The 56,202-nt window shown below is 67.6% G+C and carries 55 protein-coding genes and 3 pseudogenes (1 of these 58 cut by a window edge); 27 read left to right on the plus strand and 31 right to left on the minus strand.

Annotation, left to right across the window (positions count from 1 at the left end; genetic code table 11):
- On the plus strand, positions 1-1,260 hold the 3' portion of the coding sequence (locus NV1_RS20255) for a molybdopterin guanine dinucleotide-containing S/N-oxide reductase (RefSeq protein ID WP_067893559.1). 1,017 nt of this gene lie to the left of the window's left edge; only the last 1,260 of its 2,277 coding nucleotides appear in the window; its start codon lies off the left edge, out of view; the stop codon is at positions 1,258-1,260.
- Between the two features lie 78 nt (positions 1,261-1,338).
- On the plus strand, positions 1,339-2,382 hold the full coding sequence (mgrA, locus tag NV1_RS20260) for an L-glyceraldehyde 3-phosphate reductase (protein ID WP_067893561.1): 1,044 nt from the start codon (positions 1,339-1,341) through the stop codon (positions 2,380-2,382).
- Positions 2,383-2,462: 80 nt separating this feature from the next.
- Here mgrA and NV1_RS20265 read toward each other — a convergent pair whose 3' ends face one another.
- Positions 2,463-3,062, minus strand: coding sequence for a nitroreductase family protein (locus NV1_RS20265; protein ID WP_067893563.1), 600 nt, complete (start codon positions 3,060-3,062; stop codon positions 2,463-2,465).
- 347 nt (positions 3,063-3,409) lie between these two features.
- Between NV1_RS20265 and NV1_RS20270 the strand changes: the two genes are divergently transcribed.
- Complete coding sequence (locus NV1_RS20270) at positions 3,410-4,690, plus strand: MFS transporter (protein ID WP_067893869.1); 1,281 nt, start codon at positions 3,410-3,412, stop codon at positions 4,688-4,690.
- A 103-nt stretch (positions 4,691-4,793) separates the two neighbouring features.
- On the opposite strand, the gene thrS is transcribed toward NV1_RS20270, so the two are convergent.
- From thrS to NV1_RS20285, 3 genes are all read right to left on the minus strand, one after another.
- Positions 4,794-6,011, minus strand: coding sequence for a threonine--tRNA ligase (gene thrS, locus NV1_RS20275; RefSeq protein ID WP_067893871.1), 1,218 nt, complete (start codon positions 6,009-6,011; stop codon positions 4,794-4,796).
- A 456-nt stretch (positions 6,012-6,467) separates the two neighbouring features.
- Entirely contained in the window at positions 6,468-7,433 is a 966-nt protein-coding gene (locus NV1_RS20280) for a threonine/serine dehydratase (protein WP_067893564.1), read from the minus strand.
- Between the two features lie 330 nt (positions 7,434-7,763).
- Positions 7,764-8,378 (minus strand): TetR/AcrR family transcriptional regulator, encoded by a 615-nt coding sequence (locus tag NV1_RS20285; RefSeq protein ID WP_067893566.1) that lies wholly within the window; start codon positions 8,376-8,378, stop codon positions 7,764-7,766.
- 122 nt (positions 8,379-8,500) lie between these two features.
- On the opposite strand from NV1_RS20285, the gene NV1_RS20290 reads away from it, so the two are divergent.
- Positions 8,501-9,382, plus strand: a complete 882-nt coding sequence (locus NV1_RS20290; protein ID WP_067893873.1) for an NAD-dependent epimerase/dehydratase family protein — start codon at positions 8,501-8,503, stop codon at positions 9,380-9,382.
- A 21-nt stretch (positions 9,383-9,403) separates the two neighbouring features.
- On the opposite strand, the gene NV1_RS20295 is transcribed toward NV1_RS20290, so the two are convergent.
- Both NV1_RS20295 and NV1_RS20300 read right to left on the minus strand, forming a co-directional pair.
- Complete coding sequence (locus NV1_RS20295; protein ID WP_067893568.1) at positions 9,404-10,633, minus strand: site-specific integrase; 1,230 nt, start codon at positions 10,631-10,633, stop codon at positions 9,404-9,406.
- A 291-nt stretch (positions 10,634-10,924) separates the two neighbouring features.
- Positions 10,925-12,136, minus strand: coding sequence for a pyridoxal phosphate-dependent aminotransferase (locus tag NV1_RS20300; protein WP_067893569.1), 1,212 nt, complete (start codon positions 12,134-12,136; stop codon positions 10,925-10,927).
- 92 nt (positions 12,137-12,228) lie between these two features.
- Here NV1_RS20300 and NV1_RS20305 point away from each other — a divergent pair, with 92 nt between their 5' ends.
- Positions 12,229-12,804, plus strand: coding sequence for a winged helix-turn-helix transcriptional regulator (locus NV1_RS20305; RefSeq protein WP_067893572.1), 576 nt, complete (start codon positions 12,229-12,231; stop codon positions 12,802-12,804).
- A gap of 165 nt (positions 12,805-12,969) precedes the next feature.
- Here the strand turns inward: NV1_RS20305 and NV1_RS20310 are convergent, their stop codons facing one another.
- The 4 genes from NV1_RS20310 to NV1_RS20325 all read right to left on the minus strand — a co-directional run bounded on the left by NV1_RS20310 (position 12,970) and on the right by NV1_RS20325 (position 15,950).
- Positions 12,970-14,217, minus strand: a complete 1,248-nt coding sequence (locus NV1_RS20310) for an FAD-binding protein (protein WP_067893874.1) — start codon at positions 14,215-14,217, stop codon at positions 12,970-12,972.
- Positions 14,218-14,563: 346 nt separating this feature from the next.
- The gene (locus tag NV1_RS20315; RefSeq protein ID WP_067893876.1) at positions 14,564-15,418 is read right to left on the minus strand and encodes a class I SAM-dependent methyltransferase; all 855 of its coding nucleotides are present in this window, start codon (positions 15,416-15,418) and stop codon (positions 14,564-14,566) included.
- Positions 15,415-15,774 carry a VOC family protein gene (locus NV1_RS20320; RefSeq protein ID WP_067893573.1) on the minus strand — a complete coding sequence of 120 codons (360 nt, stop codon included), beginning with the start codon at positions 15,772-15,774 and terminating at the stop codon, positions 15,415-15,417. Before NV1_RS20320 ends, NV1_RS20315 begins: the two co-directional genes overlap by 4 nt.
- 11 nt (positions 15,775-15,785) lie before the next feature.
- Positions 15,786-15,950 carry a ribbon-helix-helix protein, CopG family gene (locus tag NV1_RS20325; RefSeq protein WP_067893575.1) on the minus strand — a complete coding sequence of 55 codons (165 nt, stop codon included), beginning with the start codon at positions 15,948-15,950 and terminating at the stop codon, positions 15,786-15,788.
- A 231-nt stretch (positions 15,951-16,181) separates the two neighbouring features.
- Here NV1_RS20325 and NV1_RS20330 point away from each other — a divergent pair, with 231 nt between their 5' ends.
- Both NV1_RS20330 and NV1_RS20335 read left to right on the plus strand, forming a co-directional pair.
- Positions 16,182-16,766: a TetR/AcrR family transcriptional regulator gene (locus tag NV1_RS20330; RefSeq protein ID WP_067893577.1), complete on the plus strand. Its 585-nt coding sequence runs from the start codon at positions 16,182-16,184 to the stop codon at positions 16,764-16,766.
- 58 nt (positions 16,767-16,824) lie between these two features.
- Entirely contained in the window at positions 16,825-17,616 is a 792-nt protein-coding gene (locus tag NV1_RS20335; protein ID WP_067893579.1) for an SDR family NAD(P)-dependent oxidoreductase, read from the plus strand.
- Here the strand turns inward: NV1_RS20335 and NV1_RS20340 are convergent.
- Positions 17,613-19,250, minus strand: coding sequence for an ABC-F family ATP-binding cassette domain-containing protein (locus NV1_RS20340; RefSeq protein WP_067893581.1), 1,638 nt, complete (start codon positions 19,248-19,250; stop codon positions 17,613-17,615). The genes NV1_RS20335 and NV1_RS20340 overlap by 4 nt on opposite strands.
- A gap of 199 nt (positions 19,251-19,449) precedes the next feature.
- Positions 19,450-19,935, minus strand: coding sequence for a MarR family winged helix-turn-helix transcriptional regulator (locus NV1_RS20345; protein ID WP_067893583.1), 486 nt, complete (start codon positions 19,933-19,935; stop codon positions 19,450-19,452).
- 157 nt (positions 19,936-20,092) lie between these two features.
- Here NV1_RS20345 and NV1_RS20350 point away from each other — a divergent pair, with 157 nt between their 5' ends.
- Together NV1_RS20350 and NV1_RS20355 are read left to right on the plus strand one after the other, a co-directional pair.
- Positions 20,093-21,094, plus strand: a complete 1,002-nt coding sequence (locus NV1_RS20350) for a pirin family protein (RefSeq protein ID WP_067893585.1) — start codon at positions 20,093-20,095, stop codon at positions 21,092-21,094.
- A 182-nt stretch (positions 21,095-21,276) separates the two neighbouring features.
- Positions 21,277-21,987: a class I SAM-dependent methyltransferase gene (locus NV1_RS20355; RefSeq protein WP_067893587.1), complete on the plus strand. Its 711-nt coding sequence runs from the start codon at positions 21,277-21,279 to the stop codon at positions 21,985-21,987.
- 25 nt (positions 21,988-22,012) lie between these two features.
- On the opposite strand, the gene NV1_RS20360 is transcribed toward NV1_RS20355, so the two are convergent.
- Positions 22,013-22,705, minus strand: a complete 693-nt coding sequence (locus tag NV1_RS20360; protein WP_067893589.1) for an NAD(P)-dependent oxidoreductase — start codon at positions 22,703-22,705, stop codon at positions 22,013-22,015.
- A gap of 171 nt (positions 22,706-22,876) precedes the next feature.
- On the opposite strand from NV1_RS20360, the gene NV1_RS20365 reads away from it, so the two are divergent.
- Positions 22,877-23,773 (plus strand): RNA polymerase sigma-70 factor, encoded by an 897-nt coding sequence (locus NV1_RS20365; protein WP_067893591.1) that lies wholly within the window; start codon positions 22,877-22,879, stop codon positions 23,771-23,773.
- Between the two features lie 36 nt (positions 23,774-23,809).
- Here NV1_RS20365 and NV1_RS20370 read toward each other — a convergent pair whose 3' ends face one another.
- Entirely contained in the window at positions 23,810-24,439 is a 630-nt protein-coding gene (locus tag NV1_RS20370) for a TetR/AcrR family transcriptional regulator (protein ID WP_067893878.1), read from the minus strand.
- A gap of 102 nt (positions 24,440-24,541) precedes the next feature.
- On the opposite strand from NV1_RS20370, the gene NV1_RS20375 reads away from it, so the two are divergent.
- A complete protein-coding gene (locus tag NV1_RS20375) occupies positions 24,542-25,609 on the plus strand; it encodes a glycoside hydrolase family 113 protein (protein ID WP_067893592.1) in 1,068 nt (355 codons plus the stop codon).
- 517 nt (positions 25,610-26,126) lie between these two features.
- Positions 26,127-27,239, plus strand: a complete 1,113-nt coding sequence (locus tag NV1_RS20380) for a coiled-coil domain-containing protein (RefSeq protein WP_245713839.1) — start codon at positions 26,127-26,129, stop codon at positions 27,237-27,239.
- A gap of 507 nt (positions 27,240-27,746) precedes the next feature.
- Here NV1_RS20380 and NV1_RS20385 read toward each other — a convergent pair.
- Positions 27,747-28,211, minus strand: coding sequence for a YybH family protein (locus NV1_RS20385; protein WP_067893593.1), 465 nt, complete (start codon positions 28,209-28,211; stop codon positions 27,747-27,749).
- Positions 28,180-28,812, minus strand: a complete 633-nt coding sequence (locus NV1_RS20390; RefSeq protein WP_084525558.1) for an NADPH-dependent FMN reductase — start codon at positions 28,810-28,812, stop codon at positions 28,180-28,182. The genes NV1_RS20385 and NV1_RS20390 overlap by 32 nt, the downstream gene beginning before the upstream one ends.
- A 132-nt stretch (positions 28,813-28,944) precedes the next feature.
- Between NV1_RS20390 and sigJ the strand changes: the two genes are divergently transcribed.
- Positions 28,945-29,835 carry an RNA polymerase sigma factor SigJ gene (gene sigJ, locus NV1_RS20395; RefSeq protein ID WP_067893594.1) on the plus strand — a complete coding sequence of 297 codons (891 nt, stop codon included), beginning with the start codon at positions 28,945-28,947 and terminating at the stop codon, positions 29,833-29,835.
- A gap of 7 nt (positions 29,836-29,842) precedes the next feature.
- Here sigJ and NV1_RS20400 read toward each other — a convergent pair whose 3' ends face one another.
- On the minus strand, positions 29,843-30,223 hold the full coding sequence (locus NV1_RS20400; protein WP_245713817.1) for a hypothetical protein: 381 nt from the start codon (positions 30,221-30,223) through the stop codon (positions 29,843-29,845).
- A 181-nt stretch (positions 30,224-30,404) separates the two neighbouring features.
- Here NV1_RS20400 and NV1_RS45785 point away from each other — a divergent pair, with 181 nt between their 5' ends.
- A complete protein-coding gene (locus NV1_RS45785; RefSeq protein ID WP_067893595.1) occupies positions 30,405-31,325 on the plus strand; it encodes a tyrosine-type recombinase/integrase in 921 nt (306 codons plus the stop codon).
- A gap of 345 nt (positions 31,326-31,670) precedes the next feature.
- On the opposite strand, the gene NV1_RS20410 is transcribed toward NV1_RS45785, so the two are convergent.
- Both NV1_RS20410 and NV1_RS20415 read right to left on the minus strand, forming a co-directional pair.
- Positions 31,671-32,426: a hypothetical protein gene (locus tag NV1_RS20410; RefSeq protein ID WP_067893597.1), complete on the minus strand. Its 756-nt coding sequence runs from the start codon at positions 32,424-32,426 to the stop codon at positions 31,671-31,673.
- On the minus strand, positions 32,423-33,070 hold the full coding sequence (locus tag NV1_RS20415; RefSeq protein ID WP_067893599.1) for a winged helix-turn-helix transcriptional regulator: 648 nt from the start codon (positions 33,068-33,070) through the stop codon (positions 32,423-32,425). The genes NV1_RS20410 and NV1_RS20415 overlap by 4 nt, the downstream gene beginning before the upstream one ends.
- Positions 33,071-33,107: 37 nt before the next feature.
- Between NV1_RS20415 and NV1_RS20420 the strand changes: the two genes are divergently transcribed.
- Together NV1_RS20420 and NV1_RS20425 are read left to right on the plus strand one after the other, a co-directional pair.
- Entirely contained in the window at positions 33,108-33,629 is a 522-nt protein-coding gene (locus NV1_RS20420) for a nuclear transport factor 2 family protein (protein ID WP_169813362.1), read from the plus strand.
- Between the two features lie 200 nt (positions 33,630-33,829).
- Complete coding sequence (locus NV1_RS20425; RefSeq protein ID WP_067893604.1) at positions 33,830-34,423, plus strand: hypothetical protein; 594 nt, start codon at positions 33,830-33,832, stop codon at positions 34,421-34,423.
- Between the two features lie 143 nt (positions 34,424-34,566).
- Here NV1_RS20425 and NV1_RS45790 read toward each other — a convergent pair whose 3' ends face one another.
- The 3 genes from NV1_RS45790 to NV1_RS20440 form a co-directional block, all read right to left on the minus strand.
- Positions 34,567-35,091, minus strand: coding sequence for a DUF4158 domain-containing protein (locus NV1_RS45790; RefSeq protein WP_245713818.1), 525 nt, complete (start codon positions 35,089-35,091; stop codon positions 34,567-34,569).
- An 85-nt stretch (positions 35,092-35,176) separates the two neighbouring features.
- Positions 35,177-36,625, minus strand: a complete 1,449-nt coding sequence (locus NV1_RS20435; protein ID WP_067893605.1) for an MFS transporter — start codon at positions 36,623-36,625, stop codon at positions 35,177-35,179.
- Entirely contained in the window at positions 36,622-37,080 is a 459-nt protein-coding gene (locus NV1_RS20440) for a MarR family winged helix-turn-helix transcriptional regulator (protein ID WP_245713819.1), read from the minus strand. Before NV1_RS20440 ends, NV1_RS20435 begins: the two co-directional genes overlap by 4 nt.
- Before the next feature lie 135 nt (positions 37,081-37,215).
- Between NV1_RS20440 and NV1_RS20445 the strand changes: the two genes are divergently transcribed.
- From NV1_RS20445 to NV1_RS46415, 3 genes and pseudogenes are all read left to right on the plus strand, one after another.
- Positions 37,216-37,509 carry a DUF1330 domain-containing protein gene (locus tag NV1_RS20445; protein ID WP_067893610.1) on the plus strand — a complete coding sequence of 98 codons (294 nt, stop codon included), beginning with the start codon at positions 37,216-37,218 and terminating at the stop codon, positions 37,507-37,509.
- Positions 37,510-38,331: 822 nt separating this feature from the next.
- A pseudogene (locus NV1_RS46860) lies at positions 38,332-38,580 on the plus strand (recombinase family protein); the annotation flags it as partial.
- Positions 38,581-38,629: 49 nt separating this feature from the next.
- On the plus strand, positions 38,630-39,151 hold the full coding sequence (locus tag NV1_RS46415) for a recombinase family protein (protein ID WP_281181860.1): 522 nt from the start codon (positions 38,630-38,632) through the stop codon (positions 39,149-39,151).
- A 227-nt stretch (positions 39,152-39,378) separates the two neighbouring features.
- On the opposite strand, the gene NV1_RS20455 is transcribed toward NV1_RS46415, so the two are convergent.
- On the minus strand, positions 39,379-39,693 hold the full coding sequence (locus NV1_RS20455; RefSeq protein ID WP_245713840.1) for a hypothetical protein: 315 nt from the start codon (positions 39,691-39,693) through the stop codon (positions 39,379-39,381).
- Positions 39,694-39,797: 104 nt separating this feature from the next.
- Here NV1_RS20455 and NV1_RS20460 point away from each other — a divergent pair, with 104 nt between their 5' ends.
- Positions 39,798-40,568: a TetR/AcrR family transcriptional regulator gene (locus NV1_RS20460; RefSeq protein ID WP_157117174.1), complete on the plus strand. Its 771-nt coding sequence runs from the start codon at positions 39,798-39,800 to the stop codon at positions 40,566-40,568.
- An 89-nt stretch (positions 40,569-40,657) separates the two neighbouring features.
- Here the strand turns inward: NV1_RS20460 and NV1_RS45145 are convergent, their stop codons facing one another.
- Both NV1_RS45145 and NV1_RS45800 read right to left on the minus strand, forming a co-directional pair.
- Positions 40,658-42,241: a Tn3 family transposase gene (locus NV1_RS45145; protein WP_218027176.1), complete on the minus strand. Its 1,584-nt coding sequence runs from the start codon at positions 42,239-42,241 to the stop codon at positions 40,658-40,660.
- Positions 42,242-43,179: 938 nt separating this feature from the next.
- Positions 43,180-43,596 (minus strand): annotated as a pseudogene (locus NV1_RS45800) (DUF4158 domain-containing protein); the annotation flags it as partial.
- A 101-nt stretch (positions 43,597-43,697) separates the two neighbouring features.
- Between NV1_RS45800 and NV1_RS20470 the strand changes: the two are divergent.
- Positions 43,698-44,078, plus strand: a complete 381-nt coding sequence (locus NV1_RS20470; RefSeq protein WP_245713820.1) for an NAD-binding protein — start codon at positions 43,698-43,700, stop codon at positions 44,076-44,078.
- A 442-nt stretch (positions 44,079-44,520) separates the two neighbouring features.
- On the opposite strand, the gene NV1_RS43665 is transcribed toward NV1_RS20470, so the two are convergent.
- Positions 44,521-44,958: a hypothetical protein gene (locus tag NV1_RS43665; RefSeq protein ID WP_157117176.1), complete on the minus strand. Its 438-nt coding sequence runs from the start codon at positions 44,956-44,958 to the stop codon at positions 44,521-44,523.
- Positions 44,959-45,257: 299 nt separating this feature from the next.
- Here NV1_RS43665 and NV1_RS43670 point away from each other — a divergent pair, with 299 nt between their 5' ends.
- Positions 45,258-45,401, plus strand: coding sequence for a hypothetical protein (locus tag NV1_RS43670; protein WP_157117177.1), 144 nt, complete (start codon positions 45,258-45,260; stop codon positions 45,399-45,401).
- A 106-nt stretch (positions 45,402-45,507) separates the two neighbouring features.
- On the opposite strand, the gene NV1_RS20485 is transcribed toward NV1_RS43670, so the two are convergent.
- Entirely contained in the window at positions 45,508-46,869 is a 1,362-nt protein-coding gene (locus tag NV1_RS20485) for a cytochrome P450 (RefSeq protein ID WP_067893620.1), read from the minus strand.
- Positions 46,870-47,113: 244 nt separating this feature from the next.
- Between NV1_RS20485 and NV1_RS20490 the strand changes: the two genes are divergently transcribed.
- Both NV1_RS20490 and NV1_RS20495 read left to right on the plus strand, forming a co-directional pair.
- The gene (locus tag NV1_RS20490) at positions 47,114-47,716 is read left to right on the plus strand and encodes a DUF308 domain-containing protein (protein ID WP_067893622.1); all 603 of its coding nucleotides are present in this window, start codon (positions 47,114-47,116) and stop codon (positions 47,714-47,716) included.
- Positions 47,717-48,173: 457 nt separating this feature from the next.
- Positions 48,174-48,788, plus strand: coding sequence for a DUF4232 domain-containing protein (locus NV1_RS20495; RefSeq protein WP_084525560.1), 615 nt, complete (start codon positions 48,174-48,176; stop codon positions 48,786-48,788).
- A gap of 168 nt (positions 48,789-48,956) precedes the next feature.
- Here NV1_RS20495 and NV1_RS20500 read toward each other — a convergent pair whose 3' ends face one another.
- Positions 48,957-49,664, minus strand: a complete 708-nt coding sequence (locus NV1_RS20500) for a TetR/AcrR family transcriptional regulator (RefSeq protein WP_084525561.1) — start codon at positions 49,662-49,664, stop codon at positions 48,957-48,959.
- A gap of 94 nt (positions 49,665-49,758) precedes the next feature.
- Between NV1_RS20500 and NV1_RS20505 the strand changes: the two genes are divergently transcribed.
- Entirely contained in the window at positions 49,759-51,342 is a 1,584-nt protein-coding gene (locus tag NV1_RS20505; RefSeq protein ID WP_067893886.1) for an FAD-dependent monooxygenase, read from the plus strand.
- A gap of 280 nt (positions 51,343-51,622) precedes the next feature.
- On the opposite strand, the gene NV1_RS20510 is transcribed toward NV1_RS20505, so the two are convergent.
- Positions 51,623-52,327: an SDR family NAD(P)-dependent oxidoreductase gene (locus NV1_RS20510; protein WP_067893624.1), complete on the minus strand. Its 705-nt coding sequence runs from the start codon at positions 52,325-52,327 to the stop codon at positions 51,623-51,625.
- 15 nt (positions 52,328-52,342) lie between these two features.
- Positions 52,343-53,341 carry an amidohydrolase family protein gene (locus tag NV1_RS20515; RefSeq protein WP_067893626.1) on the minus strand — a complete coding sequence of 333 codons (999 nt, stop codon included), beginning with the start codon at positions 53,339-53,341 and terminating at the stop codon, positions 52,343-52,345.
- 68 nt (positions 53,342-53,409) lie between these two features.
- Here NV1_RS20515 and NV1_RS20520 point away from each other — a divergent pair, with 68 nt between their 5' ends.
- A complete protein-coding gene (locus NV1_RS20520) occupies positions 53,410-54,012 on the plus strand; it encodes a TetR/AcrR family transcriptional regulator (protein WP_067893628.1) in 603 nt (200 codons plus the stop codon).
- Positions 54,013-54,537: 525 nt separating this feature from the next.
- On the opposite strand, the pseudogene NV1_RS45805 reads toward NV1_RS20520, so the two are convergent.
- A pseudogene (locus NV1_RS45805) lies at positions 54,538-54,690 on the minus strand (helix-turn-helix domain-containing protein); the annotation flags it as partial.
- Positions 54,691-55,047: 357 nt separating this feature from the next.
- Here NV1_RS45805 and NV1_RS20535 point away from each other — a divergent pair.
- Complete coding sequence (locus NV1_RS20535) at positions 55,048-55,950, plus strand: NADP-dependent oxidoreductase (RefSeq protein ID WP_245713821.1); 903 nt, start codon at positions 55,048-55,050, stop codon at positions 55,948-55,950.
- Positions 55,951-56,202 lie beyond the last annotated feature (252 nt).

Consider the following 56,202-nt stretch of genomic DNA (forward strand, 5'->3'; position numbering starts at 1 on the left):
CAGATCGGTACGCCGGGCGGCGGATTCGGGCACGGTTACGGTTCCACCAGCAGTGTCGGAGAGCCTGCCCGGCGGTTGTCGGTACCGCGGCTGGCGCAGGGAGAGAATCCGGTGCAGACCTTCATCCCGGTGGCTCGGGTGGCCGATATGTTGCTCGATCCGGGCGCGGAGTACGACTACGACGGCCGGCGGCTGGTGTATCCGGATATCCGGCTCGTCTACTGGTGCGGCGGCAATCCGTTCCATCACCATCAGAATCTGGCCCGGCTGCGGGAGGCGTTCACCCGCCCGGAAACCATCGTGGTGCACGACCCGTTCTGGACCAGTACCGCCCGTCACGCCGATATCGTGCTGCCCTCGACGATGTCGATCGAGCGGGACGATTACGGGGCGGGTGACAACGATCGGATGTTCTTCCCGATGCCCGCGCTGACTCGTCCGCACGGCCAGGCGCGTGACGATTATTCGATTCTCGCGGATCTGGCCGAAAAGCTCGGTGTCGGTGAGGAATTCGCCGAGGGGCGCACGGCGGTGCAGTGGTTGCGGCACCTGTACGAGCACTGGCGAGCCGAATCGGGAGCGGCCGGTATTCCGGGCTTCGAGGAGTTCTGGGCGGGGGAGGGCATCGAGTTGGAGGTCGCCGAGGCCGAGCAGGTGGTCTTCGCCGATTTCCGGGCCGATCCCGACGCGCATCCGTTGACCACGCCCAGCGGTCGGATCGAGATCTTCTCCGAGACGATCGATGGTTTCGGTTATCCGGACTGTCCGGGGCACCCGGTCTGGATGGAGCCCGTGGAATGGCTGGGAAGTAGTGCGGCGCAGCGGTTTCCGTTGCAGCTGGTCGCGAATCAGCCGCATGCCAAGTTACACAGCCAGCTCGATGTCGGCGCGCACAGTCAGTCGGCGAAGGTGGCGGGGCGCGAACCGGTGCGGTTGCATCCGGACGAGGCCGCCGCGCGGGGCCTGAGCGCGGGTGATGTGGTGCGCATCTTCAACGATCGCGGCAGTTGCCTGGCCGGTCTGGTCGTCTCCGATGTGGTGGGGCCGGGGATCGCGCAGCTGTCCACGGGCGCGTGGTACGACCCGGATCCGGCGGATCCGAGTTTCTGTCGGCACGGCAATCCGAATGTGCTCACCGCGGATCGGCCCTCCTCGATGCTGAGTCAGGGCTGCACAGGGCAGTTGAGTCTGGTGCAGATCGAGGCGTATCGGGATGCGCTGCCGGAGTTGTCGGTGAGCGGTCCGCCTACCACGGTGTGAGTCGCCCGGGTGGCGGCCTGCGCTGCCGCGATGCTGATCTCGTGCTTGAATCACTGAACCGATCGTGAGAGGAGTCCGATGACCTACCGTGCCGATCCCAACCGCTACGACGGGGAAATGCTCTATCGGCGTACGGGCCGCTCGGGCCTGGATCTGCCGGTGCTCTCGCTGGGGTTCTGGCACAACTTCGGTGATGATCGGCCGTTCACGGCGCAACGTGAGATCGCCTTGCGCGCTTTCGATCTGGGGATTACGCATTTCGATCTGGCGAACAACTACGGTCCGCCGTACGGGTCGGCGGAGGTCAATGCCGGGCGGCTGCTGCGGGAGGATCTGGCGGCGTACCGCGATGAGCTGATCGTGTCCACCAAGGCCGGATGGGATATGTGGCCCGGACCGTACGGGCAGGGCGGCGGTTCGCGCAAATATGTGCTGGCCTCGTTGGATCAGTCGTTGTCCCGGCTGGGTCTGGACTACGTCGACATCTTCTATTCGCACCGGTTCGATCCGAGTACGCCGCTGGAGGAGACCGCCGCGGCGTTGGATACCGCGGTCCGGCAGGGGAAAGCGCTGTATGTCGGGATCTCCTCCTACGATGCGCGGCATTCCGAGCGGATGGCGGGCATCCTGCGTGAGCTGGGCACTCCGTTGCTGATTCATCAGCCGTCCTATTCGATGCTCAATCGCTGGATCGAGACCGAGGGGCTGCTGGACACCGCAGCGGCGGAGGGGTTCGGGATCATCGGGTTCACCGCGCTGGCGCAGGGGCTGCTGACCTCCCGGTATCTCGATGGTGTTCCGGCGGGATCGCGTGCGACGCAAGGCAAGTCGTTCCAGAACGAGTTGCTGACCGAGTCGATGCTCGCGCGGTTGCGCGCGCTGGCGGAGATCGCGTCCCGGCGCGGTCAGGACCTGGCACAACTGGCGCTGGTATGGGCGTTGCGCGATCCGCGGGTGACCTCCTTGGTGATCGGGGCGTCCTCGGTCGGTCAGCTCGAGCAGAACGTGGCGGCATTGGGCAACCGGGAACTGAGTCCGCAGGAGCTCGTCGAGATCGATACGCTGCTGGACCAGGACGGTGCGGTCGACCTGTGGCGTGACGCGCGCTCGGGAACGTTGTGACTCAGCGCCGCCTGCGGCGCCGGTGATCCGGCACCGCGCGCGGATCAATCCGGCGAACCGCGTCGTGAAGCAGGGCGCGCTCAGACTGATGATGCTCGCGCCCAGGTGATCTGCTCGATGCTATGCCTGTCTCGGCTGGTGCCGGCTGAGACCAGCTCACCAGCCGTGTGGGCGGCGACCCCGAAAGCCGTCATCGACGTGACCTCCCAGTGCGACGGCACAGCAAATTCAGCGGCCACTGCTTCCCTGTCGAAGGCACGGAACTGATGCGCGTCCAGACCGATCGCGAGTCCTTGCACCGTCATATGGGCGACCGCCTGGCCGAGGTCATAGTGAGCAAACTCGGAATACTCCCAGTCCGGCGTGCCCGAAATGTGGATTTGCGCAAGGTTGATCACCAGAAGCGATGCGGCAGGTGCCCAGGCCGAAGAGCTGCGGGCCAGATGAGGAACGATTCGAGAGTGCACGTCGTCGCCCCTCAGTCCCACCACGAACATCCACGGCTGGGAATTCCCGGCCGACGGCGCTTTCCGTGCCGCGTCGAGCAACGTATCGAGTTGAGCGGGACCGACCACAGCGGACGGATCGAACCGGACAGGGCTGAATCTCCGAGCCAGTGCGGGGTGGAGCTCAGGGCGGGAAGACGTCTGACAAATAGTCACGAAGATACTTTCCGGCATCGGACTCCCCGCGCCAAGACAGGCCAGCGATGTCGGGCCTCATCGACGCCGAACTCGCCGCGCTCGGCCCCACCGGATATCGACGGCTGCGCGGCCGCGACACACGGTTCCGACGGCGGTATCGCGAGCAGCGCAATGCGCTGTTCGAGCGGGGACTCGGGAACTATCGCGGTCAGTGCGTGGAGGTCAGGGATGAGGCGGGTCCGGGCGGTTGTACAGCAAAGCGTGAGCGAATCCCTCCGCCTCAGCTAGCACGGCCACACCTGAATGTCCGCACAACTATTGGTTGTGCGACACGGGCATTCGGTTGTTTGCGTCATCTGCCTGCGGTGGACTTCGATCCTCTCATGGCATTCGGCACGACAGTGCTCCGACAGGGTAAGCAGCGACGATCGCTGGGCAGGGAGTTCCGGTGGCTCTGGGCCGCCTACGCGGCCAGCGCATACGGTTCCGGATTCGGGCTCGGGGCCTTTTCCATCATCGCGGTGCTGGCATTACACGCGGGCCCGACGGCGGTCTCCGCGCTGTCGGCAGTGGGCCTGGCCGTGGGCGCGGTGCTGGCGGTGCCGCTGGGCCCCTGGGTGGAGGCGCGCCGCAAGCGCCCGGTGATGATCGCGATGGACATCGGCCGGTTCGCGGCGCTGGCGAGCATCCCGGCCGCCTACGTCCTGGACGTCCTGACCTACGCCCAGGTGCTGGTGGTGTCGGTGCTGGTCGCCACTGCCAAGATCGCGTTCAACGCCGCCAGCGGCGCCTACCTGAAATCGCTCGTGCGCCGGGAGGATCTGATCGTCGCCACCGGGCGCTTCGAGGCGACCAACTGGAGCTCGGTCACCGTCGCGCCCCCGCTCGGCGGCGCGGCGATCGGAGTCTTCGGCCCGGTCGTCACGATCGCGGGCGACGCGATCAGTTATCTGTTGTCCGCGCTGGGCATTTCGGCGATCGGCGGAGGCGAGCCCCGTCCCGCGGCCGCGACCGCTCCCCGGATGCGCATGACGGATCTGCTGGACGGCTGGCGGCACATTCTGTCCCATCCGTCGCTGCGCCCGCTGCTGTTCAACTCGAATCTGTGCAACGGGTTCATCATGGGCACCGAGCCTTTGATCGCGCTGCTCATGCTTCGCCAGCTGGGCTTCCCGCCCTGGCAGTACAGCCTCGCCTTCGCCGCGCCGTGCATCGGCGGGATCATCGGCGCCCGCAGCGCCGCCGCGCTGGCGGAGCGGTTCGGGCGGCACCGGGTCATGGTGGTCTCCGGTGCGCTGCGCTCGTGCTGGATCCTCGGCTGGGCGTTTGTGCAGCCCGGCTTCCCCGGGCTAGCGCTCGCGATCACCGTGCAGTTCGGCCTGGTCACCTCCTGCGGCGTCATGATTCCCGTCTTCTCCGCCTACCGGCTCGAACAAACCCCGAAGGAAGTCGCGGCCCGTACCTTGTCGTCCTGGTCGGTGTCCAGCAACCTGACCATCGCCGCCCTGACGGTCGGGCTCGGCCTGCTCGCCACCGTTGTCGGCGTGCGCACCGCGATAGCGACCGCCGGGGTCGCCATGCTGTTCACACCACTGCTCCTGATCCCCGTGCGGGCCACTCCGGCTCCGAACCCGGAGTCCGCGCCCGCGCCCAGCCGAAACTGATGTTCACATACCCCATCTGATGCGGATTCGGCCTGGTCCAGGCCAACGGACGTCGGGCCTCGCGGGCGGCCCTGACCGATCCGCCCGCGAGCACTGGCGAAGTTCAGTCGATCCACAAGCGTGTGTCGTGGGCCTGGATCAGTTCTCGAATTCGGGCCACGGCGGCGGCGGTCGGTTGAGCGGGGAGCCGGCGACCGTCGCGCAGTCGTATCGCCACGTCACCGTTGGCGGCTTCGGTCCGGCCGAGAATGAACTGATATGGCGCCAGCCGGGTTTCGCGTACCCGCGCACCGAGGCTTCCTGCTTCGCTCTCGACCACCCGTGCGCGCAGGCCCGCGCTCAGGCAGCGCTCGAGGAGTTGCTCGGCGTCAGGTTCCTGGACGGCGGAAACCGGCAGTATCACCGCCTGGACCGGGGCCAGCCAGGCCGGGAACGCCCCGCCGTGGTGCTCGATGAGGTGCGCGACCGCACGCTCGACACTGCCGATTATGCTGCGGTGCACCATGACCGGCCGATGCTTGGCTCCGTCGGCGCCGATGTAGCGCAGATCGAACTGTTCGGGTTGATGGAAGTCGACCTGCACGGTGGACAGGGTCGATTCGCGGCCCGCGTGATCACCGACCTGGATGTCGATTTTCGGGCCGTAGAACGCGGCCTCACCCTCGGCGGCCTCGTAAGGTATGCCGGACCGGTCGAGCACCTCGCTCAGAATCTTGCTCGCCTGCGCCCACATATCCGGTGCCGCAACGTATTTCCCGCTGGCGCTTGGCAGGGAGAGACGGCAGTGAGCGCCGGTGATTCCCATGGCCCGGTATGCGGAGCCGATCAGTGCCAGCGCGGCGGCAACTTCCTCGGCGACCTGGTCGAGAGTGCAGAAGATGTGCGCGTCGTTGAGTTGGATGCATCGCACTCGGGTCAAACCGCCGAGAACACCGGACAGTTCCGAGCGATACATCGCGCCGAGTTCGGCCATCCGCAGAGGCAGTTCGCGGTAACTGTGTGAGCGGGACCGGAACATCACCGCGTGGTGCGGGCAGAGGCTGGGACGCAGCACCACCTGCTCACCGCAGATGTCCATCGGCGGGTACATGTCGTCGTTGTAATGTGCCCAGTGGCCCGAGATTTCGTAGAGTTCTCGTTTGCCGAGCACCGGCGAGTACACGAGCTGATAGCCTGCCGCCCGCTCCGCGGCGCGGATGTACTCCTCGAGACTGTGGCGCACGATCGCACCGTCGGGCAGCCAGTACGGTAGTCCGGCCCCGATCAGTGGGTCGGTGTCGAACAGGCCGAGTTCTCGGCCCAGTTTTCGGTGGTCGTACACGTGGGTCTCCTGGCATTCGTAGGCGGATGACCACACGCAAAAGCCCCGGGCATCCGCCCGGGGCTTCGATTGGAATGGAGTCAGCGCGCCGGGACGTCGTCCGGCGTCGTGGTGAAGTAAGCGCGCTGCACGCCCAGCAGACTACCCCGCAAGCTTGCGGAGCACAACGACGAGACCACGACCGATCGTGAACGTCCCGGTGACGCACGTTCACGAGATGCCTTGGGCCGCCGAGGTTTCCGCAGGCCGGATCGGTCTGGTCGCGTGTACGGGACAACTTCGACGTGTCGGGGTTCGCAATCGCCGACCTCATCGGTCGGACGGCAGAAACCACGACTACGCCTGGGGGACAACATGCTTGTCGTGGTTTCTCCCGGATGCTTCTCAACCGGGTACTCGGTCCGGCTGATCACATCTCGGTACGTCGTGGACGGGTCGGCACCGATGGTCGGATGGTCAACGGTCGGGGGTGTCCAGGTCCGCGAGGGTGGTGTTCGCGCCGCAGAGGATGACGCAGACGGTTTCGTCGGGGTCGGGAACGTAGGTGCGGGTCGTGAGGGCGGCCAGGGCGGTGGCGCCGCCGTGTTCGACGGCGAGGCGGTGGTGGTCCCACAGGTGGGCGCGGGCAGTGCTGATGGCCTCGTCGGTGACCAGCAGTGAGCGGGTGTCGCAGGCCGCGGCGGCGGTGAGGGCCAACGGGGTGGCGGTGCGTGCGCCGAGCGAGTCCGCCGCGATCGAGTTCACCGGGACCGGCACGGGCCGTCCGGCCTCGAGGGCGGCGTGCAGGGCGCGGCAGTCCTCGGGTTCGACCGCGACCACACGTACTCCGTAATGTGCTGCGGCGGTAGCGATTCCGGCGTACAGTCCGCCGCCGCCGACCGCGACCAGTACCGTGTTCACGGCGGGCAGCTGGGCGTGGATCTCCTGCATCAGTGTTCCGGCCCCGGCCGCGACGAGGGGGTTGTCGTAGGCGTGGGATTGCAGTGCGCCGCTGTCGGCGGCGAATCGCGCGCAGGCGTCGGCGGCGTCGGCGTAGCTGTCGCCGACCTGTTTTACTCGTGCCCCGTATGCCAGGAGGCGGGCGACCTTGACCGCGGGGGCGTTGGCGGGGACGAATACCGTTGCGGTGATGTCGTGTCGGCGGGCGGCCCAGGCGCAGGCGAGTCCGGCGTTGCCGCCGGAGGCGATGGTGACGCCCGCGTCGGGCAGGGTGTGGTCCTCGAGGTGGGCGGCCAGGAAGTTCGCGGCCCCGCGCGCCTTGAACGTGCCGGTGTGCTGCAAGAATTCCAGTGCCAGCCACGGTGACCGCTCCGGGCCGCCGTCCGATACGGCCGGGGCGAGGGTGATCGGGCGGGTGTGCCCGTGGATGCGCCGGGCAGCGGCCTCGACGTCGTCGTAGCCGAGGCGGTCGGTGGTGTCCATGGCGCTCCTGCACTGTCGGCGGTGGTGAATCCGTGGCGTCGTGTCCGGCGCATCGTATGCCGGGACGCGGTCGGCCGGCCGGGGTGGGAGGCGGCGAACCTGTTCCCGTGGCATGGTGCGACGAGTAGGGTGCGAGTTCCGGATGGTTGTCGGGGCGGCATCAGGAGGGTGTTGAGTCGTGCGGGGACTGCGCGACGGCGCTGAACGATCTTGCGGCGGTGTACGAAGATCGTTTGGCGCACCGAGCGCAGCCACCCGGGGGAAAAGGTCTGCCGCGCAGCGGTATTCAACGATACCCAACGTAAACCCGAGACGTCCGGCGGCGACCGGCTAGCGTCTCGATGAGGACCCGGCGGCCGTGTGCGACAGTGCCCACCCGAGATCCCGGATGATGTCTTCGTAGACGCTGAGCTCATCGGACACGTGGTCGGCGAGTACGCGGTCGTCGTCGGCGGCGACCCAGCTCTGATACCCGGCGTAGTAGGCACGCACGCCCAGGTCCGCGAGCACTGCGGCTCGACGCGGATCGCCGAGGCGGTGATCCAGCGCCTGTTCGAGGGCGGTGGTGACGGCCGCGCGTTTGAACGCGGCGCGCTCACACAACTCCTGGCTCGTGGCCACGATCGGGTCGAGGGTGCGCCCGATGTTGCGATGGTCCTGGGTGTGCGCACCCGAGAGCGCCCGCACGCCCGCCGCCACCAGTTCCGTGGGTGTGGCGGCGTCGGGTGCGTCCCGCACGCCCGTGGTGACGAGTTCGACGAGTGTGGCCTGCCCTTGGAACACGATCTCGCGTTTGTCCGGAAACAGCCGGAACAGCGTGGTTTTCGTCAGCCCGGCACGTTCGGCGATCTGGGCGGTCGTGGTCGCGTCGTAGCCGTGTTCGGCGAACAGTTCGATTGCCGCGCGCAGCAACCTGCCGCGCGCATCCGGTTCCCAACGGCCCATGAATCCATCCTAGATGATGTTACTCGGTCACATCACTGCTAGAGTGATGTGACCGAGTAACATCACGGTTGGCGGTCGGCGCGGAGCCGACGTCACCGCATCAGCTACGAATGGAGAGCGCCATGCGCGTATTCATCACCGGTGCATCCGGCTGGATCGGTACCGCCCTGAGCAAGGAACTCATCGCGGCGGGGCATGAGGTCATCGGCCTGGCCCGCTCACATGCCTCGGCGGACAGGATCGAGGCTCTCGGCGGCACTGCCGTGCTGGGCGATATGTTCGACCACGATCTGATCGTGACCGAGGCGGCCGAGGCGGATGCGGTCGCGCACCTGGCCTTCACACTCGACTTCGCCGAATTCGAAGCGACGGTGGACAACGAGGTCGCGCTCCTGGGCAGGATCGGCGACGCCCTCGCGGACAGCGGAAAAGGGGTCATCGCCGCCTCGGGAACCCCGATCGTGCCGAACCGGCTCGCGACCGAGAGCGACCGCCTCGAGGTGGCCGGTCCCGTCGGTGCGCGGGCCAGGACCGCGAATGCCGTTCTGGCGCTGGCTGATCGGGGAATCCGCGCGGGGCTGGTGCGAATGCCGCGCTCGGTGCACGGTGCAGGCGACCGCAACGGCCTGATCACGGTGTTGGTGGGCCTGGACCGCCGGCTCGGCACGGCCGCGTACGTCGGCGACGGACGCAATCGCTGGCCCGCGGTGCACATCAGCGACGCCGCGCGCCTGTTCTACCTCGCGCTCGAGAAAGCCCCCGCCGGATCGGTACTGCACGCCGTCGGAGAAGAGGGCGTGCCGATGCGCGAGGTGGCAGAAGTCATCGCCGCGCGGACCGGACTGCCCACCGCCGCCGTGGACCCCGCACAACTCGGCGTATTCGGCGAACTGCTGGGCAGGGACCAGCCCGCCTCCGCCGAGGCGACCCGTGCGCTCATGGACTGGAAACCGACCGGCCCCACCCTGCTCGAGGACCTCGAGGCCGGGTACTACACCGACTGACCGCAGCGGCAAGTGTCGTGTTCACAGGCCCAGGCGGGTGACGGCGTTGTCCTCGAGGGGGTTGGCGGTGCGGATGTAGCCGTGCACAGTACGCGGGTTGGACCAGCGGCCCTGGCGCATGATCTCGCGGTCGCTGGCGCCACCGAGGGCGGCCTGGGTGGCGAATCCGGCGCGCAGGGAATGGCCGGAGAACAGGGATGGATCCAGTCCGGCGCGGGCGGCATAGCGTTTGACCAGTTCGGCGACCGCGCGACCGGACATCGGCGTCGCGCCGATTCCGCCGTGCCGGGACACCGCCGGAAACAACGGCAGGTCCGGATCGGGGAGGGTGGTCCCGGTGAATCCGTGGCAGCGGTGAATCGCCGGATCGGGCGCGGGCGCGGATTCGAGTCGTGCGGCCAATGCGCCGGAGCCGTACTGAAAGTGATCCTCGCGCAGGCGAATCCAGTCCGCGTACGCGCACACCGGGCAGGTGTGCGGGTGCCGTCCGCGCGGCAGGGCCACACGCTGCGCGGCGACGCCGGTGGGGTCGGTCTTGGTGGCGGGCAGCGCGATCAGCAGAATCGGCTCACCGGTGGCATGGTCGGTGTCCACCTGCACATCGCCGATGCGCAGGCCCGCTATTTCGCTGCGCCGCAACGCCCCGGCGAATCCGACCAGCAGGACCAGGGCGTCGCGGCGGCGGGCGGGTTCGGTGGGCCAGCCCGGATCGGGCAGACCCCGCAGCAGCTGTTCGAGGGTGTGCAGCAGCACCGGGCGTTTGCGGCGCGGCCGGCTGCGGCGGGTGCGACGGATACCGCGCAGAGTCAGGCGCACCACATCGGCGCGAGTGGGCGAGGCCAGGCCGTTGGCGGCGTGCACCGCGGCGATCGCGGCGCTCTTGCGTTCGAGCGTGGCCGCGCTGAACGCCCACGCGCCATCGGGCCGGCGGGCATCGGCCGCGGCGGCCAGATAGACCACCACGTCCAGCGGATCGGCCGGCAGCGCGCGACGCCCTTCCGGGGCGCACCACGCCGACCAGGCGATCCAGTCGGACCGGTACGCGCGCACCGTGTTCGGGGACTGGGAAGCCTCGAGATAACGTCCCAGCGCGGCGGCCTGCTCATCGTCGAACCGTTCGCGCACCTGCCGCAGTGCGGCGGCGTCGACCAGGACGCTGCGCACCCCGCGCCGCACCTGTGAGCGGACCTGCTCGGGTACCGCGACCTGTCCCGGCGAGCCGGCGTCGGGGGGTTCGGCTGCTGCGCTCATCGTTCGCCACCGTACTCCGCCGGTCCTGCCGAACCGGGCTCGGTCGCGCGTCGCAACGCGAATGTGGCCGGCGGGCCACGATGTTCACACGGTGATCAGGGCGCGGGGCTCGTACTGATCGATATCAAAACTTCGGGAATGCCGATGACACTGTGTGCGAAGCCGGTGATCCGGGACGCGGCTCCGGCCGGTACGGCGATACTGCCGTTGTGCGCGAGCGTCTTCGGGCGGCTTGCCCGCGATGCGCGTGCGGGTTTCGTGCCGGACAACCGCAGCGCCGGCCCGGATGCGTCATTGCCGGTAGGTGGCCAGGAACCGGCCGATGCGTTCGATGACCGCCTCGAGGTCGTCCGCGTGTGGCAGGGTCAGGATGCGGAAATGGTCCGGGCGCGGCCAATTGAATCCCGTTCCCTGCACGATGTGCACCTTCTCCTGCAGCAGCAGGTCCAGCACGAACCGCTCATCGTCGTGGATGGGGTACATCGCCGGATCGATGCGTGGGAACGCGTACAGCGCACCCTTGGGTTTCACACACGACACACCCGGGATAGCGGTCAGCGCCTCCACGGCGCGGTCGCGTTGCTCGCGCAGCCGCCCACCGGGCAGGGTGAGGTCGTAGATGCTCTGATATCCGCCCAGCGCGGCCTGAATCGCCTGTTGCGCCGGAACATTCGCGCACAGGCGCAGACCCGCGAGCATGGTCAGCCCCTCGAGATAGCTGGCCGCATGCTGGGTGGGACCCGAAACCACCATCCAGCCGGAGCGGAATCCGGCGCACCGGTATCCCTTGGACAGTCCGGAGAAGGTCAGGCACAGCAGATCCGGGGCCAGCGACGCGGTCGCGGTGTGGGTGAGGTCGTCGTAGAGGATCTTGTCGTAGATCTCGTCGGAGAACACCACCAGGTTGTGGCGGCGGGCGATGTCCAGGATCGGGCGCAGCACCTCGGGCGGATACACCGCGCCGGTGGGGTTGTTCGGGTTGATCAGCACGATCGCGCGGGTGCGGTCGGTGATTCTGGCTTCGATATCGGCCGGGTCGGGGCACCAGTCCGCGGCCTCGTCGCATACGTAGTGCACCGCGCGGCCGCCGTTGAGGGTGGTCGCGGCGGTCCACAGCGGGAAATCCGGTGCGGGAACCAGGACTTCGTCACCGGTTTCGAGCAGGGCGGTCAATGCCATCATGATCAACTCGGAGACGCCGTTGCCCAGGAACACCTCCTCCACGTCGACCCCGTGCACGCCGAGGGTCTGGTAGTACTGCACCACCGCGCGCCGCGGCGGCAGCAGGCCCTTGGCCGAGCTGTAGCCGCTCGAGGCGGGTAGGGCGCGCACCATGTCCTGCAGGATCTCCGCGGGTGCCTCGAAACCGAACAGCAGCGGATTGCCGGTGTTGAGTTTGATGACGTGATGGCCCTCGGCCTCCAGCCGCGCGGCCTGTTCGGCGACCGGGCCGCGGATCTCGTACGACACCCCAGCGAGTTTGCTGGACTGAGTGAGCTGCATGAATGTCCCTCCTCGAGATGACCTCCGGACACTGTACTTGGAAATTCCAAGTTTGCACTTGGTATTTCCAACCACTCGGCTACAGTGGGGGCGTGTCCCGCCGAAACTACGACCACTTCTGCTCGGTGAGCCGCGCCCTGGACGTCGTCGGTGATCGCTGGAGCCTGCTGGTGGTGCGCGAATTGACCTCGGGCCCAAGGCGATACAGCGACCTGTTCGCCGATCTGCCCGGCATCAGCACCGATATGCTGGCCACCCGGCTGCGCGAGCTCGAACAGGACGGCATCCTGACCCGCCGCCGCGTCGGCCCCCGCGCGGCGACCGCGGTCTACGAACTCACCGACTCCGGCACCGCGCTACGTCCGGTGCTCGAGGCGCTGTCGGCCTGGGGCACAACACGATTGGGCACGCGGCGCAGCACCGACGCGGTGCGCGCGCACTGGTTCGCTCTGCCGCTGGGCCGCGCGATCGCCGGGCAGCTGCCCGAGGGCAGGGCCACGGTGCACATCGGCGAGGCGGTGTTGCACTACGTCATCGACGACGGCATCATCACCCATCACGACGGTCCCGCCGCGGACCCGGACCTCGAGTTCCACCTGGACCTGGACGAGGCGATCGAGGTGGCATTGGGTACCCGGCCCTTGAACGGTCCGGCCGGCGAGCTCTGAGTGAGACCGGCGCCGCGCGGCCGAACGTACCGGCGCGAGGCAACGGCCCGGCGCGGACCGGATCGCCCGCCGGGCGCAGAGTTCGCTCGTGCGGGTGCGGGGCGGTCCCGAGCCGACCGGCTGCCGAGCGCACGACGCGACGAGTTCGCCTGTGCGCGTAGGGATTCAGTCGCGAGCGAAGAAGCTGCCGAGGAATTCGTTGCCGAATTTGCCCACCGGATCATATTTTGCCAGAAGACGTTCGAAATCCGTGTAGTGCTCGTAACGTTCGCGCAGGGTTGCCGCGTCGCAGGTGAACAGCTTGCCCCAGTGCGGGCGCACCGCGAACGGGCTCAGCAGCTCCTCGATCACGGGGAGCACGGCCAGGACCGCGGGCGTATCGTCGATCCAGGTGAAATGGAATGCGGCCGAATCACGTTCGGTGGCAGGGGACAACCACAGTGGCTCCGCGGCGATCGTGCGGATCTCGCAGGTTCGCACGATCGGGGCCAGCCGGTCGCGGATCGTGTCGAGGGCACGGTAGGCCGCCACGACCTCCTCGCGGGGAACGAAATACTCCGACTGGAGTTCACGACCGGTGCTCGGGGTGAAATCCATCCGGAAATGCGGCAGCCGGTGCTGCCAGGGGCCCGGTTCGCCCAGCTGGGTGGTGCAGTGCCGGGCGTCCATGCCCGGGACCGGGTGACGTGGCGTCTCCGCTCGTGCCGCGCCGAACCAGTGCGGCCCCGGAATCTGCGGTGTGCGTGGCCCTTTCACCCACACCTGATCCAGGTGATCCGCACGCCAGGTGGTGAACACGCTCACGCTGTATCCCGCGGCGAGGATCTCCTGCGCGTGGTCGGCGAACCCGTCGGCGGGCAGCCGGTCGAAGACGTACTGCGCCAGCTCGAAGGTGGGCACCAGATCCAGGCTCAACGCGGTGACCACTCCGAACCCGCCCAGCCCGACCACCATGCCCGCGAAATCCGGGTGCCCGCGCCGGATCTCGAGCAGATCACCGTCCGCGGTGACCAGGTGCAGACCCGACACCGACGAGGCCAGGCTCCGGTTGCCCACCCCCGAGCCGTGTGTCGCGGTGGCCACTGCCCCGGCCACCGAGATATGCGGCAGCGAACCGAGTGCCGGCAACGCGAACCCCGCCGCATGCAGTCGATCGGCGAAATCCCCGTACCGCAACCCGCCCGCAACGGTGACGGACGATGCGGCGGGATCGATCTCGACCCGGGGCGGCAGCCCAGCCAGCGAGATCAGCTCACCGGCGGTGTCGGCGATCCGATTGAACGAATGACCGCTGCCGAGCGCACGCACCTGCTCGGAGCCCGCGACCAGAGCGCGCACCTGGTCCACGTCGGCGGGACGATGCACACCGCGAGCCCCGAAAGCGATATTGCCCGCCCAATTCGTCCAGACCACGATCCGTCCTCTCCCGTACACACCTCGCTCACACACGCTAGCGTGGCTGCGATGCTCCGCCCGGCGTATCCGTTCCGTCGAGTGCGGTCGCCCATACCCGCCAGTGCCGTGCCGATAGCGTGGCAGCGTCCTCGAGTACAGCGCCACCACCGCCCGTAACCGGCGAGCCCGTGATGTGCACACCGCTGTCGGGACGGACAGCCGGATCGCCACGCTGCCGCAGACAGTGACCTCGAGGCGGTCCAGGGCCCGGAACGCCCCGAGCCGACCATCGGCCGGCCGTCGTTCCCGTTGGGCCGCAGGCGAACCGGTGGTTGTCGATGTCGACGGCATGCGAGAGTGTGTGCTATGTGCTCGCCACGAGCAACTGTTCCGAGGCCGCGGGACGCAGCCCGTCGGGACGGTCGCGGAAGTAACGGTCGGTCAGATCGGCCGCCGAGACGGTGCGGGCCTCACGAAACCCCGCCTCGAGTGCCAGCGCGCGGAGCTGGTCGGGATCGTAGAAGCTGATGAACGGCGTGCCCGACGAGCGGGCGCCGCGCTCGGCGAACTCACGCAGCCTCCGCTCCTGGGCGTCGACCCGATCGATCGGGAGCATATAGGTCATCACCAGCGACGAACCCGCCGCGAGCACGGAAATGCGTTGCAGGGTAGCGGTATTGGCCGCATGCGTCAGATACATCGACACCCCGGTGGAGGCCACCACCGCCGGGCGCCGTGGATCGAAACCGGCCGCGATCAGCCGGTCCCACCAGGACTCGGTCTCGAAATCGACCGGCACCAGCCGCAATCCGGACGGCGTGGGCAGGGCGAGTTCGTCGAGGCGACGACGCTTCCACTCCTGCGGGCCGGGCTGGTCGACCTCGAAGATCGTTATGGCCGAGGCGATCTCGGGACGACGCTGGGCCAGCGTGTCCAGGCCCGCGCCCAGCAGCACGTACTGCCCGACCCCGGCGGCGGCCTGCTCGGTGATCAGATCCTCGATGAACCGCGCCCGCGCCACGACGCCCGCGCGCATCGGACGGGTGGCACCGGGATCCATATCCGGGCGTTCACGCCAGCCGTCGGCTGGATCGACCAGGCGCAGGCCGACCTGGTCGCGCAGCACGTGCGGAGGCGGGTCGACCTCGAGGTGCAGCGCGCGCCACAATGCCACCCGCGCCGCGGTGTGTTCGGGCGCGACGACCTGTTCTGCGCTCATGCCGGATCCGCGGTCGTGCTCGCCGGGGCCGCCTGCAGGGTCCACAACCGTCCGTCCGGATCGCGCACGACCATCTCCCGGGTCCCGAAATGTGTGTCCTCGAATTCGGTGACGACCTCGGCGTCCGAGCCCAAGCGCACCGCCTCGGCATCGGGCACCGAAAGGACCAGGCGGGTGTCGGGCTCCTCGTGCGGGACCTCGGCGATGAATACCGACGGCCCCTGTCCGTTGCGGAACAGACCGGAGTTGTGGTCGGTGGTGAAATCGGTTTCGTAGCCCAGGGATTGCATGAACCGGGCGGCTCTACCCCAGTTACGGGTCGTGAGATATACGGCCGCGATACCGGTGGTGGTCACGATCGGCGCTCCTATCGTTCGGGCGGTTGCTCGGTGGGGGAGTTCGCGAGGTGCGCGCGCAGTGCCTCGGCGACCAGCGCCGACAGCGACTGCCCGGACTCGATGGCACGGAACTTGACCTGCTTGATCAATTCCACCGGCAGATACACGTTGAACTGCTTGACCTCGTCGCCCACACTTCTAGGCTAGCATGCTAGCAAGCTAGGACACTACAGCCGGAATATCCCGCCCGCGTACCGGCTCCGGACAGGACGCGGAACTGCGCGTCCTTCCCGGCATCCGGGCACACCTCGCCGGAGGCGGCGCGGATCCCGGGGCGGACGGGTTCATCGACAAGGGCCTGCGCGAACATCCGACCCCGCTGCTATGAATGGACCCGAAGGTCCAAAATTCGGTATTCTCACGACATGACGATCACCGCGAAGGGGCGGACCACTCGGCAACGGATCATCGAGGGCGCGGCGGTGCATCTGCGCAGCGAGGAACCCGGCACGGTGACCCTCGACGACATCCGCGCCATCACCGGCACCAGCAAGGGGCAGATTTTCCATTACTTCCCCGGCGGCAAGGCGGAATTGCTGGTCGCGGTCGCCCGGTACGAGGCCGGCCGGGTGCTCGAGGATCAGCAGCCGCACCTGGGCGCGCTCACCTCGTGGGCGGCCTGGGACCGCTGGCGCGAGGCGGTGTTGGCCAGGTATCGCGCCCAGGGGCCGCACTGCCCACTGGGTTCGTTGATGGCGCAGGTCGGGACCACCGCCGGGACCGCCGAGGTGGTCGCCACCCTGCTGTCGCAGTGGCGTGAGCACATCCGCCGGGGCATCGCGGCGATGCGGGACGCGGGGCTGGTGCGTGACCAGGTCGACCCGGACGCGGTCGCGATGACGTTCGTCGCGGCCATCCAGGGCGGGGTGCAGGTGCTGCGCACCACCGGCAGCGTGGAGTACCTGGAGACCTCGATGAACACCCTCGTTGCACAACTGCGGAACGGGTGACGCACCCCAGCGCAGTTTGGACTTGCTGGTCCAAAAATTGGCTCGTAGCGTCGCCGGTATGACACACCTTTCCGGAAAAACAGCCCTCATCACCGGCTCCACCAGCAATATCGGACGCGCCATCGCCGAGGCGTACGCCGCTCGAGGCTTGCACGTCGTGGTCTCCGGCCGCGACGACGCCCGCGGGAACGCCGTCGTCGAACGCATCCGAGCCACGGGCGGGCGCGCGAACTACCTGCACGCCGACCTCGACGGCACCTTGGCCGCGAGCCGCGCCCTGGCCGAATCGGCCACCGCCGTCCTCGGCGGACGGATCGACATCCTGGTCAACAATGCCGGAATCTACCCGCCCGCAACCACTTCCACCGCCGACGAGGCCATGTTCGACCGCGTGTACGCGGTGAACGTGAAAGCTCCGTTCTTCCTCACCCAAACCATCGCGCCCGCGATGATCGAGGCCGGCGGCGGAGTGATCATCAACCTGGGCTCCTGGGTCGCGCGCCTGTCGGTGCCGGTCGGGGCGCTCTACGCCTCCACCAAGGGCGCGATGGAAACCCTCACCCGGGCCTGGTCCGCGGAGTTCGGCCCGCGGGGAGTGCGCGTCAACGCCATCTCCCCGGGAGTGATCCGCCCCGGCGACCAGGCTCCGGACGCACCGAGTCCGGGCGACACCATGATGTACGGCACCCCGGCCGGGCGGCTCGGCGCACCCGAGGCGATCGCCGCCGCGGCGGTGTACCTGGCCTCCGGTGACGCGGAATTCGTGCACGGCACCGTCCTGGACGTCGACGGCGGCCGCACCGGTGTCGCGGTCATCGCCGAACCCGTCGCGGCCTCCGGTCGGGTCTAGACCGGTTCGGGTGCGGCGACCTGGCTCAGCCGGCCCTCGGCCAAGCACAGCCACCGCTGCACCCGGACCTCGGTCAGGAAGCGTTCGTCATGGCTGACCACCACGAACGCACCCCGATACGCCTCGAGCGCACTCTCTAGCTGCCCAATGCCGACCAGATCCAGATTGTTCGTCGGCTCGTCCAACAGCAGCAGATGCGGGGCGGGTTCGGCGAACAGCGCGCACGCCAGACTCGCGCGCAACCGCTCACCGCCCGAAAGCTCCCGCACCGGGCGATGCGCGGCCGCACCGCGAAACAGCAAGCGCGCCAAGGCATTCATTCGCTCGGCGGCAGGCATCCCCGGCGCGCTCGCGGCCAGATTCTCCGCCACGCTCGATGCCGGATCGAGCAGATCCAGCCGCTGTGACAGATACGCCACCCGGCCCTGGGCGTGCCGGATCCGGCCCCGCTCCGGGGTCAGCGCGCCGGCCAGCACCCGCAGCAGGGTCGATTTGCCCGCACCGTTCGGCCCGGTCAGCGCGATCCGCTCGGGCCCGCGCACGATCAGATCCACTCCCGCGCCGGTGAACAGCTCCCGCCCGCCCAACCGGACGCCGATGCCCTCGCCCTCGAACACCGTGCGCCCCGCGGGAACCTCGGTGCCGGGCAGCTCGAGTACGATCCGCTGATCCTCCCGCATCGCGCGCTGTGCCCGATCGAGCCGGTCGCGCGCCGCGTCCACGCGCGCGGTGTGGGTCTGGTTCGCGCGCGCCGCGGACTCCTGGGCGTTGCGTTTCATGGTGCCCGCGAAGATCTTGGGCAATCCGGCATCGCCCAGGGTGCGCGCGGCGTTGCCCGCACGGCGCGCGGCGCGTTCGCGGGCTTGCTGCATTTCGCGCTTCTCCCGCTTGACCTCCTGCTCGGCAGTGCGCACATTTTTCTGCGCCACCTCCCGCGCGGCCTGCACGCTGTGTTCGTAAGCGGTGAAATTGCCGCCGTGGAAACGGATTTCGCCGCGATCGAGCTCAGCGATGCGGTCCACGCGATCCAATAGCGGGCGATCGTGCGCGACCACCAGCAGACATCCGTTCCACTCCTCGAGCACCCCGTAGAGGCGATGGCGCATATCGATGTCGAGGTTGTTGGTCGGCTCGTCCAGCAGCAGCACGTCCGGGCGGCGCAACAGTTGCGCGGCCAGTCCGAGGGTGATGATCTGCCCGCCACTGAGCGTGTCCAGAGCGCGGGTCAGCGCGATATCGGCCAGCCCTAGCCGTTCGAGCTGGGCGCGGGTGCGCTCCTCGATATCCCAGTCCGAGCCGATGAGCGTGAAATGTTCCTCGCGCACGTCACCGGATTCCACCGCGGCCAGCGCCGCCAGGACCGGAGCGATGCCCAGCACCTGCGCGACGGTCGCTTGCGAGGTCAGCGGCAGAGTCTGTGGCAGATAGCCCAGCACTCCCTCGACGGTGACGCTGCCGCCGCCGGGGCGCAGATCACCGGCGATCAGCCGCAGCAGGGTGCTCTTGCCGGCGCCGTTGGGCGCGACCAGTCCCGTGCGCCCGCCGGGCACGGTGAACGACAGATCCCGGAATACGGGCGTGTCATCGGGCCAGGTGAACGACAGATTCGAACAGACGATGCGAGCATCGGGCATGGGGAAACTCCCGGAGTGAGACGGGCGCGGACCGGCCGCGCCGCGAATGGCGTATCGGTGGAACGACGACATGGCCACGACAGCCGCACCGCGTGCGCTGGTGGCCGGACTCCGGGGTCTATCCGGAGATGTCGAGTTCACCCGCCATATCTGGTCTCCTCAGGACTGAGCTCGAGCGGGCTCGACTCTATCGCACCGCTCACCCGCCCGCGGCCGCGGCATCGTTCTCCGCGCGTTCGAGCCGGGCCCGCACGCGAGTGAAAATCCCTCCCAGACAAGCCAGTTCGTCGTCGGTGAGCTCGTCCAGGAACAGCTCGCGCACGGTGCGGGCATGATCGGGGGCCGCGGCCAGGAAAGCCTCGAGACCGGTGGCTGTCAGTACCGCGCGATAGCCGCGGCCGTCGCCGGGGGCCGGTTCGCGGGTGAGCAGGCCGCGTTTGATCATCGAATTGACCTGATAGGTGATTCGGCTGCGGGAGAACACCATTCGATCGGCCAGCTCACTCATCCGCAGCCGATGTTGTGGCGCCTCGCGCAGCAACAGCAGCAGATGATAGTCGATCAGGCTCAGCCCGCTCGAGGCCCGCAGGGCGGCATCCACGCAGGTCTCCAATCGCACGCTGCCTTCCAGATAGGCGCGCCAGGCCTGCACTTGATCCGCACGCAGTTCGCTCGGCTCGGGCATATCACTCCTCACTGCTACAAATCTTGATCATACGAGACGACCAGCGCTGGGTCCGCTGTCGAAGCGGTGGCGAAAACTCCCGTTGCACTCAGGGAATGTTCGGCCGCGGCCTATGGTTATGCGGATAGACAAAATTTCAACTACATTGGAGGTCGCCATGCCAGCGGTGACAGCGGACACGCTGACGCTCACCCGGGTGCCCACACCGGATCCGGCGGTGACGTCGCAGCGTCGCGTCCGATCGGTGACGACGGCGCCGACCGGTTTCGAGGGCGAGGGATTCCCGGTGCGCCGCGCGTTCGCCGGCGTCTCGCTCGCGGATTTGGATCCGTTCATCCACATGGACCAGATGGGCGAGGTGGAATACGCGCCGGGCGAGCCCAAGGGCACCCCGTGGCATCCACACCGCGGATTCGAAACCGTCACCTACATGATCGACGGCACCTTCGAACATCAGGACTCCCACGGCGGCGGGGGCACCATCAGCAATGGGGACACCCAGTGGATGACCGCGGGCAGCGGCATCCTGCACATCGAGAAACCGCCGGAGTCGCTGGTGGTCTCCGGCGGGATGTTCCACGGCATCCAGCTGTGGGTGAACCTGCCGCGTGCGAACAAGTTCAACGCGCCTCGCTACCAGGACATCCGCGGCGGACAGGCCACCCTGCTGTCCTCCGACGACGGCGGCGCGCTGCTGCGGGTGATCGCCGGTGAACTGGACGGGCACGCCGGTCCGGGCAGCACGTTCACCCCGATCAGCCTCGTGCACACCACGATCAGCCCCGGAGCGCGACTGATCCTGCCGTGGAACCGCGAATTCAACGCCCTGGCCTACGTGATGGCCGGCGTCGGCACCGTCGGGCAGGAGCAGCGGCCGGTCCACAAGGGGCAGCTGGCCGTCTTCGGTCCGGGCGAGGCGCTCACCCTTACCGCGGGCACCGCGACCCCGGCCGCCGAACCGAATCTGGAAGTGCTGCTGCTGGGCGGCGCCCCGATCCGTGAACCGGTCGCGCACTACGGTCCGTTCGTGATGAACACTCGCGCCGAGCTGATGCAGGCGTTCGAGGACTACCAGGCCGGCCGGTTCGGCGTCATCCCCGCGGAGCAACTGCCGCACACCGACGGCGACCCGGCACCGGAGCCCGGCGCGCGCGCATGAGGCCGCACTCCCGATCGTGCGGGCGCCACCCCTGCCCGCGCGATCGGGATTCGCACCCGGCATGGCCGGACCGATCATCGGACACGCTGGTCGAGGTCTTTCACACCCCGGTGGGCATCCACTAGCGTCGGCACCCGACACGGGCACGGCACCACACCGGCGACCGACGAAGGGGACCCCCCTTGACCACCAGCGATTTCGCGTACACCGGGTGTGACAATCTGGAAGTGATGACCAAAGCGGTCAACTACAACACGTTCCTGGTCGACACCGTCGATCGCTACTTGACCGCAGTCGATGCCGCATCGCGAGTGCTGGACTTCGGCGCCGGTGCGGGCACCTACGCCGATATGCTTGCCGCGCGCCGGATCGCGCCCGAATGTCTCGAACCCGACCAGAACCTGCGACAACTCCTGCGCGCCAAGGGATATCGGGTCGTCGACCACGACCGCCCGCCCGCCCACGACAGCGAGCGGTACGGCCTCGTCTACACCTTCAACGTGCTCGAACACATCAAGAACGACCAGACCGCCGCCGAACACCTGGCCGCACTGCTGCGCCCTGGCGGCACACTGGTCGTCTACGTGCCCGCCATGGAGATCCTGTTCACCGCCATGGACGCGAAGGTCGGGCACTACCGCCGCTACCGCCGCACTCAACTGAACCGGATTCTGCGCAACGCGGGCCTCGAGATCGTCGAGTCCCGCTACTGCGACCCCCTCGGATTCTTCGCCACTCTGGCCTACAAGATGTTCGGATCCGGCGACGGCACCATCAACCCCCGCTTGCTCGAATTCTACGACCGTGCCCTGTTTCCGCTCAGCCGCGCCCTGCAGGTGCTGACCGGGAAATTCTTCGGCAAGAACGTTCTGGTCGTGGCTACCAAGGCCTGATCGGCCCGTGCCGAGGGTTCATTCCTCATCGGGCCATCGCTTCGCGACGGATCCACTGGAACAGGGTGGGGTTGTCGGCGGTGGTGATGACGCTGAGCGTCTTGTGCAGGTAGCGGTCGTCGTCCAGTACGGCGAGCAGACATGCCGCCAGGTCCACGCGGGCGGTGAACCGGCCGTCGGCGTGGCCCTCGACGACGGTGTAGTCGGTGATCGACGGCAAATGGTAGAGCCCGTTCGGCCGCACGATCGTCCAATCCAGAACGGTGCCGCGGAGCAGTGTTTCCATCCGCCGCATGTCGTCGTAGAGCGTCCTGCCCAGCACTCGCGTCACATACGGCAACAACACCCGGTTGAACAGGATCCCGCCGTCGGAGTACGGGTGCGGGTCCACTCCGCTGGAGCTGACCACGACGAGCCGACGCACCCGATGCCGCTCCATCGCGGCGGCGATATTGGCCACGCCACGGGAATAGGTGCTGATCGGTTCCTTTCCGGGGGGCACCCCGAGCGTGGACAGTACCGCATCACGCCGCGCTATCGTGGCATCGATGGCCGTCGGATCGAGCACGTCGGCGCCGATCACCTCGAGCCGATCATGGTGCAGCGGAAACGATTCCGGCTGCCGGGTGACCGCGGTGACCTGATGCCCGGCAGCCAGTGCCTGGCCGGTGAGCAGGCGGCCGGTGGGACCATTGGCGCCGAAGACGGTGATTCGCATGACGGGGTGTCCTTCCTTCGTCGGGGTAGCTGGGTGAACACAAGTGCCCGGCGACCGCGGACCTGTGACTACGCGAGCCTGTGACGAGCGCCACGACGTTCGGATGTCACAAACCGCTCGTGCCGCGCCACTGATGCATGACAGCGTCGACGAAGCAGACAGGACCGCACCATGCGCGACGACGAGCCCACCGACCCGGCCACCGAAGCCTTCGTCGCCCACCGCAACCTGCTGTTCACCGTGGCCTACGAAATGCTCGGCTCGGCCGCCGATGCCGAGGACGTCCTGCAGGAGACCTGGCTGCAATGGGCGGCCGTCGATCTCGGCACGGTGCGCGATCACCGCGCGTTCCTGGTCAGGATCACCACCCGCCAGGCGATCCGGCGGCTGCGCACCCTCGGCCGCAGGCGAGAGTCCTACGTCGGTCCGTGGCTGCCCGAGCCGCTGCTCACCGTGCCCGACGTCGCCGAGGACATCGAGCTGGCCGACAACCTCTCGATGGCGATGCTGCTGGTGCTCGAAACGCTCGCTCCTACCGAACGGGCGGTGTTCGTGCTGCGTGAAGTGTTCGATATGGCCTATGACGAGATCGCGCACGCGGTGGGCAAGAGCCCCGCCGCGGTCCGCCAGATCGCTCATCGCGCCCGCGCCCACGTCGCCGCGCGCCGGCCACGCGGTGCCGTGACCGCGGTCAAGGCCCGGCAAGCGCTCGGAGCTTTTCAACGAGCAGTCGAAACCGGCGATCTACAGGGCCTGCTGGATGTCCTGGCGCCGGAGGTCGTCTTCCTCGGCGACGGCGGCGGAGTCAAGCAGGCGACGCCGCGACCCATCAGGGGCGCCGATCGTGTGGTGCGGGTATTGAGCGGCGGCACGGGCTGGATGGGCGGACGGGCATCGGCCGAACCGGCTCACGTCAATGGCTGGCCCGCGCTGATCATCCGGCTCGACGGGCAGATCGACGGCGTTGTCGCGGTGCGGATCGACAACGGCCTGGTCACCGGGCTCTACTACGTGCGCAATCCGCACAAGCTCTCCCACCTGCACACCGAGACCGTCCTCGACCGTTGACCGCGGGATGTCGGCTACACCGCGCGGCCCGCACGGTCATCGGTTCTCGGCGGCGTCGAAGGCCGGTTCGAGGGGCGCCAGTGCACGGCGCAACAGCTCGGGCAGCGAACCGGAGGTGACGACGAACCCCGCGGACCCCAGGCCGGGCGCGGGTTGTAGCCAGCGGTCCAGTGCAATGCGCACCGCAGCGCATACCGATGCGGCCAGAATCTCGCCGGTGAGGTCTTCGGCGTCGGGCAGGTGGGTGGCGATCGCCTCGGCCAGCGGCGGGGTGATCGCCCCGGTCGCGCCCAGAAACGCCGCCCGCAGCGCGGGGCGGGCGATGATCATCGGCAGCGCCTCCCGGTGCTGCTCGCCCGGATCGGTGTACTGCGCCACGACCGCGGCGGTGACCGCGTCGGCGAGCCGCACGCCGGCCGGGCGGGCGGCGACCGCATCGGCGACCCGGGCCTCCCGATCAGCGGTGACAGCATCCACGATCGCCTGCTCACGGCTGGAGAAATAGTTGTTGTAGGTGCGCGGCGAGACGCCGGCCGCCTCGGCGATGTCCTCGACGCGCACGTTGTCCGGCCCGTGGGCCAGGGCCAGCGCGAGCGCCGCCTCCCGCAGCGCCACCCGGGTGGCCTGCTTCTTGCGTTCACGCAATCCCGGCGATGTCCTCGTCACGACCTCATCATGCCATAGAAGTTGCGTGCGCGAAATATTGCGCACACGCATATTTGGCGTTTAATCTCGTGCCACACATCGGTCCACAGACGGGATAGGCACATGCGTGGCAAGGGAATGACCTACGACACCGGATTCGTCCGCAACGGCGCCCACTCGCGGCGGAAGTTCGACTCCGCAGTGGTCGCGCGAGAACTGGCCATCATCCGCGACGATCTGCACTGCACCGCGGTCCAGATCATCGGCGGCGATCCCGACCGGCTCGAACTCGCCGCCCGCCACGCCGCCGAACTCGGACTCGAGGTCTGGTTCTCCCCGTATCCGCTGGAACTGAACACCGAGGACATGCTGTCCTTGTTCGCCGACTGCGCCCGGCGCGCGGAACGCCTGCGCCGCACCGGAGTCCAGGTCGTCTTCGTGACCGGCGTCGAACTGACCCTGATGAATCACGGTTTCCTGCCGGGTGAGGACATCGGGCAGCGACTCGAACGGCTCCTGGGAAGTCCCGGGCGCCAGCGCGCGCTCGGCGAGGCCACCGCTCGCCTCGACCGCTTCCTCGCCGAGGCGGTGACCGTGGTCCGGGAGCATTTCGGCGGGAAGCTCACCTACTGCGCCATACCGTTCGAGCAGATCGATTGGACGCCTTTCGATTTCGTATCGGTCGAACTGATCCGCACCGCCGAGGTCGCCGACACGTTCCCCGAGGGCGTGCGCGCACTGGTCGCGCAGGCGAAGCCGGTGGCGATCACCGGTTTCGGCACCGCGACCTGGCGCGGGGCAGGCAAGGTCGCCGCCCGCAGCAACGAGATCGTCGAATGCGACCCGCACACAGGCGATCCCGTGCGCCTCGACGGCGATTATCTGCGAGACGAGGCCGGGCAAGCCGCCTACCTCACCGAACTGCTGGACATCTTCGACACCGCCGGGGTCGACAGCACCTTCGTGTTCCTGTTCGCCCTGTACAGCCACCCCCACCGCCCCGGCGGCGACCCGCGTGAAGACCTGGATCTGGCCAGCCTCGGCATCGTCAAGGTGCTCGAGGACCGCAATGGGCAGACGTACCCGGACATGCCGTGGGAACCCAAAGCCGCGTTCGCTGCTGTTGCCGGGTACTACGGCGGCAGGGGGCCGACAACTCCTTGCCGCACAAGTGTTCCGGGACACGAATGACCCTCTCGCGGATGGTCTGGCCGATGCCCGAAACGCCGGCGCGCCGCGCAGATGTCCAACACATACCCCGGCGGCCATCAGGTGTGAGCGGCTCTGTCGCAGGCGATGCGGGAACAGATCACCGGTATCCCCTCTCCTGGATGCCGAAGCCGCGCTCTGCTTCGGTGACCGCAGTGCCGTCCCCACGGTGATGACCGGCCGTGGGCTTGCTCCCGCCGACAATGCTCGATCACCTCCGATGATCGCGACCGCGCACCGAACTGGTACGGGCGCACCAGCGAGCACAGTTTCGGGCGCATTCCGTAGCTTTTACGTTTGGTTTGTCCAACGCAAACGTAAACGGAAAGTTCGCGACGATTCCGCGGAGTTCCCGGCGGAGCCGAGCAGTCTGACCGCCGATAAGGTTCACTTATCGGCGGTCAGACTGCGGCCGGTCATCCTGTGGCACATCAGGATTCGTTTCGTGTCATTGCGTTGGAGGTGACGAAAACAACGCTACGATTCAGCCGTGGCAACGATGTGCAACTACCCGGGCTGTTCGCGAACCATCACCAAGAGCGGCGGACCGGGGCGTCCCTCCGAATACTGCGATCACCCCGAACACACCCGGTGGCGAGCCTGGCGAGAGCGTCAACGGCTGCAGCAGGAGCAGGACGACGCACCGGCCGCGAACGTCACTGTGACGCAACAGGGTCCGGTGACAGCGGCGCGGATACGGGCCGACGAATTGCTCATCCAGTTCCGCACGCTGGCCGAACAACTCGGTGGCACATTGAGTTCCGCGGTCGCCGAGCTGTCCACCCTGGCCGATCCCTCGATCGCCGAAGCGCAGGTCCAGGCCGTGCAGGCCGAGGCCGCGCGGCGCATCGCCGAGGCCGAGATGTCCGCGGTCACCGCCGAACAGGCCCGCCGCGAGGCCGAACAGGCCAGAGCCGCAGCCGAATCCGCGGCCGAGGACGCCGCTGCGGCCGCCGACACCGCCGAAGCCCGCATCGCCGAAGCGCTCGCCGCCCGCGACGACGCGCTCACCGAAGTGCAGACCATCACCACCCAGGCCGCCGAGGACGTCTTCGCCGCGCGCACCGAGGCCGAGACCCAGATCCGCGCCATTCGCCGCGAAACCACCGAGGACCTCGAACGGGTCCGAGAACAAGCCGACGAGCAGATCGCGCGGGTCCGCGCCGCGTGTGCCGCGGATATCGAGCGTACGAAACGTGAAGCGGCGCAGCAGATCACCGCCGCAGCGGCCGAACGCGATCTGGCCGTCCAGCGCGCCGCCGACGCCGAACGTGCCATCGAACGCGCCGAAACCGCGGCCGCCGAACGGGCCGAGGCGCTCTCGGAAACTCGCGCCGAACTCACCAGAAGCCGCGGCGAGCTCACCTCCGCCCGAGCCGAACTCACCGACGCCCGGCGCGCGGCGGCCGAGGATGCGGCCGCCCTGCGCACCGCCCACACCGCCGCATTGGCCGCCGCGCACCGCGATGCCGCCGAACGCCTTGCCGCCGTCGAGGACGCGCGGGCGCAAACCCTCGCCCGCGCAGAACGCGCCGAACGCCTCGCCGATGACCTCCTGGACCGGTCGCGCGGCCCCGCACCGCGAACCGAAACCGCCGCCACCGGAAACTGATTCGGTCGGCACAGGATGCCGGGACGGAACAGCGGCCGGCAGATCCCGCGCACGACACGTCGATCCGCGACGCGACCCGAACCGGGGCCCGGCAGTCTGCGGGCGAGATCCCGTGCCGGGGTCGGCGCGTGTACGCCGCCCAGGACCAGTCGCTGTGCCAGTGCGGAACGGCCGGGCCGATCAAAGCTCGAGCCCGGACCGCGACCCGTGCTGGGGCGGTACGCGAATTCCACTCGACATCAACCGGTGGTGAGGATCAGCACGCCGATGAGGGACCACGAGGTCGCGGCCATTTCGACCACACACCCGCGGGTGGACGCGATCACCGCCACCGGCCGCCGGATCACGGGCGCGGCCGCGCCGCGTGTCGAACGTGTGACGCTCGAGCTGGGTGCAAGTCATCGGCATTGCTGCCGGACGACGCCGACTCGAGGCCAGCCGGGCCACAGCCTGTACCGGGTTGGCACGCAAATGCTGCCCAGCACCCGGACGCGGTCCGGTAACCGATCAGGGTTCCAGATCGACGACACCCTTGCCGGTCTGCACATCGAACGGCACCGAGACCTGATCGTGGGCGATCAGCCAGTCGCCATCGACCCTGCGCATTCCGTAGGTGACCCGGACCCACATGCCGGTTGTCGGCGTCCCCTGCTGCAGCGTGCCGCTCAGGCGAGCGAACCCGTGCCCGAACGCGACATCGTCACCGACGGTGAAGCTCAGGTCCCGAATCTCGTAGGTCACACTCTCGAAGAACAGGAACACCTTCGCCCAGTTCTCGAGTTTCGCCGCGATTCCGACATGCTGTAGCGGCGGCTCGACGTCGAAGGACACCACGTCGGCGGTGTAGAGCCGTCTCAGGGCCTCGAGATCCCTGGCTCGTAGTCCCTCGACAACCTTGTCGATTTGTCGTCGAATCCGGATTTCCTCTGCGTCGACGCGGTCAGCGCGTGATCGAGAGTCGTTCGGCGTCATCGTGATCGGTTCCTTCGGTGTCGAAAGGCGGGGTATCGGAAACGGGACGGCGCAGCGGAGCCAGGGCGGCGCTCCAGGCGATGAGCTGATCGAGCGTGTTGCCCAGGGCGGCGGCATGATGCTCACGCGGTGTGAAGGTGGTGTGGTTCTCGAAGTCGGTCAGCAGCGAGATCGCGACCTGATATCCCACGTCGGCCATGCCCAGCGTGCTGCACACCGTCCGCAACTGCACGACGGCGCGGGCGCCGCCGCCCGCGCCGTAGGAGACGAATGCGACCGCCTTGTTCGTCCACTCCGTGAACAGGTGATCGATGGCGTTCTTCAGCACTCCGGGAGCGCCGCCGTTGTATTCGGGGGTCACCAGCACGAAGCCGTCGAACGGGGCTATCCGCGCGGCCCAGGCGCGGGTGTGTTCGTGGGCCGACGGGCCGAACATCGGCGGCGCGGGTTCGTCCAGATGGGGTAGCGGGTGATCGCGCAGGTCGATCAGTTCGAACTCGGCGTCCTCGCGCTGCGATGCCGTGTCCTGAACCCACTGGGCGATCTGCGGGCCCCTGCGGTTGGGCCGGGTACTGCCGAGGATGATTCCGATTCTGATCATTGTCCGAACTCCTGCTCTGCTGAGAACATCACGACCTTCCGACGACGCAGGCGCCGAGAATGTCAGGCCGCCTCACGAATCGGGCCGCTGATTCGTCGATTCGTCAGGACACGAAGACCGAAGGAGCCGACCATGACCGATCCACACCTGCCGGTGGTTATCAGTGAACGCCGTCAGCTGCTCAATCTCGCCTACCGGCTGCTGGGCTCGCTGGCCGAAGCCGAGGACGTGGTGCAGGAGACCTACGTGCGTTGGTACGCGCTGTCCGAGCCGCGGCGGCAGGAGGTGGCATCGCCTGGCGCGTGGTTGACGACGGTCGCCAGCCGAATCTGCCTCGATCTGCTCGGCTCGGCGCGTGCCAGGCGAGAACGCTATGTGGGCGAGTGGATCCCGGAGCCGGTACCCGGCCACGCGGACTGGTTCGGCGGCCCCGCCCCGGTCGATCCCGCCGACCGGGTCACGCTCGACGAGTCGATCAGCATGGCCTTTCTGGTCGTACTGGATTCCATGACACCGGCCGAGCGTGTGGCCTTCGTGCTGCACGACGTATTCCGCTACTCCTTCGCCGAGGTCGCCGAGGTCGTCGGGCGCACTCCCGCGGCCTGTCGCCAGCTCGCCTCGTCGGCTCGCCGCCGCCTGCGCACCTCGCAGGGTGCATCGGCAGCCCAGCGCGCCGAGGTGGTCAGGAGCTTCAAACAGGCCTGGGAGACAACAGATATCGAGGCGCTGATCGGGTTGCTCGATCCGCAGGCGACGGCGACGGCCGACAGCGGCGGCCTGGCACCGGCGTTCCTGGACCCGATCGTCGGCGGCGAGCAGATCGCCCACGCCTGGGCGCGGATCGCCGCCCGCAACTCCGCGGTGACTCTGCTGGAGCGCACGGTCAACGGTCAGCCCGGCCTGGTGGCCGAGCTGGACGGCGCCATCATCTCGGTCTACGCCTTCGACATCGCCGACGGCCGGATCACGCGCATCTGGGTGATCCGCAATCCGGACAAACTGCGGCTCTGGAGGGCCGGGTGAACCGAGCTCACCGGTTGGTCTCGGCGGTGATGTGTTCGAACAAGCCGGGAAGGATACGGGTGCGCACCCCGGCCGCCCACGGTTCGTCCACCTCGCCGATATCCAGGGCAGCGGCATTGTTCAGCAGCATCCCGAACGCCAGGAACGACTTCACCGTCACCGGATCCAGGCCAGTGGTCTCGGAAATGGTGTCCCACATGCGGGCCATCCGCGCCCGCACCACCTCGCGCACCTCGGGATCCCCGCATGCAGTGAGACCCTGCAATTGCAACAACGCGCACACCACCGCGGTCCAACCGGCCCTCGAGCGACGTTGGCGAGATGCCCTCGCGGCCTTCGACACCCGGCGCGGGATCGGCGTGCTGGGATTGCCCGGCCGCGCGGACACGGGGGTTGAGGAGCATATCCGCTCGATCCGGCGCTAAGGAGTTACCGCAGACAATGGCCTATTATCTGCGGTAATCTCGATCGCGAGCAGGCGCTACACCTCTCCTCGGGCGGGGCGGCTCCGTAAATTATCTGCGGTAGCGCCGATCGGTCTCCGGAGACTCGGACAGAGAGGGCTGATCGTGGGACGGGTGCGGGCGCTGCCGGTGCAGGGTGTGCGGCTCAAGGATGCGGTGGCGAACTACCTTGCGACGATCCCGAGCAGCAACACCCGCCGCGGCTACGCGATCGCCCTCAATCAGCTCATGCGTGATTTCGGCGCCGACTCCGAGGTGGGACTGCTGGAGGCCGAGCGGGTCGGCGGCTGGTTCACCTTCAAGTGGGGTGACAAGTCGGCGCAGACATTCAACGTCCGCCTCGCCTCGCTGCGCGGGGCGTGTGAGTATTGGCGCCAGCAACAATGGCTGGTCGGTGATCCCCTTGTCAGGTTGGTGCCGCGGAAGGCGCCGCCGGATCATTCGCGGGCGATGACCCGCGACGAGGTGACCCGGCTACTGACGAAGGATGTGCCGCTGCGAGTGCGTGTGCTGTGGACCATGCTGTACGAGACTGCCGCCCGCGCTGATGAACTGCTGCTGCTCGGCATCCCGGACCTGGACATGGCGAACCGATGCGGCACGGTCACCCGCAAGGGTGGGGCCAGGGATGTGGTCGCCTGGCAAACCGGCACCGCGCGTCTGCTTCCGAGGCTGCTGGCCAGGCGGAAGAAGGGACCGGTTTTCCTGACGGACCGCAAGGCGAAACCCGGTGTGGCCGTGGATGATATCGACCCGACCACCTTGCGAGGGCGGTTGTCGTACCGGCGTGCACTGGAGTTGTTCGAACATCACACCAGCGGCTTCACCCGCGGACCGTTCACGCTGCATCAACTGCGTCATTCCAAGCTCACGCATGCTGCCGAGGACGGGGCGTCGACGCCGATGTTGATGCGGATGAGCGGACATACCTCGGTGCGGTCGCTGGGCAAGTACTCACGGCCGTCCGCGGAGGCGCTGATCCGGTGGCAGGCCCAGACTGACCCCGCCGCCCGGCGGCGGCGTTGAGGGGCCCGGGCCTCGAGTTCGGCTGCGGCCAGGGGGCGTCGAGCAACAGGATTGGCTCGGAATATCCCGCAGACACGATGGGAACGCCCACGCTCGCCGAGCGTCGACCAACTCTCGCTCGCGTCGGCGAATGCGTCACGGGCAGCTCGAGCACCAGCGCCAGCTTGTCCAGATCGGACTTCAACCCGCTGACGGATTTCGGCCACTGGCCTACTTTGCGGCGTAGGCCGGCTTCAGGATTCGAAGGCGAAGCTGGCAGGTTGTCGGAATCTCATGTGCGGCAAGTGATTCACGACCTCGACGAGAGAGGGGTCGACCCCTGACCTGAAGTGGAGCAGATTGCGGTCATATCTCGATCTCGATGTGGTCGATGTCGAGCGCGACGAGGATCGGATGCGGGAGGGTCCGGCCGGCGGGTCTTCGAGGGCGCACCCGTCGGTGTGTGGGAAAGACGAGTCCAGTGAAGCGTTGGTGGTCGTTGCAGTAATGGGCCGCGTGTGCCCACCGGCCGATCGGGTGGGCAACGTAGTCGTGTCGGCGGATCAGGCCGGCATCGTCGATGTAGAAGGTCTGGTGTCGGGAGTGGGTATGGACGTCCGGCGGGAAGGTGACCTCGAGGCGCCGCCACCGCTCGCCGGCTTCCAGCCAGTTGTCACCTTCGGTGATGGCGACTCCGTCGCGCGCCAGAAGCAGGGGTATCGAGAGGTAGTTCCAGAATGCGTATCCGGCGAAGTACGCGGCATCGAGCGCGTCCCAGCGGAGGTTGCGTCGGAGTCCACTGAGCCCGGCGAAGGCAGAGCGCGCGTTGGTGCGCGCGGAGATCAAGTCGCCATCGCGGGTCTCGATCCGCACGTCGCCTCGATCGAACACCGGTTGCTGATCGGCGTGCGGGAAGCCGTCGAACACGGCGTGCAGGTGCGCCAACTGCACCCGCACGCTCAGATAGGCCATTCGGTTTCCGGGGAAGCGTGAGCGCAGGAGACCGCCGAATCGCCCGTGCGCGGTCAGAGCGGTCACGGTCCGCCACCGCCCGAGGCCGCCGTGGGCGGCGAGGACCTCGTCGAGCAGTGTGGCCGCGTCTGTTGTCGGTCGCTCGCTCATGCCGGCGTCCCGGCCAGCACCGTAGTGATGACACGCGGATCGCCGTGGACGTTGGCCCAGGCGAGTGCTTCGTCGACGGTGATCGCACCGGCGGCCAATCCCAGAACCGCCTCGGGTTCCGCTTCGAGAATCGTCTCGGGTCGCTGGTCGGGCTGGATGGTCACGTGGGGACCGTGTCTGTCGATCCGCAAGGACATGAACAGGCCGGAAACGTTGATGCCCAGCTCTGCCGGTGGCTCTGCCGTCCTTCCGCGGAGCAGCGCCGGCAGTGCGACCGCCAGCCAGCGAGGCTGACAGGCGTCGCCGCCGCGGCCGCTTGTCATCAGCGGGAAGCTCCAACGCACGAGCGCCTCGATCGTTTCGCGCAGCTCGTCACCCCACGGTGTCAGCGCGTACACGACACCACTGACCTGTCCCGGACGCCGCTCGATCACTCCGGCGGACTCCAAACTCCGGAGGCGGTCGGCGAGCAGGTTGGTGGCTATCCCGCCCAGCGAGGCCATCAGTTCGCCGTAGCGCCGCGGGCCGGGCAGCAGCTCGCGGACTATCAGCAGGCTCCAGCGATCACCCACGACATCGAGTGCACGCGCCAGGCCGCAGAACTGTCCGTACGACCGGGTCGGCTTCTGCTTGACTTCTTCCATGAGACTTGATTTTATCAAGCATAGTTCGAAATATCTGATGAAAGGGACTCTCATGTCGGTCTCCGATCCCGTTGCCGCACCGGTCTCGGCGGCGCTCGCGGCTCTGCGGGCCGCCGGGGAAAGTGGAGATGCCGATGCAATCGCCGAGGTGTTGGCGCCCGATGTCGTCTTTCATTCCCCGATGACAATGCGGCTTCGGTTCGAGGGCAAGCAGGAGGTCGTGGCACTGCATCGCGACATCTTCGCTGTCCTCGACGACCTCACCACGACCGAACCGCTCGCGTGCGGTGACACGGGATCGTTCTCGTTCCGTGCGCGGGTTCGTGGCGTGGAACTCGAGGCCATGAATTTGGTGCGGTGTAACGAGCGGGGACAGATCGTTGACTACACGGTCTTCGTTCGTGCGCTACCGGGGCTGGCGACGCTGTTCGCGGCGCTTCCGCCGCGGGTGTCGGCCAGGCGCCGGGGACGCCTGAAGGGCACGCTCGCGGCAACCCTCGCCCGGCCTCTCGCCTTCGCGATACGCACCGCCGACCGCTTTGTGCCCGCATTCCTCTAACCGGCACCGTCGCCTGAATCGATCAGGATCCGAGGAGGTCCGTACATGACGACCCAGCAGCCGTCAGGTGTACGCCCGTCTTGGGTGGACGACGAGTTGTTTCCCTTTGAGAGCCGCTTCGCGGAGCTGGACGGGCACGTCGTTCACTACATTGATGAAGGTTCGGGACCGACCCTGCTGATGTTGCACGGCAATCCGACGTGGTCTTTCGCGGCTTGCACGCGGCCCAGCAGCGGCCCGACACGTTCGAACGCCGCGTCCTGGCCAACACATGGGCGTGGCCGATGAACGGCGACCTGCGTGCCGAACTGGCCTCCCGCCTCATGGGAGGACCGGCCGGACGCGAACTCATCAGGCGTTTCAATCTGTTCGTCAACGCCCTCATACCTGCAGGGCACAAGCGTAGGAAGCCATCCCCGGCCGAAATGGCTCATTACCGCGCCGTCCTGCCCACGCCGGATCGCCGCCAAGCCAGCGCTGTCCTTGCAGGCGCCATCATCGGCAGTCGCGCATTTCTCACCGATATCGCCGACCGCCTGACCGCCCTCGAACAACTCCCCACGCTGATCGTGTGGGCCGACGCCGACATCGCCTTCGGCGACAAGGAGCGTGAACGCTGGGAGGCGCGGCTGTCCAACCACACCACCGTAGTGCTCCACGGAGTCGGCCACTTCCTGCAATCGGACGCACCACAAGAGCTGAGCGAAACGATCCGGGCCTGGTGGGCCAAGCCGGAACACGACCCACTCACTTCCACTGGGAAGTTGTCACAGCCCGAAGGCTCGTGCGAGTAGCCGTCTCGGACAATGTGATTCGAAGTATTGATCGAGATGTCATCGTGGCGATTTCGATGTGGTGATCGACCCCGCCAAGGCGTGGACATCCGTCATCGGCCCGATCGAGGTAGACCGTGTTCCAAGCACGACACAGTTCGAGATCAGCCCCAGTGCGCGACCTCGACGACATGATCCGCGCACGACCTGGGCTGATCAGTCGCCGTCGTCGGGTGCGTCGGGGTCGCGCAGCTGGCGGTGGTCACCGCCGAGGTCGGGTAGGTGGAACGCGTAGTGGCCGTCGATGCCGATATGGGTGCGGATGAACGCTGACAGCCGGGCCGCGTCGGCGTCGAGCTGTAGGAGCGCAATCCGTACTCGCGCTGGATCTCCCACGCATGCTCGAGCTTGGTCTTCTCCCGCTCGGTGTACCGCTTCACGCACGAGGAATCCTCGATACCCAACTGCTCGGCCAAATACTCGACCAGCTCCGGCGGCACATCCAGCGGATCGGCCAGGAACATCCCCAGATTCCGCACCGTCACAAGCTGAAGCGCGAACCCCAACCGGTTGTAATCCCGACGCCGACCCGCTACCTGCTTCCGGTCCTCGTCATCGAGGTAGAAAAACCGCTCCAGCTCAACACGAGACAACGCCCCAAACCGGCCATAGCCACCCTCATCGGTCACGCCTGCATGAAATCACCCGCAGGCCAACACCGCCCGATGTCCCGCGCTTAACGCCGGATCGGGCGGATCTGCTCCCCGACCCCCGTCATCGGCTCGACGGGCCCTGACTCGGCACGCTGGCCGTGGCCGCGGTGGGGTTGATCTCGGGCGGGCGTTGGCGGGCGAGAGCGGTGGCGGTCAGGGCGGTGACCGCCATCGCGGCGATGCCGACCAGCGCTGCGGTGGTGTAGGCGTGGTCGTTCGGGAAGAGATGACCGGTGTCGGTGCCGGTGGCCAGGACCAGGCCGCCTATCGCGCTGCCCAGCGAGTACCCGATGCTGCGGACGACGTAGTTGAAGCTCATCGCGCTCGACGTCTCGCTCTTGGGCGTGACGGCCAGGATGACGCCGGGCATGGCGGCTGAGAAGCTGCCGACGCCGAAGCCCAGCACGCCCATCGCGACGAGCAGTTCGGCCAGGTTCGACCGGGCCGCGGCGAAGAGGACGAACCCGCCGCCGACGATGACGGCGCTGCCGGCCAGGAGCACGGGTGCGTCGATCAGCGTCCGAACCCGGGACGTGAGTTTGCCGGCGACGAACCCCAGCACCGAGAACGGGACGAGGACCAGCCCGGCGACGAAGGTGGTCAGCCCGAAGCCGTAGCCGGCGCTGTGCGGCGTCTGCGCGTACCGCGTGATGAGCGTGAGCAGGAGGTACATGCCGCTCCCGCCGACGAACATGGCGATGTTCGCTCCGGCGACCGCCGGGTGCCGTACCGCCCGGACATCGACCAGGGGCGCCTTGCTGCGCAGCTCGGAGGCGGTCCAGACGCACAGCAGGAGCACAGTGACGACGGCGAGGATCACCGCCACGGCGAGGTGGCGGCTCCACAGGCTCCGCTGGCCGGCCAGGAACAGGACGAGGAACAGTCCACCTGCGAGGACGAGCGCGCCCGCCACGGTCACATGAGCGGAGCGGCCTTCGGGAGCCGCGGGTATGGAACGCCACGCGGTCAGGAAGGCGACAGCGGTGACGAACAGGCCGAAGCTGTAGGCGGCCCGTACGCCACCGATCTCGGCGAGCAGTGCGGTGAGCGGGTAGCCGACGCCGGCGCCGATGATCGAGACCACCGAGATCAGGGCGATCGTCGCCGTGCTGCGCTCCTCGGGAAGATGGTCCCGGGCCACGCCCATCATCAGCGCCGTCAGACCGACCCCGACGCCTTGGGCCGCCCTGCCGATGAGCAGCCCCGCGAACGGCAGCGGCAGCACGGTCAGCGCACTGCCGACGACGACGATCGCCAGCGTGGCGAGGATCGTGGCCCGTCGGTGCGGGCCGGCTCCGAGCCGGCCGAGGACGGGCGTGGCGACGGCGCCGCTCAGCAGTGCGACGGTCAGCGTCCACTGCGCGCTGTCGAGCGAGACGTGGAATGTGGTCGCCACACTGGTGATCAGCGGCGTCCCGAGGCTGGCAACCGCCGCCACGACCAGGGCGATGAACATCAGGGCGGGGACCAGCAGCCGCGCCTCGGAGCGCTGCTGGGTGCGCCCCGTCACCGCTTCGGCCCTTCGCGGTCCTGGCTTTCGAGCTCTGCCAGGTGCGCCAGCGCCGGAAGCGCCGCCATCAGGGCCTCGACCTCGTCGCCGGCGAGTTTGTCGATCAGCCGCGCGAACGCATCGACGCCCGCCTGGCGCCGCGTCTGAACGTACGACGCGCCGGCCTCGGTCAGACACACCAGCGTGACCCGCTTGTCGGACGCGTCGCCCGTCCGCTCGACCAGTCCGGACTCCTCCATCACCCGGACCAGCACGGTCATCGCGGGCTGGGTGACACCCTCGATCACGGCCAGATCGGTGATGCGTCGCGGGCCGGTCCTGTGCAGGGTGGCCAGGGTGGCGGCGGACGTGGTGCTCATATCGCGCGGAAGGCGTCTCACAGCCCTGGTGGCCAGCCCGTAGAGGGCCGACCCGATCGCAGTGGATGCGCCACGAGTGGCGTCTTGACGACTCATCCGTGAAGCATACAATATTTATATGAATGCTTTATGCATCTCTCGCCCCGAACGCCCGGTGCTCCGTCGCCGGGATCGAGCAATCTGAGCGTCAATTCGAAGTCGGACGTGTCCGGCCGAACACAGGAGGTTTCCATGGCCAAGGGCTACTGGGTCAGTGTCTACCCCGTCATTTCCGACCCTGAGATGCTGACTGCCTACAACGAGCTGGCGCGTCCGGCTGTCCGGGCTGGGGGCGGGCGCGTCCTGTCTCATGGCGGTCGAGTCGTCGCCCACGAGGCCGGAATCGCGCACCGCGTCGTTCTGATCGAGTTCGACAGCTTTGAACAGGCGGTCGCGGCACGCGAGAGCGAGGCATACCAGAAGGCGCTGGTGGCCCTACCCGACGGCTTCGAGCGCGACTTCCGCATCATCGAAGGCATCGACTGACCGGCGGGCTCAGCCATCGCTGAGCACCCGTCACCTGATACGCACACGGTGCTCAGCGGCGACTCACGAGACGAGGTCCGGGCCGGCTGGACCGTCTCGCTGACCTTGTCGACGAAACTCACGCTCGCCCGAAGCGAACCGCGAACCGCTTCTCACACGACAGATCGGTCCAGCGAACACACGGCTTCGATGACCAGGGGCGCATCCTGCATCCATCTGCCGTGTGCCCCGTCGGGGCTACTCAGGGCACTGATGTTCAGTTTGAAGAACCGCAGGTCAAGACCTCTTTCGAGAGGTTTCGACGGGCGGTTTTTCTGTTGTTGGAGTAGCCCGGGGACGAGCCTGACTGCGCCAGGCTGGCGTAGAGAGCGTTCGCCATCTTGAAGCCGTTGGTCCCGGATGCTGGCGTGACAGGGCGTGTGGGTGCTCGTACTGGCGGTGGGCGGGTGTCTGGAGCGTAGATCGTCCGTCAGGGTGGTTCGTGGCGGTTCCGGCTCTCACAAACGGGTCCTTTGCACGAGCATGATCAAGAACGGGTCACCGGACCCCGCCCGACCGTCGATTGGTTCTCACAACCCGTTCTCACTCAAAAGCGGAATGGGCCCCTTCTGAGACTTGCATTGTGCGAAAATCCGGCCCCATGACGGACCCTCAAACCCCTTCCCCGTCCGAGCAGTCGAACGCGGACGATGTCGAGCGGCACGCCTGCCGAAGTGCGACACGCAGCCCGGATCGCCGTGCCGCTCGCGCTCAGGAGCGGTCACCTCCGCCTACCACACCCGCCGCTTCACCCTGGTGCCCCGCCTGAAGAAGGCGCTGAGGGTGCCGACCCCGGCCGACCGCAGGCCGGGGCAGCCGTGGCGGCCGGGCACCCCACCGCCTGCGCCGATCGACTCGGACCTGCCGAGCGCGGACATCCGCATCGGCTACGCCCGCTGCTCGACGCTCGGGCAGGAACTCGACTCCCAGCTCGACGCACTCAGCAAGCACGGCATCCCGAGGGACAAGATCTTCAGCGAGAAGATCAGCACCCGCGTCCGCGTACGCCCCAAGTTCGAGGAAGCGCTGCGGACCGCGCGAGGTCGAGGCCCACGCCCCACACTGCCGGGTCATCTTCACCGTGTACGAGATGAAGCGGCTCGGCCGCGACGCCGCCGAACTCACCGCACTCGCCGACCACCTCACCGCTCACGGCCTCATCCTGGAGATGCTCGCCGGGCCGCTGCCCGGCATCTACGACCCCACCGGGCCCGGCAAGCTGCTGTTCGCGTTCTTCGCCGCGATGGCCGAGACCGAGCGGGAGAACATCCGCGAGTCCACGCTCGAAGGACTCGACACCGCGGCCCGCAAGGGCAAGCACGGCGGCCGGCCCCCTGTCATCACCGACGACATGCTGCACACCGTGCTGCGCCGCCGCGCGGGCGGCGAGTCCGTCGAGCAGATCCAGCCCGACCTGATCATCCCTACCGGCAAGCGCAAGGGGCAGAACCCCTCGGTGGCGAGCATCTACCGAGCGCTCGCCGAGCACGCCAAGCGCGAGGCACACCCCGAAGCCATCGAGCAGGCCCACGCCGACTTCGCCGACCTCCGCAACGCAGACGTCTCCCGGCCCCGACCGGACGCCGCGGCGCTCAGCTCATGACCATGATCGTTCTCACCGGGATTTCCTGTACCGCAACTACTCACACCCGGACACGGGCGCGGTCGTTCACGATCCTTGAATGACCGCTGACCTGGTCAATCAGCCTCGTTTGCCGCTCCTGACACGATCCTTAACGGCACCCCAAGTAGTGGGCATTACCCCGTTCAGTGGTGCCGGGAACGGCGAACCAGCATTCGGCCGCACACCGTTCCCGACACCGAACACCCTCAGCCCTGTGAACCGTCGTCGCCCGGCTTCTGATGCGGATTCTCGATCACGGTCGGCGCAATCCACACACCATCGGGAAACCCGACCGCACCGCACCGCTCCCGCGCCTCGGCCAGCGTTGCCGAGGCCTCGTACACCCGGGCCGAGTCGGCGCTGGCCATGTCCATCACCACCACGACCGTGTGCGGCTCGTCCACCGCCTCATATGTCCCGGTGACCACCAGACCATGCTCCCGCCGCGCCGCATCCAACTTCGGATCCCAGAACCAGTGCGCCCACCGATCGACATCCACTACCCGCTGCTTGACCAGCATGACACCCACAACAACCTCCTCAAATCGAGCGTTCGTTCGTTTTGTGACTCTAGCAGTCCCATCGGTCACACACAACGAGTGAACGTTCGTTTTATGCTGTGGGTATGCCCCGACTGACCCCGCAGCGCTGGGCCGCACGGCGCCAGCAGATCCTCGACGGCGCCCGCGGTTGCTTCCTGCGCAACGGCTTCCACGCCACCTCGATGAAGGAGGTGGTCGAGGCAGCCCAGATGTCACCGGGCGCGGTCTACAACCACTTCGCGTCCAAAGACGAACTGGTCGCCGCGATCTGCGAGCAAGCACTCGCCGAGGTCACCAATACCTTCGAGCAGCTATCCGGCGAACAGCCACTCCCGCCGCTCGCCGAAGCCGTCACCGCCGTGTTCGGCCACACCGCACCCCTCGACGCCCAACGGGATTCGGCCCGTCTACTGGTCCAGATCTGGGCCGAAGCGATCCGTTCCCCAGCCTTGGCAGCCAGGGTCGAACCGATCTTCCGCACCGTTCGGGGCGTGCTGGCCACCCTCGTCACGCGATATCAGGACCAAGACCTGCTCCCCAGGACGACGGCAGCGGAGGAAATCGCCGACATCCTGCTCGCCACTCTGCAAGGCACGATCCTGCGCGACGCGGTGCTGGGCGACGTCGACCTCACCGCACTACAACGCGGGTTCCGGGCGCTCTGGCCCACCGCCACCACAACACCATCGGAACCGCCACTGCAGAACAAAACCCAGGACCAACACGGTCAGCCGGCTGACAAGCCGCCGCGACTCCATGAGCGCTTGCCAGCCGAGGCTCGGGAACTCGCGGACCCTATAAGGCCTGCTGTCCCCAGCAATTCGCCAGTTCAGATGAGAAACGACGCCCACTGACAACCTGCCCAGAACTGGCGCACCCCACCACATCAACTCGCAACACGCGCGCCAAACCCGATGAGAACCGACAGCAGTGGCTGGGGCGTCTATCCCGCGATTCGGTTCCGGGTCAGGTCCAGGCGGGTGGTCATGTCGAGCCGGAACCGGCCGTAGGGGTTGATGTTGGACCAGAACAACGGCGACATCGCCCGCCGCTCGGTATCGCCGACCAGATCGTGAAACTCTGGATCCTCCAAAACCGCTTGTAGCAGAAGGGTATTGATGTGCACCATCGCCGATTGCAGCAGATGCAAAGCAAGCATCGACACCTCGGCGTGCTCGCGATCGGCACCGGTGAGCTGGGAATCCTTGCCGTAGAAGACAACTGCGTTGGCGGAGTTCCAGTTCTCCACCACCTGCAACCCGCTGTTGATCTCTCTTCTGAGTTCTTCCGATGACAGATATTCGCACGCGAAGATCGTGCGTACCGCCCGCCCCAGTTCTTCCAGGGCCTGGTAGGTCGGGTCTTTCGGGCCTCCGCGGGTGAACCGCCGCAAGATGGACTCTGACTCCGCGGTGCCCAGCCGCAGCGCGGTCGCGTATTTGACCATCTGGTCGTACTGCTGCGCGATGAGATCCCACCGGATCGGCCTGGTCAAGATTGGTCCCAGCTCGCCGTAGACGCCCGCGTCGTCGGGCCGGTACAGCCGGATCGAGCCGATGTTCTTCAACCGCGGCAAGAGTTTGAATCCCAGCAGTTCGGTGAAGGCGAACCCAACCACCGAAGCCCCATGGGTGTCAACGTAATTCGCCTCGATCTCCGCATCGGTACAGTGCCGCAGCAGCCCTTCGATCATCGCCGCCACTTCCGACGATGAACAGGATTTGAGCTGGGAGTAGATGCACACGTTGCGACGTTCGACGTGCCAGTAGATCATCACCCCGTATCCGCCGTAGCGCTGGTGGTACTGGGTCATGAGGTTCGACTCCCAGGACCCGAACTTCTTCGAATCACTCGCGCACGAGGTGCCCGAACCCCACCAGTTCGGATCCCGCGCAGCGAAGGTAGCGTTGACCAGTTTTGTCGTCGCGCGCCGCAGGTTGTCGCGGGTGATGAAGTGCCGACGCACATGCCGCAACGCTGCTTCGGATTCCTCCTGCTCACCAGTGTTCACGATCGCCCGGATCCCCATGTTCGTGCCGAGCGCGAACAGATCCAGCAGCAGCCGTTTGCGCAGGGTGTCACGGTCGATGACCTCCCGGGAGGCCACCGAGGTGAACTCGGCGGTGAAGTCGGTGAGGAAATCGGCGTCCTTGAGCACATCGAGGAGATCGAGGGTGCCCCAGCGGCGGGCGACCTCGGCTTTGATCTTCTCCAAATTCTCCGGTTCTGGTTGTTTCTCCAGCTTCGGCACACTGATCCACTGCTCACCGCGCCGCCGCGTCAACCGGACCCCGCCGGTGGTTCCCTCGGCCAGTCCCCGATCGAGATCGTTGAGGGCCTTGCTCATCCGCTGCTGAAGCCCGGCGATGAACTCCGTAGGGTCCAGTGGCTGGCGGATCGCGGCGTAGTGCACCTCGCGGGCGGTGTCGAAATCGCCGGGCAGGTCGTCTTCGGGGTTGCGCCACCGGTTGCCGCCGTCGACGTAGATCTCGCGGCGGTGGATCGCGTCCCGCAGCGCGACCAGCACGCACAACTCGTAGGGATGCGCTCGATACGGCCCTTTTCATCGACCACCGCTTCGCGCCACGCCTTCGGGACCACCCCATCGAGCGGGGCCAGAGTGTGGGTGTCGTAGAAGCGGACCTTGCCGCCGATGCTGGCGTAGCGCGCCAGTAACTCCATTGCCACCATGACGGGACGGTAGGCGGTGTTGTTGCACCGGAAATCCAGTGCCGCCAACAATGCTGGCAGCATCCGCCGGTAGTGGTTCGAGTAGGAGCTGCGTAGCACGGTCCGCACGCGGGCCTGGAACACCTGGTCGTTGGCCTTCGCCTCTTTCACCAGCTCCCGCAGTGTCTTCTCACCCACCACCGGATACAACGCCTCACGCACGAGGTCGTCGGGATGATCCACCGCCGCTTCAGCAAGGCGGAACAGGATGTTCTCCTTGCCGCGCACGCGGCGCAGATCCTCGGTCAGTTCCTTCTCCACCCGCCGATCGGCTCGAGTGTTCACTTTGTGCACCAGCTCGATCAGCAGATCCACCAGGGCATCGGTGATCTCCGCCGCCCGCACCCAGCACAACGCGGCCAACAGCGTCAACATGATCGGGGTCGGCATATCCCGCAGATCCGACGGGAACGACCGTGCCGCCCGCGCCCGCCACGCATCGACCAGCTTCTCGCTCACGTCGGCGAACAAGTCGGCCGGCAGTTCCAGCGCCCGCACCGCCGCCAGCTTGTCGACCTCCCGCAGCAGCGTCTCCAGACTGACCTTGCCCGGATCGGACTTCAACTCCGCCAATAGATTGCGGCCACTGGCCAACGGCGCGGCGCCGGTCGCGATCAAGTTGCTCAGCCGGTCGATAGACGTCTCACTGAGCCGGGAGACGGTGCGCTCGCAGAACTGCTTCTCGAAACTCGTCCGCGCCGAACCGATCACGCGGCCGATCCGGCCCGGCGGTTCGATGCGTTCGCTGCGGCACTGCACCAGCAGGGCCTCACACAGCTGCTCGTCACGTAGCTCGACCGGGCACACGTCCGACGCCAGCCACGACGCGAGTTTGTCCTCGTCGCCGCGGGAAAACTCCCGGAACCCGAATGCCTCCCGGACCTGCGCCCGGTGATACTCGATCGTCCGACCCGACCACCGGTACTCGTCGAACAGGCCAGGATCGACCTTCACCTGCTCGGCCACATATGACACCGCCGCCGCAGGCAGCTCATCGGGTCCTTGCGGGAATCGCCCCTCGATCTCGAAGAATTTCAGCAACACGCTGAACCCCAGCCGCGTCGCCCCCGACTTGTTTTTCACCAGCTGCCAGTCGCTGCCGACCAGCGTCCACGACCCGATCAGATCCTCGGTCGACCACTCCTGACGCACGAACCGAAACCGTAAGCCCAGTCAGGGGTTACGCGCGCGTCCTACTTTGCGGCTCGGGCCAGCTTCAGGATTCCAGGGCCAACATCGTTCGGTTCGGCAAGGTGGGTGCGGGGACTGCCTACAAACTGATGCAGAACTTGCTCGGCTCGATCCAGATCGCCGCCACCGCCGAAGCCCTGCGCACAGCCGAACTGGCCGGGCTGGACCTGCCCACGGTGGTCGACACGCTCTCGCGCGGCGGCGCGGCCTGCCCCACCGTGGTTCGCGTCGCCCGGTTGATCCTCGAGGACGCGCATGATCGCGATATCAGCTTCACTGCCGACCTGCGCCTGAAGGACACTCGCTTGGGCGTGCAAGCCGCCGATGCGCTGGGCGCTCCAATAGCCCTCGGTCACACCGCCCTGGGCATCTTCACTCACCTCGTCGACGCCGGCCACGGCGAACTCAGCGAGACCAAGGTGATCGATCTACTGCGGGAGTGAACCGCGGTCTTCGTGTTGTCCTGTCCGGCCTCGCGACTGCCTGCCGCTTCACCGTATCCGGCTGATACCTGCCTTCGACCAACGACTTTCAACCGATGCGCGTATCGGCGGCCCTGTCGCCGGGAGTGCGGTTATGTCCGTGATCGCCGCGACCGCGGATGGGGCATCGGCTGGGCGCGCGAAGCCGGCGCTCTCGGGGGTGCACGGTGGTGATACCGGGCAGGACCAGATGCAGGCCGTCGAGGATTGCTCACGATCGTCGTGTCCGCGCAGCTGGCCGGCGACCGCGCGGGTGAACGGATCGCCCCCAGTACCGGTCTCGGTCTTGCCGTGATACGCGTTTGCCGCGCGAAAACCCAGTGCGGACGCGGTCGCCGGAATCGGCCTATCGGGCCGATAAGGCCGCCGATGTCGAATCGGGAATTCGCGCTCGTACGCTGTGCTATTCGGTTCCGTGCGTAGGCAATCCGCTCTGTAACCGCGCGGCCTCAGGGCTCGCGGAGAATTTGCGGCGAGTGGGCAAATGCAGTAGAAAACGCAGGTGGTGGCAGATGATTTCACGGGTCGGCCGGTGGCCCGTGTGATGAAGGAAATCGCCGATGCTGCCACCCAGGCGACCGACGATATCGCGCAGCAGACGGCCCGTCCGTTGCGGGAAATGTCCGATACGATCGATCTGCGTCGCACGTCGATCGTCGCTGCCGATGCGGATCGCGTTGTCCCGCTGGCAGATACACCTACGATCGAACTCGGCCGCATACCCGAGGCCGACAGTGCCGAAGGGGTCGAATACTGGGAGCCCGATGCTCAGGGCTGGACAGAGCCGAGCGCGCCACGATTCGATACGACGGAGATGGGCAGCGGGCATATCGGCGAGCATCTACCCCAGGGGTCGGAGCCGGGCATCACGTATCTTTACGACGAAGCCGCCCGACGCCCGTTCCGCCTCGAGGTCCGCGACGACGGCCTCATCTACGACGCGAACGGGGAACCCTTCGACACCACAGCATCCCAGGTATTCGACCGAATCGGTCGTGTGCGACCTCATCGGGCACTGTTCGTCATGGATTCCGACGGAAATCTGTACGCCTCGTTGCTCGGCGGGAGACCGCACCGGTTCCAACATTCCAGTTTTCTCGCCGGGGGGGGTCGGTCGCGGGCGCCGGCGAGATCCAAGTCGTGCGTGGCCAACTTCGATGGCTCAACGATGTCAGCGGTCACTACCTGCCCGAACGGCCCTACACGATGCAGGTGGTGCAACGCTTACGCGAACTCGGCGTCGGTGTCGGTCCGGATCAATTGCGGATCACCGCGCCGGAGTAACGCCGAGCGGCACCGGTGATGGGATCCGCAGCACCGCAACCACTTCCGAATGCGGTGGATGCATCGGCGCACCCGGTGCGATCATGCGCGGGGTGCGGCCACCGGGCTAGGTGTGGGTGGGGGAGATCTCACGCACCGGATCGGCCGGGGCGTCGTCGCGCGGACGGGCGGTCAATACCACCTGCGCACCGCCCGCGGGAACATGGGTGATGTTGCGGATGCGGACCTTCTCGCCGTGCACGCCCGGCGGCAGGGACAGGGTGTAGCGCGAAAGCGCCTCACGCAGTACGACCGTTCCCTCCATCAGCGAGAAGCCCGCGCCGATGCAGCGGCGCACACCACCGCCGAAGGGCAACCACGTGTTCGGGGCCACGCTGCCGTCCAGGAAACGCTCCGGGGAGAAGCGTTCGGGGTCCGGGTGACGCTCCGGATTGCGGTGCGCCAGCAGGATCGAGGTGGACACCACCGTCCCGCCCGGCAGATGCCGGCCACCGATCGTCATCTCGCGGGTCAGTTTCCGGCCCGCGCCGCCGATCACCGTGCGGCGGCGCATCGCCTCCTTCAGGACCGCCTCGAGATATTTGTCGTCGCCGTCGCATGCGGCTCGGTGGGCGCGGTTCTGCACGAGCGGGTCCGCGGCCAGCTCGTGGAACGCCCACGACAGCGCCGAGGCGGTGGTCTCGTGCCCGGCGAGCAGCAATGTCACGAGCTGATCGCGCAACTCCGCGTCCGAGAGCGGAACGTCGGCATCCTCGCCGGACCCCACGGCCAGCAGGCGGGACAGCACATCCGCGCCGCCGGGATCCGGATCGGTGCGTCTGCGCGTGATCTCGCCATAGAGCAACTCGCTCAACGCATCCTGGTTCTCGCGCATGCGCCGCCACGGGCCCAGGTTCTGCAGTCGCGGCCAGATCCCGCCGAACAGCATGATCGGGTTGATATTCACGATGCGGCGCAACCGCGGCGCGAGCTGTTCGCGCCGACGCGGATCACTCACACCGAACACCACGCGCATGATCACCTCGAGGGTGAGCTCGTTCATCCGGTCCAGCGTGTGCAGGGCCGTGCCCGGCTTCCAGGAGTCCACGTGTTCGGCGGCGATCTGTTCGACCAGGCCGCGGTAGCCGCGCAACGCCGAGGCGGCGAAGGCGGGCATCAGCAACCGGCGGGCCCGGGCGTGCTCGGCTTCGTCGGTCAGCAGCACCGAATGCTCACCCATGACCGCGCCCAGGACCCGATTGCCTTCTCCGGCATGCATATCGGCCGGGTCTCCGGCGAACACCTCCCGGATGTGCTCGGGCCGGGAGAACACCACCAGATGCTCCGCGTACGGCGGCAGCAGGCGAAGGGTGAACACCTCGCCGTAGCGGGCGGACATCGCGGTCAGCAGCCGCGGGCGCGCCATGGCGTACAGCACTGTCTGCAGTAGCCGCGGCAGCCGCGGGCCGGGGGGATATGCGGTAGTCACCAGCTCATGCCTTCCTCCGGGACGCCGACCGGCGCGGGTCGACTACCACGGTACGTCCCGAGCCTCCGGCTCGCCGCCGCGGACCGGGCGTAGCGGTGCGGGGTATTTTGCAGCGTCGATGAGCAATATTGTGGCGACTCGAATCTCACCGCGATTGCCCTGATATCAATGCGAATACCGACAACTCGGACGACTACATCGCAAATATTAGGCAACACAGCCGTCATGCTCATAACATGTCGCTATGCCCACCTTCAGAGTGGCCGGGCGCACCGATGTGTTCCTCGGTGAAGCCTGGCAGGCTGCGTTGGCGATCGGCTGCACTTCGGTGGCGTTGGGGGTGGTGATGATGGTGTGGCCGAACAAATCCGGTCCGATGTCGGAGCTGCTGTTCGGTCTGCTCATACTGCTGACCGCGGCCTGGCAGATGGTGCTGGCGTTCCGCGGACGCATCCGCACCGGACTCAAGGTCGTGGAGTTCGGTACCGCGCTGGTGGCGGTGCTGTTGGCGATGTGGTGCATGCGCAGCGGGGACTGGGTGTCACTGGTCGCGCTGTGGGTCGGGCTGGGCTGGGTGATCCGCGGCATCGTCCAGGCAACGGTCGCGGCCTGGTCGGACCAACTGCCCGGCACCGGTCGCCAGGAGATCGCCGGGCTGCTCACGCTGCTGGCCGGTTTCGCGGTGATGATCTGGCCGATCGACACCCTCGACGCGCTGGCGGTCCTGGCCGGAGTGTGCCTGATCCTGCTGGGAATCAGTGAGATTCGCATCGCCGCCCGCATCGCCCGGCCCGAGGCCACCCCCGAACACGTCGGGGTCCAGGGGCTGCTGCGCTCACAGTCCTGAGCGCCCCCGGTGGCGTTGCCGCACTGACGGATTCGGTACCCGCCACACCGTCCGGGGCATCGCCGTAGTCAATACGGATGTCGGAGGCCGAAAATCCCTGTCCCCGCGCTTCTCTCATCATCGCAAGCGGCTCGGTGTGACTGATCATGCCCGAAAGGGAACATCGCGCCGAGGCGACTCCGAGGTTGCCGGACATAGTGCGCCGGTATGTGCGGTAAGCGCCGGGCGCGGATTTCTCGAACATGTTCCTCGCCCCCGATAACACCTCGAACCCGGATTTCGATATCACCCCTGCCGCTGTCGATGCGCCGATCGCCGGGCGGGTCGGCCGGATTCCCGGAGACGGTGCTTCGGGCGAGCCGGCGCGAGCTGCTCAGCGGCCGGTACGACACCGGAAAAGCCTTGGGGCCGCGGCGTGCTGCTCGAGGCGAGCACCGTTGACGGGAGGAAGTAACCGATGGTGAACAGAACGACGATTCTCACGGTGGCGCTGGTCTGCGGTGCGGTGGGTGCGGCGGCGGGATGTTCGTCCGCATCGACCGGGACCGCGGCGAGCGGCACGCGGGGAGCGCCCAGCGCGGTGACGAACGGGGCGGTTCCGGTCGCGTCGGGGTATCCGTCCGCGGCGACCGAACCCGCTGGGACGGTAGGGAATGCGGTGCGTGCGGCGATCTCGCCGTGCGCTGGGGGTCAGGTGGTGGTCAGCGGCAAGGCGTTGGGCGCTGCCATGATGCATCGGGGCGTGCAGCTGACCTTCGCGCTGGCGCCGGGCGCAGCGCCGTGCACCCTGCAGGGCTACCCGGGCGTGGATACCGGCGCGGGCGGCCCGGTTGTCCACGCCGCACGCACACCCACCGGATATATGGGCGGTCCCGGCGCGGGCACCCTGGTGACCGTGCGGTCCGACAGCCCCGCGCATGCCATCGTGGAGGCCACCGCGATGGGGCCCGGCGGCGGCGAATGCACCATGTACTCGACCCTGCTGGTCACCCCGCCGAACACCACCGACACCCAGACCGTCGCGGTCGGCATCAACGGCTGCGAATTGCAGGTGCATCCGATCACCGGCTGAGCCGCACCGATGCCTGGCACCGGGCAGGGCGACCCCGGCGGCATCGGTCGTGAATGCGCGCGAGGCACGGCAGCAGCATCTGCGACATTGCCGTCAGCGCACGGTAACCCGTTGCGCGGACGCGAGGTTCGGGCCGCGGGCTGGTGATGGCCCGTGTGGCACGCCGTTCTAGGGTGCCTCGCCGGCGTGGGCGATGCCGTCCAGCAGGGCGGTGAGGCCGAAGGCGAAGGTGTCCTCGGGAGTGGGGTCGCTGTCCTGGTGGATGCGGCGGGACAGGTTCGGATGCTCACCCGCCGCCAGGACGGAACGAATATAGGGAGCCACGGCCCGGCGCCATTGATCCTCGGTCAGGCCCGTGTGGCGGTGCGCGCGCTGTTCGGCGAGCTGGCGGGTGGTCGCGCCGAAGATGTACGCGCCCACCGCGTCGACGATGTCGGTGGCGCGGGCGATCTCGGGGGTGAGTTCGGCGGCCGCGGCGAGGGCGAATTCCTGTTCGCGCAGCGAATTCGGGCCCAGGGCAGGACGTCCGGCGATCTGCGGGCCCAGCCACGGATGCCGCAGCAGCGTCGCGCGCAGATGACGTGCCAGCGCGGTCAGGTCCGTACGCCAGTCCCCGGTTCGTTCGGGCAGGGCCCGTTCGCCGCGCACGCGGTCGACCATCAGGTCGATCAAGTCGTCGCGGCTGCTCAGCGAGCGATACAGCGAGGCGGTGCCCGAACCCAGTTCCGCTGCTACGCGCCGCATCGACACCGCCTCGAGACCGTCGGCGTCGGCGATCGCGACGGCCGCCGTGACGATCCGGCCGATATCCGGGCCCTGCCGTCGTGGAGCGCGGGACTCGCGCATCCACACCAGAGTCGGGTCGCCCTCGGACATCGGAACTCCTCTTCGCCACCGATGGGTAGCACTACCGCTACCGTTATGGATACAGTGTATCCAAGTGCGAACAGTGTATCCATAAGGGGTGATCGTGTCCGATCAGCGCGTTCTCATCGTCGGCGGCGGCAGCGTCGGGCTGGCCGCCGCGGTATTCCTGACCCGGCACGGAGTGACGCCGCTGGTGCTCGAACAGCAGCCGGGGATCTCGGTGCATCCGCGAGCGACCGGCCTCGGGCCGCGCACGATGGAATTGCTGCGCCAGGCCGGACTCGAGCGCGCGGTCGACGATGTGGCGGTGGACATGTCCGCGGGTGGGGCGGTGAAGATGTCGATGCACACACTCGCCTCGGCGGATCTGTCCGCGGACGCACCCCGGATGCTCGTCGGAACCGCTGAGCACCAGGGTGATTACAGTCCGGCGCGGGTGCGCGGGGTCTGCCCGCAGCATCGCCTGGACTCGGTGCTGCTGCCCGCCGCCCGCGAAGGCGGTGCGCACGTGCGGTTCTCGGCGCGGGTGCGCGAATGCGCAATCGAATCCGGGGGAGTGGCGGTCACTCTCGACACCGGCGAGATCGTCACCGCGGATTACCTGATCGCCGCCGACGGGGTGCGCAGTACCGTGCGGGAGGGCCTGGGCATCGGCGTCGGCGGGCCCGGGGTGCTGGGTGAGCCGACCGTGAGCATCCTGTTCCGCGCCGATCTCACCCCTTACACCGGTGACCGTCATTTCGTGAACTGCACCATCACCAATCCCGACGCGCCCGGACTGCTGGTGACCGTCGATGGCGAGAAGGAATGGATATTCCACACCAGCGCCGACGAAATATCCGATGTGGCAGCGCATTTCACCGACGAGCGGTGTAGTGAGCTGATCCGTGCGGCGGTGGGTGATGCGGCGCTGCGGATGGAGATCGTCAATGTGCTGCCGTGGCGGGCGCGTGGCTCTCTCGCCGACCGATTCGGGCTCGATCGGGTGTTTCTCGTCGGCGATGCCGCGCATACCGTCCCGCCGATCGGTGCGTTCGGCCTGAACACCGGCATGGCCGATGCGCACAATCTGGCCTGGAAACTGGCCGCGGTGCTGCGTGGGGACGCCGGGCCCGCTCTGCTGGAAACCTACGCGGCCGAACGCCGGCCCGTTGCTGCGATGACCCTGGCGCAGGCCATGATCCGGCTCGCCGACCCGATGTTGCACTGGGACCCCTCCGCCGCTGACCGGCGTGCGGCCGCCGGGGTGCTACACGCATCCGTGGTGCATTCGGGCTACCGCTACGATTCCGCCGCGGTGATCGATCCGCGACTCGAACTGCCCTCCACCGAGGACGTAGTGGCCGACCTGGACGGCACCCCCGGCTCGCGCCTGCCGCACCACCGCCTGCCCGGCGGCGCATCCACCCTCGACCTCATCGGCGCACATTGCACCGTCCTCGCCACCAACCATCGCTGGATCGCGGCGGCCTCCGACGCCGCGGACCGCCTGGGCATCCGGCTCGACGCACACGTAATCCCTCTGCCCCACAACGAGATCCGCGAGTGGTCCGACGTCGTCGGCATCGAACCGGACGGCGCCCTGCTGGTCCGCCCGGATCAGATCATCGCCGCACGCGTACCCACTGCCCCGCCGGCACCCGCATACCTACTGTCTCGAATGCTGACTCGCATCCTCGCCCGCTGAAGCCGGCCGCCACCATTGTCGGAAGATCGGCTCGCACCACGTCCTGTCATCTGGAAAGCACGGCGAGCAGATCGATCGTGATCACCGAAACCGTGCAGGGCAAGGAGTATCCGCAAGATGAGTGGCGCTGAGCCAACCGGCGCATCCGGCCGGTGATTTCCGGTGGGCGTGCCGAGCGCGTGTGCCGAGCTATTGCCGGTTCGGGTGATCGTCGCCCCGCACTGTCCAGCTCACACTCCGAGGACGGTGCCGGGGTGACCTAGTACGTCCGGCGCCGCGCTCACCACGCCACGGTGCGACCGAGGTAATCCAGGAATTGCAGGCCACCGTGGCCGCGCTGGGCATCGACGGTGGCGACCAGGTTCGGGATGCTCTCCTGGATGGTGAGGCGTGCGCCGGGACCGCCGAGTTCGGTCCGCACCCAGCCCGGCGCCATCAGCAGCAGCGTGCGCGGATCGTCGCGATGGCGGGCGGCGTAACTGCGCATCAGCTGATTCAGGGCGGATTTGCTGGCGCGGTAGATCTCGAAACCACCGCGTTCGTTGTTCGCGATGCTGCCCTGGCCGGAGGACATGATCGCGAGGGTGCCCTGCGGCGGAACCAGGTCGCCGAGAGTTTCCAGCACGCGCATCGGGCTCAGCGCATTGGTGAGCATCAGGCGGGTGAACTCCTCGGTCGTGACATCCGCGCTGGTCTCCTCGGGGTCGTTGGTGACGCCCGCGTTGACGAACAGCAGATCGAATCGCCGTTGCGCGAGTCGATCTCGCAGGGCGAGGATTTGCTCAGGGACGGTGATGTCGAGATGTTCTATCTCCAGCCGCCCGTCGGCGGTTTCGCGCAGCTCGTGCAGCGCGGTGCGGCCGGTACCGCGCACGGTCGCCAGCACACGCGAGCCCCGATCGAGGTAGTGCGCGGCGATTGCGTGGCCCAATCCGCGCGATGCCCCGATGAGCAGGACGGTCGTATTCGGCGAGGTCTCTGTCAACGTTGCTCCTCGGCGTCACGTGGTCGGCTGGGCGGATGCGGCCGTGCGGGCGTAGAGCGCATCGGCGTTGGCGTGGGCGATCTTTCGGCGATCCTCGAGGTCGGGGAGGGTGTTCAGGAATTCCTCGACAGCGGTGGGACCGAGGCGGTGGAACGGGTAGTCGCCGGACAGCAGGATCCGGTCGGCGGTGGTGAAGTCCAGGGCGTGGCGCAGCAGGCGTGAGGTCAGCATGCCGCTGGTCGCGATGTACACGTTCGTCCGGACATAGTCCGCGACCCGACGGTCCAGATGTGTGGCGACATTCGAGAGGCTGTCGACCCGGTCGAGCCAGAACAGCAGCATCTCACCCCAGTGCCCCAATACGATTCGCAGATCCGGATGACGGTCGAACGCGCCGCTGAGAATCAGTCGCAACGCCGCGAGCCCGGCCTCGGCATGCCAGCCCCAGCCGAAGGTCGCCAGCGACAGGTCGAGCGTCTCGCCGAGTCCGCGGTAGGACGCTTCGCGCACCGCATCCGGCGGGATCTGCGGATGAATGAACAGCGGGCGAGCGTGTGCGGCCGCGACGGCCAGTACCTCGTCGTAGGCGGGATCGTCCAACGGACGATCGCCGCAGCGGCCGTAGGCCATGATTCCCACGTGCGCGGCCGAGGTTGCGGTGCGTTCGAGTTCGGCCACCGCGGCGGCCGGCTCGGACATCGGCAACGTCGTCATCGCGCGAAATCGGTCCGGATGACGTTCGACCGCGTCGGCGGCGCGGTCGTTGGCCTCGCGGCACAGTGCCACGGCCTCGTTCGGCGGCAGGCCATAGGTTCCCGGCGGGGCCAGGGAGATGATTTGCTGATCCACTCCCGCGGCGTCCATCGCCGCGATCCGGTCCGCGCCGAGGTCGAACAGCCGCTCGGGAATATCGCCCCGATCGTTGAGGACGACACTCGCATCGAGTCCGTGGGCTCGCACGGCCCGATCGATGCCCTCGGTGGTCCAGTGCTCCTCGATGGTGACGACTCTCATCGCACTCCTTCACTCATCACTTGTTGAGCGAGCCTAACAGATTCGCTCAACGCATGTAGAGTAACGAGGTGGACGAACCGACGACACGCGCGGCACGGCGCGCGGCCACCGCGCAACGAATTCTCAGTGCCGCACAAGCCGAATTCGGCGAATACGGACTCGAGCGCGCCACCGTGCGCGGTGTGGCCCAGCGCGCGGGAGTCGACCCCTCCCTGGTTCTGCAGCACTACGGCTCGAAGATGGGCCTGTTCGCGGTCGCCACCCAGCTGCACCGCGGCGACACCGACGACCTGGACGCCGCCAGCACTCCTCAGGACGTGGCCGAGCACCTGTTCGACATCCTCGGCATCCGACTGAACACCCCGCCCCCCGAAGCGCGTGCACTGGCGCGTTCCATGCTGACCGCACCCGAGGCGACAGCTGCGATGCGCAATTTCCTCGACGAGCGCGTCCAGAACCTCGCCCGCGCCGACGCCCGCCCCGACGCCGAACTACGCGCGGCCCTGACCGTCAGCAGCATCCTGGGCCTCACCATCGCCCGTCACTTCCTCGAACTCGAGGCCCTTGCCGACATCTCCGAGGAGCAGATCGACACCGTGCTGCGCCCCTGGCTGACAGCTGCCCTCGATCGCCCCACCCCGCCGGCCGGGCCCGGCCACGATGGGCGCTGACCCGGTGCGCCGCTGAGCACCATAGGATTCCGCCGGCGTCACGTCCGGCAGTAATCGCGCGGAAATGGTGTGTTGCCGACACGCGGACCCGGGATGGGCGGCGTCGCGTCGGCAGAGGGCTGCCGATGCTTGCACGTCGTCCAGCGCCTGTCGTGCGATCTCGCCGAAGTCGTCGTCACCGGTTGTCCGGCTCCAGCGTTCGTAGGCGATCGCGGAGGCGAGCGCGCCGAGTTCCGCGGCCACGCGAGCGGTCAGGTCGGGAACGCCGCGCCGTTCGAGCGCGTCGGCCATTGATGCGATGAGGGCGAGGTTCTTCAGCGCTTCGCGTTCTCGCAGTTCGCGGTTGGCGGCGATCACCGCCTGCCTGCGGGCGATGAACTCGCGGCGCTCGGGCGTGAAGACTGCTCCGCCGGCCGCGTCCAGCGCGCGGGCAATCACCTCGAGCGGGGCGGCGGTTGCCGGTGCTGCTGCTATCGCCTCGACGAGCAGCCCGGTCATGGTGCCGCCGCCGAAGAGCACTTCCCGCTTGTCCTGGAAGTGCCTGAAGAAGGTGGTCTTCCCGAGCCCCGCGCGCTGCGCGATGTCGATCACGGTCGTGTTCTCGTAGCCCCGCTCGGCGAATAGGTCGAGGGCGGCGCGAGCGAGCCGTTCTGCTGCGTTCGGTTCCCAGCGAGCCATGAACACAGTGTATGGGACTTGGTTCCGTCAATTGCATCCTGCGACGGGACTTGGTTCCGTCAGTCGTGTACAGTAACGGGACTTGGTTCTGTCAGTTCCCTTGCGAGGAGTCCGCCAGTGAGTCGTGCTGTGATCTACAAAGCGTTCGGGGGCCCGAAGTGCCGGAGTTTCGGGAGGTTCCGGAGCCGCACGCCGCCTTCCCGGTCGAGAAGATCCGCGACGCCATGACGTTGCAGGCCGCCACGTCCACGGCGAAGTCGTAGTCACGCTGTGACCGCACCAAGACCACGCAGGAAAGCGAAAGGGAAGACGACGATGAAGCGGATCCAGTACCACCAGTACGGCGGGCCGGAGGTCATGCGGCTCGAAGAGTTCGAGCCGGCACCGCTCGGCGCCGATGAGGTCCTCGTCCGTGTGCGCGCGGCGGCGGCAAACCCGATGGACTTCGGGATCCGCGCCGGCCGCATGAAGCAGGTGACCGGCCGGCGCTTCCCGCGTGCGATGGGTTACGACTTCGCGGGCGTCGTCGAAGCAGTCGGCGACCGTGTCACCCGCCTGCACGTCGGTGACGAAGTGCTCGGCGGGACGTCGGTCAAGTCCGCGGGCGCGTTTGCCGACGTGATCGTCGCCCAAGAGAAGGGCATCGTGCACAAGCCCGCGAACCTCTCGTTCGAGGACGCCGCCACGATCCCGACGGTCGGGATCACCGCCCTGCAGGCCGTGATCACGAAGGGAAAGCTGCAGCCGGGCCAGGCCGTGTTCGTGCACAGCTGTCTCGGCGGAGTCGGCCATTCCGCAGCGCAGATCGCCCTTGCCCACCAGGCCACGGTCGCAGGCAGCTGCCGCAACAGCGCTCGGTCCAAGGCACGCGACCTCGGTATCGACCCGGTCGTCGACTTCGACTTCGACCCTACCTCGCTGGCAAGGCGGTTCGACCTCGTCATCATCACCGCCGGCACGCTCTCGGTCAAAGCCGCGCGGACGATACTCAGGCCAGGCGGCCGCATCATCAGCATCCTCCCCACCCCGGCGAACCTCGCCAGAAGTGTCCTGCCCGGGCCGTTCCACGCCATGATCGCCCGACCGGTCACCAAAGACCTCGAAGAGGTCGCCCGAGCCGCCGGCCGGGGAACGCTGCGACTACCGATCGCCCGCACCGTCCCGCTCTCGCAAGCCATCACAGCACTCACCGAACTCGAACAAGACGGCGCGGCCAAGCGAGGCAAGCTGATCATTACGCCACAGCAGGGAGTGCTCTGATGGAGCAGCTGACCGGCGACCTTCTCGACACCGCCGCCACCGCCCACGGCCGGCTGGGCCCGCACGGCATTCTTTACGAGGGCGCGGAGGTCCCTGCCCGCGACGGCGTCGCCCTCGACACCGACGTCTACCACCCGGCCGGGCGGGTCGGCGGCCCCGTTGTCCTCATGCGAACCCCCTACGGCAAGGCGAACTGGCGCAACGACGGCATCTACTGGAGCGGCCGATGCCGTTTCTCGATGGCTGTCCCAG

It is taken from the genome of Nocardia vaccinii NBRC 15922 (genome assembly GCF_001613305.1).
GTDB classification, from domain to species: Bacteria; Actinomycetota; Actinomycetes; order Mycobacteriales; family Mycobacteriaceae; genus Nocardia; species Nocardia vaccinii.

Excerpts from the sequence above, each read along its gene's own strand:
- sigJ (WP_067893594.1), top strand. The coding sequence starts at position 28,945 with ATGACCGATCCACACCTGCCGGTGGTTATCAGTGAACGCCGTCAGCTG.
- NV1_RS20280 (WP_067893564.1), bottom strand. The coding sequence starts at position 7,433 with ATGGACACCACCGACCGCCTCGGCTACGACGACGTCGAGGCCGCTGCC.
- NV1_RS20345 (WP_067893583.1), bottom strand. The coding sequence starts at position 19,935 with ATGCCCGAGCCGAGCGAACTGCGTGCGGATCAAGTGCAGGCCTGGCGC.
- NV1_RS20515 (WP_067893626.1), bottom strand. The coding sequence starts at position 53,341 with ATGAGAGTCGTCACCATCGAGGAGCACTGGACCACCGAGGGCATCGAT.
- NV1_RS20390 (WP_084525558.1), bottom strand. The coding sequence starts at position 28,812 with ATGATCAGAATCGGAATCATCCTCGGCAGTACCCGGCCCAACCGCAGG.
- NV1_RS20335 (WP_067893579.1), top strand. The coding sequence starts at position 16,825 with ATGACACACCTTTCCGGAAAAACAGCCCTCATCACCGGCTCCACCAGC.
- NV1_RS20330 (WP_067893577.1), top strand. The coding sequence starts at position 16,182 with ATGACGATCACCGCGAAGGGGCGGACCACTCGGCAACGGATCATCGAG.
- NV1_RS20380 (WP_245713839.1), top strand. The coding sequence starts at position 26,127 with ATGTGCAACTACCCGGGCTGTTCGCGAACCATCACCAAGAGCGGCGGA.
- NV1_RS20350 (WP_067893585.1), top strand. The coding sequence starts at position 20,093 with ATGCCAGCGGTGACAGCGGACACGCTGACGCTCACCCGGGTGCCCACA.
- NV1_RS20460 (WP_157117174.1), top strand. The coding sequence starts at position 39,798 with ATGCCCCGACTGACCCCGCAGCGCTGGGCCGCACGGCGCCAGCAGATC.
- NV1_RS20535 (WP_245713821.1), top strand. The coding sequence starts at position 55,048 with ATGCGGCTCGAAGAGTTCGAGCCGGCACCGCTCGGCGCCGATGAGGTC.
- NV1_RS43665 (WP_157117176.1), bottom strand. The coding sequence starts at position 44,958 with ATGCTCGCCGATATGCCCGCTGCCCATCTCCGTCGTATCGAATCGTGG.
- NV1_RS20360 (WP_067893589.1), bottom strand. The coding sequence starts at position 22,705 with ATGCGAATCACCGTCTTCGGCGCCAATGGTCCCACCGGCCGCCTGCTC.
- NV1_RS20265 (WP_067893563.1), bottom strand. The coding sequence starts at position 3,062 with ATGCCGGAAAGTATCTTCGTGACTATTTGTCAGACGTCTTCCCGCCCT.
- NV1_RS20410 (WP_067893597.1), bottom strand. The coding sequence starts at position 32,426 with ATGAGCGAGCGACCGACAACAGACGCGGCCACACTGCTCGACGAGGTC.
- NV1_RS20385 (WP_067893593.1), bottom strand. The coding sequence starts at position 28,211 with ATGACGCCGAACGACTCTCGATCACGCGCTGACCGCGTCGACGCAGAG.
- NV1_RS20495 (WP_084525560.1), top strand. The coding sequence starts at position 48,174 with ATGGTGAACAGAACGACGATTCTCACGGTGGCGCTGGTCTGCGGTGCG.
- NV1_RS20300 (WP_067893569.1), bottom strand. The coding sequence starts at position 12,136 with ATGCAGCTCACTCAGTCCAGCAAACTCGCTGGGGTGTCGTACGAGATC.
- NV1_RS20420 (WP_169813362.1), top strand. The coding sequence starts at position 33,108 with ATGAAAGGGACTCTCATGTCGGTCTCCGATCCCGTTGCCGCACCGGTC.
- NV1_RS20270 (WP_067893869.1), top strand. The coding sequence starts at position 3,410 with ATGGCATTCGGCACGACAGTGCTCCGACAGGGTAAGCAGCGACGATCG.
- NV1_RS20340 (WP_067893581.1), bottom strand. The coding sequence starts at position 19,250 with ATGCCCGATGCTCGCATCGTCTGTTCGAATCTGTCGTTCACCTGGCCC.
- NV1_RS20440 (WP_245713819.1), bottom strand. The coding sequence starts at position 37,080 with ATGAGTCGTCAAGACGCCACTCGTGGCGCATCCACTGCGATCGGGTCG.
- NV1_RS20375 (WP_067893592.1), top strand. The coding sequence starts at position 24,542 with ATGCGTGGCAAGGGAATGACCTACGACACCGGATTCGTCCGCAACGGC.
- mgrA (WP_067893561.1), top strand. The coding sequence starts at position 1,339 with ATGACCTACCGTGCCGATCCCAACCGCTACGACGGGGAAATGCTCTAT.
- NV1_RS20365 (WP_067893591.1), top strand. The coding sequence starts at position 22,877 with ATGCGCGACGACGAGCCCACCGACCCGGCCACCGAAGCCTTCGTCGCC.
- NV1_RS20490 (WP_067893622.1), top strand. The coding sequence starts at position 47,114 with ATGCCCACCTTCAGAGTGGCCGGGCGCACCGATGTGTTCCTCGGTGAA.
- NV1_RS20295 (WP_067893568.1), bottom strand. The coding sequence starts at position 10,633 with ATGAGCGCAGCAGCCGAACCCCCCGACGCCGGCTCGCCGGGACAGGTC.
- NV1_RS20455 (WP_245713840.1), bottom strand. The coding sequence starts at position 39,693 with ATGCTGGTCAAGCAGCGGGTAGTGGATGTCGATCGGTGGGCGCACTGG.
- NV1_RS20415 (WP_067893599.1), bottom strand. The coding sequence starts at position 33,070 with ATGGAAGAAGTCAAGCAGAAGCCGACCCGGTCGTACGGACAGTTCTGC.
- NV1_RS20290 (WP_067893873.1), top strand. The coding sequence starts at position 8,501 with ATGCGCGTATTCATCACCGGTGCATCCGGCTGGATCGGTACCGCCCTG.
- NV1_RS20285 (WP_067893566.1), bottom strand. The coding sequence starts at position 8,378 with ATGGGCCGTTGGGAACCGGATGCGCGCGGCAGGTTGCTGCGCGCGGCA.
- NV1_RS20445 (WP_067893610.1), top strand. The coding sequence starts at position 37,216 with ATGGCCAAGGGCTACTGGGTCAGTGTCTACCCCGTCATTTCCGACCCT.
- NV1_RS20500 (WP_084525561.1), bottom strand. The coding sequence starts at position 49,664 with ATGTCCGAGGGCGACCCGACTCTGGTGTGGATGCGCGAGTCCCGCGCT.
- NV1_RS20315 (WP_067893876.1), bottom strand. The coding sequence starts at position 15,418 with ATGAGCGCAGAACAGGTCGTCGCGCCCGAACACACCGCGGCGCGGGTG.